Genomic DNA, 57,671 nt, shown 5'->3' on the forward strand with positions numbered 1-57,671 from the left:
ACATGAAGCTGAAGCCGGCGCTGGCCGAGGCCCTGCCGGAGGTCTCCGCCGACGGCCGCACGTACACCTACAAGCTGCGCCCCGGCGTGAAGTTCAGCGACGGCGCTCCCTTCTCCGCCAAGGACGTCGTCTTCACGTACCGGACGATCCTCGACGCGAAGACGAACAACGCCTCCAAGAACGAGCTGGACGCGATCGAGGGCGTCGAGGCGCGCGGCGAGGCCACCGTCGTCTTCACGCTGAAGTACCCCTACGCCCCGTTCGCCGAGCGGACCGTGCTGCCGATCGCCCCCGAGCACATCGCGGGCCGGCAGGACGTCAACAGCGGTGACTTCACCACCAGGCCCGTCGGCACCGGCCCGTACGTGCTCGCCGGCTGGTCCAAGGGCGAGAAGATCGGCTTCAAGGCCAACCCCGGCTACTGGGGCGGCGAGCCCGCGGTGAAGAAGTTCACCATGGCCGTCGTCAAGGACGACGACGTCCGCGCCACCCGGCTGCGCTCCGGCGAGCTGGACGCGGCGATCCTGCCGCCGAACCTCGCCAAGGGCTTCGAGAAGGACGCCGCGCGCCGCACGTACGCGGCCAAGACCTTCGACTACCGCAACGTGACCCTCCCGACGCACCACCAGGTCACCGGCGACGTGGCGGTCCGGCAGGCCCTGGACGCCGCCGTGGACCGCACGGCCATGGTCGACGAGCTCCTGGAGGGCGCGGGCAAGCCCGCCTTCGGCCCGGTGCCCACCGACAGCCCGTGGTTCACGGCCGGCACCGAGCGCCGTCACGACCTCGACCGGGCGAAGAAGATCCTCGACGACGCCGGATGGAAGGCGGGCGACGACGGGATCCGCGTCAAGGACGGGGTCCGCGCCTCCTTCCCGCTCTGGTACACCTCCGGGGACAAGATCCGCCAGGACCACGCGCTCGCCTTCGCCTCCGACGCGAAGAAGGCCGGCATCGAGGTCAGGACGGAGGCCGGGACCTGGGAGGTCATCGAGCCGCGGATGAAGACCGACGCCGTCCTGGCGGGCGGCGGCTCCCCGGCCGACCCCGACTTCGACCAGTACCTGCTCCTCACCTCCTCCCTCGGCGGCGACGGCTTCAACAACATGGCCCGGTACGACAACCAGACGGTCGACGCGGCCCTCGACGAGGCCCGCAGGAGCGGCGACCCGGCCGTGCGCAAGGCCGCCTACGACACCGTGCAGCGCGAGCTCGTGAAGAACCCCGGCTACGTCTTCCTCACCCACATCGACCACCTGTACGTCGTGAACGACCGCTGGGAGGGGCTCACCACCCAGGTCGAGCCGCACGACCACGGCCTCGGCTCCGGCCCCTGGTGGAACGTCGAGAGCTGGAAGCCGAAGGCCAAGTGACCTACCCCTGGGGACCGATGGCGCGCATGGCGGGACGGCGGGCGCTCCTCGCCGCCCCCGTCCTGCTCGCCGTCACCTTCGGCGTCTTCGCCATCGCCGCACTGTCCCCCTTCGACCCCGTGAAGGCCTACGCGGGCACCGCGGGGCTCACCGCCTCGCAGGCCGAACTCGACCAGCTCCGCGCCAACCTCGGCGTCGACCAGGCGCTGGTCCCGCGCTGGTGGGACTGGCTCGGCTCGGCGGTCACCGGCGACCTCGGCACTTCCTCCGTCATGCGCCAGCCCGTCGCCGACGTCATCGGGGAGCGGGTGGGCTGGTCGGCGCTGCTGGCCGCGTGCGCGTTCGCCGTGGCGGTGCTGGCGGGCACGGTGCTCGGGGTGCTGGCCGCCCGCCGGCAGGGCGGCCCGCTGGACCGGCTCGTGTCCTCGCTCGCGTACACCCTGGAGGCCGCCCCGGCCTTCTGGCTGGGCCTGCTGGCCATCTGGTTCTTCTCGGTCCGGCTCGGGGCGCTGCCCTCGGGCGGCCTGACCGACGCCGGCAGCGACACGGTCACCTTCGGACAGGTCGCCTCGCACCTGGTCCTGCCCGCGCTGGTGCTGGGCGTCTCCCAACTGCCGTGGTTCTTCCTGTACGTCCGCCAGGGCGTGGCCGACGCGTTGGCGGAGGATCCCGTACGCGGGGCCCGCGCGCGGGGTCTCGCGGAGCGGAGCGTCCTGCTCGGGCACGGGCTCCGCTCCGGCATGCTGCCGATGCTGACCCTGATCGGCTCCCGGGTGCCCGAGCTGATCACCGGCGCGCTGCTGGTGGAGACCGTCTTCAGCTGGCCGGGCATCGCGGCGGCGACCGTACAGGCGGCCACCTCGGTGGACTTCCCGCTGCTCGCCGCCCTCACGGTGCTGGCCACGGCGGCGGTACTGGCCGGGAACCTGCTGTCCGACCTGCTGTACGGGCTGGCCGACCCGAGGGTGGGCTTCGATGGCTGACGCTCAGGTGACTCCGACGACTTCGGCTACTCCGCCGACCTCGGCGACCTCGGCGGCTGAGGCGAGGTGGCGGCCGGCCGGGCGCACCCGGCGCTCCACCCGCACCCTGCGCGTGCGCACGTCGGCGCTCGTGATGGCGGTGATCGTGCTGGCGGTGCTGATCGTTCCGCCGCTGGCGCAGCTGGACCAGCAGGCGGTCGACCTGTCGGCCAGGCTCCGACCGCCCTCGTGGGCCCATCCCTTCGGCACGGACGACGTCGGACGCGACCTGCTGCTGCGGTGCGTCTACGGGCTGCGGGTCTCCCTCCTCGTCGGCCTGGTGGCCGCCCTCGTCGCCACCGTGATCGGTACGGCGGTGGGCGCGGCCGCGGGCGCGCTGGGCGGCTGGACGGACCGCGTGGTGATGCGGGCCGTGGACGCCCTGTCCTCGATCCCGCACCTGCTCCTCGGCATCTTCATCGTGGCGATGTTCCGCCCGGGGGTGTGGCCGGTGGTGGTCTCCGTGGCCGTGACCCACTGGCTGTCCACGGCCCGCATCGTCCGCGCGGAGGTGCTGTCCCTGCGCGGCCGCCCCTACGTGGACGCGGCCGTCTCCGGCGGCGCCTCGCGGTGGCGGGTCGCCGTACGCCACCTGGTGCCGGGCGTCCTGCCCCAGGCGGGCCTGGCCGCGGTGCTGATGATCCCGCACGCGATGTGGCACGAGTCCGCCCTGTCGTTCCTCGGCCTGGGGCTCCCCGCCCACCAGGCGAGCCTGGGCAGCCTCGTGCAGAGCGCCCGCGGTTCGCTGCTCGCCGGTGACTGGTGGCCCACGCTCTTCCCCGGCCTCCTCCTGATCGTCCCGACGCTGGCCATCGCCGGCCTCGCGGGCGCCTGGCGCGAGCGCCTGAACCCCCGCCGCCGCTCGGAGCTGACCCTGTGACCCCGCCTCCCGTGCTCAGCGTCGAGCAGCTCTCCGTCCGCTTCCGCATGCCTGCGGGCCGGTACGTCGAGGCCGTCACGGACGCCACCTTCTCCCTGGCGCCCGGGGAGTGCCTCGCCCTGGTCGGCGAGAGCGGCTGCGGCAAGTCCGTGCTCGCCTCCGCCCTCCTCGGCCTGCTCCCGGGCAATGCCGAGACCGCCGGATCGGCCCGGCTCGCCGACGGCCTGGACGTGCTCGCCGCGGACGAACGCACCCTGGCCCGGTCCGTACGGGGCCGGCGCATCGGCCTCGTCCCGCAGAGCCCGGCCGCGCACCTCACCCCGGTCCGCACCATCCGCGCCCATCTGGAGGAGACCGTGCGCGAACTGGCCGGCCGCGACGGCCGCGACGGCCGGGCCCCCGCGCCCGGGCCCGGCGGGTCCGACCGGCCCGCCCGCCGCCAGCGGTTCGGCAAGGCCGCCCTGCGCGCGGCGGCGGAGACGGCCGGGGAGCGGGCCGCCTTCCCCGCCACCCACCTCGACCGCCACCCGCACGAACTCTCCGGCGGACTCGCCCAGCGGGCCGCCACCGCCCTCGCCCTCGTCGGTGACGCACCCCTGCTCCTCGCCGACGAGCCGACCACCGGCCTCGACCGCGATCTGGTCCGGCGCACCGTCGACGAGCTGCGCGCCCACACCCGTGAGGCCGGCCGGGCGCTGCTGATGATCACGCACGACCTCGCGGCGGCCGAGCGGATCGCCGACACCGTCGCGGTCATGTACGCCGGGCGGATCGTCGAAATCGGCCCGGCCGGAGCCTTCTTCGGCCGCCCCGGTCCCCGTCACCCCTACGCCCGGGGCCTCCTCGACGCCCTGCCCGAACGTGCCTTCACTCCGGTCCCCGGGGCTCCGCCCGAGCTGGGCGCGCTCCCGGCGGGCTGCGCCTTCGCCGCCCGGTGCGCGGCCGCCGACCAGATCTGCCGCAGCCGGCGGCCCGTGCTCACCGAAGGGGTGGCCTGCCACCGTGCTTGAGCTCAAGGACATCACCGCGGGCTACGACCGCCGCGCGCCCGTGGTCCGGGGCGCGCACCTGACCCTGCGGCCCGGCGAGTCCCTCGGCCTGCTCGGCCCGAGCGGCTGCGGCAAGTCCACGCTGGCCCGGGTCGCCGCCCTGCTGCACCGCCCCGACGGGGGCACCGTGGCGTTCGACGGCCGCCCCGTGACCGGCTTCTCCCATCGGGCCCCGCGCTCCCTGCGGACCGCCGTCGGCGTGGTGTTCCAGCAGCCCCGGCTCTCCGCGGACCCCCGCCTCAGGCTGCGCGACCTCGTCGCCGAACCCCTCCGCGCGACCGGCCGGCGCAGGGAAGCGGCGGTGGCGGTGCCCGAGTTGGCCGAGCGGGTCGGCCTCGGCACGGACCTGCTCGCCCGCCGTCCCCACGAGGTCAGCGACGGCCAGCTGCAACGCGCCTGCCTGGCACGGGCCCTGGTGCTGCGGCCGCGCTGGCTGGTCTGCGACGAGATGACCGCGATGCTGGACGCCTCCACCGCCGCGGCCCTGGTCGCGGTCGTCGAGGAGTACCGCGCCGAGAGCGGGGCCGGGCTCCTCGCCGTCGGTCACGATCCGGTGCTCCTCGGCCGCTGGTGCGGCCGTACGACCCACTGGAACGAGATCGTCAAGGACTGACCGCCCGTCACGGACGGTCAACACCCGTACGGCGGATACGTGTTTCGCCCGAAGGCACCCCCTCCTGCGCCACCATGGCGGCGAGTAAGGAGGTTTCGATGGTGATTTCCCTCTCCGTGGTCGTCCTGCTCCTCATCCTCGCCTGGATCTTCCTGCGCAGCGGCGGACTCAAGTTCTCGCACGCGCTCGTCTGCGTGCTGCTCGGCTTCTACCTCGCGAGCAGCAGCATGGCCGCGACCATCCACGACGGACTGACGGCCACCGCGAACGTGGTCTCCAGCCTCCACCCCTGACCTTGATCGACTGTTGCGCCTTCGTGAATCATCCGGCGCATCCATGGACTCCTCGGGCACTGCGATCTAGCGTCTGGCCGCGGCGCGATGTCAGACGCAATGTCAACAAGACCGAAGAGACAGGGAGGAAGTCCGGATGTTCCGAAGAGGGCTGAACTGCGCCGTGGTGCCGGTCGTCGCCGCCTTCACGGTGATGTACGGCGGCTCGCCGGCCCAGGCCGAGGAGATACCCAAGGCCCCCGGCCACCGCCTGATCAGCCACTACGACGGCAGCCCCGCGGCTGCCGCACCGCTGCCCGGCCAGGCCCCGCCGCAGCACCCCCACCTCGCGCCCAACGGCCGCAGCGGCATGCACTCCGACGCGGCCGGCAGTGCCACCGCACCCTGGTCGGGGCCGCTCGGCAAGAACCCCCAGGTGACCAGCGAGAAGATCGCCGCACTGGGCGGCGAATGCGCCACAGCCACCTTCGACACGGGCGGCCGGCTCGTCACGGTGTGCGGCACCTTCTCGGGCTTCAAGGTCAAGCTCCTGGAGCCCCGTACGCTCGCCACGCTCGCGGAGTACCAGCTCCCGCAGCGCTCTTCGACGGTCGAGGCGATCACCTCGCTCGACTTCGCGAAGATCTTCAAGGACACCTCGGGCGGTGCCTACTTCTACCTGGACGACCAGGACCGGGCCGTGCTGGCCGACTCCCGCCAGCACATCCTGCGCCTGGCCCACTCCCAGAACCCCGACGGGAGCTGGAAGTTCACCGTCGACAACGACTGGGACCTCACCGGCCAGGTCCCGCACGACTGCGTGACCTGGACCAACCTGTGGCCCAGCGGCACCTGTGACCCCGTGACCTCCGTCATGCCCGACTGGAACGGCCGCATCTGGTGGGTCACCCGCCAGGGCCGGGTCGGCACCGTGGACCCGGCGACCTCGGTGATCCGCTCCGTCCGGCTGCCGGGCGAGGAGATCCAGAACTCCTTCTCGGTCGCCCAGGACGGCGTCTCCATCGTCTCCGACCACGCGCTCTACAGCTTCCGCGCCGCCGCCGACGGCACCCCCGAGGTGCAGTGGCGCCAGACGTACGACCGCGGGACCGCCGCCAAGCCCGGTTCCGTCAACCAGGGTTCGGGAACCACCCCGGACCTCTTCGGCAACGGCTACGTCGCCATCACCGACAACGCCGACGACCGGATGAACGTCCTGGTCTACAAGCGGGGCACGGACGTCCCCGCCGACCAGCGGCTGGTCTGCAAGGTGCCGGTCTTCGGCTCCGGTGCCTCGACCACCGACAACTCCCTGATCACCTGGGGCAACAGCATCGTCGTCGAGAACAACTACGGCTACGAGAACCCCTCCACCCTGCTGCTGGGCAAGTCGGTCGTCGGCGGCGTGACCCGCATCGACGTCCGGGCCGACGGCAGCGGCTGCGACACGGTGTGGGAGAGCGCGATCCGCGCTCCCTCCGTGGTCCCGAAGCTCTCCACCGCGAACGGGCTGCTCTACTTCTACGAGAAGGAGCCCAACTTCTGGGGGATCGACGGCTGGTACCTCACGGCCGTGGACTTCCGCACCGGTGAACGCCGCTGGCGGCAGCTGGTCGGAACCGGCCCGCTCTACGACAACAACTGGGCCCCGATCACCCTCGGTCCCGACGGCACCGCCTACGTCGGCGTCTTCAACGGAATCGTCGCGGTCCGCGACAGCTGACCGACGGGCCGCCGGCCTCCGGAATTCCCCGGAGGCCGGCGGGGCGAACACATCACGCCGAGTTTTCGCATGAAGTCCGACAATTCCGGGGTTTGACCCCGGCGTACCGCCGGTCACGCCCCTACGCTCGTCCCCGAAAGCGCCCGTGGCCTTCCACCACCGCGGGCGACCGGCGGGCCCTTCGGCCCTCACAGGGGGAATCATCTCGTGACACGTGTACGCCAAGCCTTAGTCGCACTGTGCGCCATGTCCCTGACCTTCGTCACCGTATCCGCGAGCGCTTCGGCCGACACCCGGGGGACGGTGTCCGCGGAAGCCGCGGAATCAGGGTCCTCGACGGACTCCCGCCCCGGCATCCTGGGCACCTGGTACAACCAGCTCGGCTCGACCATGGTCGTGACGCGGGCCGCGAACGGCGGGTTCTCCGGCACCTATGAGTCCGCGGTCGGCAACGCCGAGAAGCGCTACGCCATGACCGGCCGCTACGACGGCGCGCCCGCCGACGGCACCGGAACCGCCGTCGGCTGGACCGTCGCCTACCGCAACGCCTACCGCAACGCCCACTCCGTCGCCACCTGGAGCGGCCAGTACGTCGGCGGCAGCCAGGAGCGGATCGTCACCCAGTGGCTGCTGAGCTACGGCACGACGCCCGCCGACCAGTGGAAGTCGACCATCCTCGGCCACGACGAGTTCACCCGGGTCAAGCCCTCCGCCGCCGATGTCGAGAAGGCACGCGAGCGGGGCGTCACCTCTGCGAATCCGCCGGCCTCCGACGGGGAGTGATCCGGCCGGGGACAGGGGATTCTCTTCGTGTTGGGCAAGATCTTGACGCTGGCGCTCGGGGCGTTCGCAGTGGGAACGAGCGGCTACGTCGTCACCGGCGTGCTGCCGCAGCTGAGTGCGGAACTGTCGGTCCCGCTGTCGACGGCGGGACTGCTGACCACGTCCTTCGCCGTGGCCTACGCCATCGGCTCCCCGCTGCTGGCCGTGGCCCTCGGGGGCCGGCGCCGCCGCCCGCTGATCGTCGCCGCCCTGCTGGTGGCCGCGGCCGGCAACGCGCTCGCCGCGGTGGCACCGGACTTCGGCGTCCTGCTGGCCGCCCGGATCGTCACCGCCGTGGGCGCCGCGGTGTTCACCCCGGCGGCCACCGCGGTCGCCGCCGAACTGAGCGGGCCCGAGCGCCGGGCGCGCGCGGCGGCCTGGGTGTTCGGCGGCCTGGTGACGGCCACCATCGTCGGCGTGCCAGCGGGGACGCTGCTCGTCGGACCGCTCGGGTACCAGGGGGTCTTCTGGCTGGTCGCCGCCTTCTGCGCGGCCTCCGCGGTGGCCGTGGCGGTGGCCGTGCCCGCGGTGGCGGCGCCCCCGCGGGTGACGCTGCGCCAACGCCTCGAAGTCGCCGCGGACACCAGGGTGGTCACCGTCCTGGGAATCACCCTGGCCGCCAGCCTCGGGGTGTTCACCGTGTACACGTACGCGGCCCCGGTGCTGGCCGAGACCGTCGGCGCGCACGGCACCGGGCTGAGCCTGCTGCTGTTCGGCTACGGCATCGGCGGTGCGATCGGCAACGTCCTCGGCGGCGTCGCCGCCGACCGCTACGGCTACCGGACGCCGCTGCTGGTGGCCGTCTCCGGCAGTGTGATCGCACTGTCGGTGCTGTCCGTGGTGCACAGCACGGCGATCGCCGCCGCGCTGCTGTTCCTGTGGGGCGTGTCGAGCTGGGGGTTCAACCCGCCCGTCCAGCGCCGGCTGCTCGAACTCTCGCCGGGCGCCGGCAGCCTGCTGCTCGCGCTCAACGCGTCGGCGCTGTACCTGGGCATCGGACTGTCCGGTGTCCTCGGCGGTGCGGCGCTCGACCACGTCGGCATCGGCGCGGTGACGCTCACCGGAGCGCTGCTGTGCTGCGTGGCGGTCGTGATCCAGGTGCTCTCCGGCCGGCGTTCCGCTCTGCAGCCGTCCCGGTAAACCTCTCCCTCTCGGCAAAGGACCACGTCCGTGCGCGAATTGAACAATGTGGTGGGAATCCTCACGGGGGCCTCGCGGGGCGTCGGCGCACACATCGCCGAGCATTTGGCGAAGGCCGGTGTCCAATTGGCGCTCGTCGCCCGCTCGGAGGAAGGCCTCCGGGCGACCGCGGAAAGGGCCGGCCGTTTCGGACCGAAACCCCTCGTGGTGCCCGCCGACGTTTCCGACGAACAGGCGCAGCGGCGGATCGTCGAAACGGTCTGCCGTGAACTGGGTCCGCCCGGACTGCTGGTCAACAATGCCGGCATAGAGCACATCACCCGGTTCCAGGACGCCTCGGTGGAGAGCATCCGAAGGGTTCTCATGGTGAATCTCTTCGGTGCCGAGGCGATGACCAGGCTGGTGCTGCCGCACATGCTCGAGGCCGGGCGCGGGCACGTGGTCAACATCGGCTCCGTGGGCGGGCGTACGGCCTATCCCTACGCCACGATCAACTCCTCGGCCAAGCACGGTCTCGTCGGATTCACCTGGTCCCTGCGCGAGGAGCTGCGGGGGACCGGGGTGGGGGTGTCGGCGGTGTACCCCACGCTGATCGCCGACGTGGGCATCTCCGCCGGCTGGCAGGCGGGCCGGCGGCCGCCGCTGCTCGGCCGGGTCGGGCCCGACGAGGTCGCGCGCGCGGTGCTGAAGTGCGTCAGGGAGAACAAGGTGGAGATCACCGTGGCTCCCGTGATGGAGAAGGTCGCGGACGTGGTCAGCGCCCTCTCACCGCGGCTCACCGCCTGGATCGCCCGGAACGGCGGCATTTATTCCTACCTGCGCAAGGTCGCCGACGCGCAGGCCACATCGCAATGACACGCTGAACCAGCAGACCCGCTGGTTGATACGGGGGACTGATGTCCGAGATATCCGCTGTGCCCATTCCCGACCAGGACGAGGGCCTGAACCAGATCCGAGAGCTGCTGGCCGAGGTCAACGGCGACTACGACCGCTGGGTCGATCCGCAGGAGCCCTTGTTCCTCGACTCGCTGGACTCCGTGCGCCTCAAGTCCGCGATCGACACCGCGTGTACGGTCGACCTCCCGCTGGAGATGTTCTTCGGCCACTGCACCCTCGAAGCGCTCGCCGGAGCGCTGCTCAACCACGGTACGGACGGCGGGTCCGTCCCGCAGCTGGTTCCGGCACCGGAGCGCGACCACGAGCCGTTCGGCCTCACCGACGTCCAGCAGGCGTACTGGCTGGGCAGCCGGGGATTCGACCTCGGCGGGCGCTCCGCCCACTTCTACGTCGAGGTGGACCTGCTGGCGGCGGACCGCGAACGCGTCGAGGAGGCCTTCAACACCCTGATCGGCCGCCACGGCATGCTGCGGGCGGCGCTGCTCCCCGACGGCCGCCAGCAGGTGGCCCCCGAGGTGCCGTACTACCGCTTACGCCACGAAGACCTGAGCGGGCTCCCGGAAGCCGACGGCCGATGTCGTCTCGACGAGACCCGCGAGGAGATGGCCGCCCAGGTCTTCGACCCGCACACCTGGCCGCTGTACGACATACGCACCCACCAGCTGGACACGGGCCGGCTCCGCCTCCACATCAGCATCGACCTGCTCTTCGCCGACGCAGGCAGCATCCAGGTCCTGCTGGCCGAGTGGATCCGCCTCGTCCTCGACCCCGACTCCCTCGGCCCGGCCCCCGCGGTGACCTTCCGCGACTACCTCGAAGGCGTCGCCGCACACCGTACGCAGCCCGGCCACGAGACGGCCCGCGCGTACTGGTCCGACCGCCTCGACTCGCTGCCGCAGGCCCCCGAACTGCCCGTCCGCACCCTCGCCGACACCCGGGTCCCGGCCTTCGTACGCCGCGAGCGCCGCCTTCCCGGCCGGGTGTGGCGGCAGATCAGGGACCGCGCGAACACCCTGGGCGTCACGCCGTCCGTACTGCTGTGCGCCGCCTACGCGCAGGTGCTGCGCACCTGGAGCCGCACCCCCCGCTTCACCCTCAACCTGACGCTCGCCGACCGGCCGCGCCTGCACGCCGACATCGACCGGGTGATCGGCGACTTCACCAGCACCATCCTGCTGGAGTGCGACCTCGGCGGCGCCCCGGACCTGGCCACGGCCGCCGGCCGGCTCCAGACGCAGCTGCGGCAGGACCTGGTCCACGCCCGGTTCAGCGGTGTCGAGGTGCAGCGCGAGCTGGCCCGGCGCGGCGACGGCACGCAGGCGCGGATGCCCGTCGTCTTCACCAGCCTGCTGCGCGAGCAGGACAGCCTCGGCTCCCTCGAAGGCATGGTCTTCGAGACCGCGTACGCCATCTCCCAGACCCCGCAGGTGTACCTCGACAACCAGGTCGTGGCCCGCGGCAGCGATCTGCTGATCAGCTGGGACGCCGTCGAGGAGATGTTCCCCGAGGGCGTGCTCGACGACATGTTCGCCGCCTACCTGGACCTGGTCGAGCGCATCGCGGAGCAGGAGGCGCCCGCCCCCGTCACCCCGCCGTCCCGGCAGCTCGCCGTGCGCGCGGCCGTGAACGACACCGCCGGCCCGCTGCCCGGCGAGCTCCTGCACGCGGCCGTCGGCCGGCAGGCCGCCGCGCACCCCGACGCACCGGCCGTGATCACCGCCGGTACGACGCTCACCTACGGCGAACTCGACCGCCGCGCCGACCAGATCGCCCGGCGGCTGCGCGAGCTCGGCGCGGCGCCGAACACCCTGGTCGCCGTCCTCATGCACAAGGGCTGGGAGCAGATCCCGGCCGTCCTTGGAGTGCTCCGCGCCGGCGCGGCCTACCTGCCGGTGGACGCCGGCCTGCCGCAGGAGCGCATCGACCAGCTGATCGGTGCGGGCGGGGTGACGGTGGCCCTCACCCAGCCCGGCGGGTACGTACCGGCCGGCGTCACGCGCCTGGCCGTGGACCGGCAGCCGTGGCCGGACGCGCCGGACGTGCCGGACGGACAGGACGGACCGGAAGAGGACCGGGTCACCGGCCCCGACGACCTCGCGTACGTCATCTTCACCTCGGGATCGACCGGCCGCCCCAAGGGCGTGATGATCAGCCACCGTTCCGCGGTGAACACGGTCGACGACATCAACACCCGCTTCGCCGTCGGCCGCGGTGACCGGGTCCTCGGACTGTCCTCGCTCAGCTTCGACCTGTCCGTGTACGACGTCTTCGGCGTGCTCGGAGCCGGCGGCGCGCTGGTACTGCCGGAGCCCGGCGAGACGCGCGACCCCGCCCGCTGGGCCGCGCTCGCCGACGAGCACCGGGTGACCCTGTGGAACACCGTCCCGCCGCTGCTCGAACTGCTGGTGGAGCACTGCGAGCAGCAGGGCGGCGGATTCCCGCGCTCGCTGCGCACGGCCCTGCTCAGCGGCGACTGGATCCCGCTGACCCTGCCAGGCCGGGTCCGGGCCGTCGCCTCCGGCGGGCCCGAGCTGATCAGCCTCGGCGGCGCGACCGAGGCGGCGATCTGGTCGATCTGGCACCCGATCGACCGCATCGATCCCGAGTGGCGCAGCGTTCCCTACGGCACCCCCCTGCGCAACCAGACCTTCCACGTCCTCGACGCCGATCTCACCGACAAGCCGGACCACGTCACCGGCGATCTCCACATCGGCGGCGCGGGCGTGGCCCGGGGCTACTGGGGCGACCCCGAGCGCACCGCGGCGCAGTTCATCGTCCACCCGGTCACCGGCGAGCGCCTGTACCGGACCGGCGACCTGGGCCGCTACCTGCCCGACGGCACCCTCGAACTGCTCGGCAGGGACGACTTCCAGGTCAAGATCGGCGGCCACCGGATCGAGCTCGGCGAGATCGAGGCCGTGCTCAGCAGCCACCCCGGGGTCAAGGCCGCGGTCGTCGTGGCCCAGGACGCCAAGCGCCTGATCGGCTACGCCGTACCCGAGAGCGGGGCCGCCTTCGCCGACGACGAGCTGCGCACCCACCTCGGCGCCAAGCTCCCCTCCTACATGGTCCCCGCCGTCGTCATGACCCTGGACCGGCTCCCCACGGGCGCCAACGGGAAGCTCGACCGGCGCGCGCTGCCCGTGCCGGAGGCCGTCGCACCGGGAGCCGAGCCGCCGGCGACCCCCGCCGAGGAGGCCCTGGCCCGCGCCTGGGCCTTCGTACTCCCGGTCGAGACCATCGGCCGCCACGACAACTTCTACGCGCTCGGCGGGGATTCGCTGCTCGGCGTACGCGCCGTGGCCAAGGCCGCCGAGCAGGGAATCCACCTCACGCTCGCGGACTTCTTCGCCCATCCCACCGTCGCCGGGCAGGCGGGCCTCGCGACCGACCGACCGACGGCCGCCGCGGACCAGGGCGAGATCACCGGGCGGGCCGGGCTCTCGCCCAGCCAGCTCTGGTTCTTCGAGCAGGACTTCGCCGCGGCCGACCACTGGAACGGCATGTGGCCGGTCTTCGAGCTGGACCGGCGGCTGGAGCCCGGCCCGCTGCGCGCGGCCCTCGCCACCGTGCTCGCCCACCACGACGGGCTGCGCGCCCGGTTCCGCACCGGGGAGCAGGGACCGTACGCGGAACTGCCCGGCGTGCGGCCGCCGGCCGACTCCAGGGTCACGGAGGTCGACCTCGGCGCGACCGCCGACGCCGACGTCGAGGCGGAGATCGCCCGGCACGTCGCACTGCGCAACGGCGAGCTCGACCTGGCCGACGGCACGACCGTCCAGCTCACCCAGTTCGACCTCGGCCCGCAGCGCCGGCCCCGGCTCCTCGTCAGCGCCCACTGGCTGGTCATGGACTACTACTCCTCCCGCGTGTTCTACGAGGACCTGCGCGCGGCCTACTTCGCCCTCGAACGGGGCGACGAACCGGTCCTGCCGCCCAAGACGGCCTCCCTGCCGCAGGCCGCGGCCCGGCTCCACGCGTACGCGGCGGGCGAGGAGGTCACGGCCGAGCTCCCGTACTGGAGCAGGCTCGCCGACCTCGCACCGCAGCCGCTGCCCGTCGACCACCGCCTCGGCCCCAACACACAGGCCTCCGCCGTCCGCCACTTCACGGAGGTGACCGGCGAGACCTTCGACGCGGTGGTCACCGGGCTCCCGCGCACGCAGGGCGCCGAGATCCGCGAGGTGCTGCTGACCGCGCTGGCCCGGGCCGTGACCGCCTGGACGGGACAGCCGGAACTCGTCGTCGAGGTCGAGGGCCACGGCCGCCGGCGGGCCTTCGGCTCACTGGACATCTCCCGTACGGTCGCCCGGTTCTCCACGCTGTCGCCGCTGGTGCTGCGCCCCGGCGACCTCGCCTCCGTGCGCGGGCAGATCAGGGAGATGCCCCACCAGGGCGTCGGCTACGGCCTGTTGCGCCACCTGCATCCCGACCACGCGGTACGGGCGCGCATGGCCGAGGTCCCCGTGCCCGAGATCGGCTTCAACTACTGGGGCGACGTCAGCGAGTACTTCACCGGTGACGCCCGCCCGGTGGTGGACTCCTTCGGCTACCACCGCAGCGACCTCGGCCACCGGACGCGGACGCTCGACCTGATGGCGATGGTGTCGGACGGCACCCTGCGGCTGGTGTGGACGTACAGCTCCCACCTGCACAAGGAATCGACGGTCCGGGCCCTGGCCGACCGCTTCATCGAAGAACTGCACACGCTGGCGCGGAGCGCCGGATGAACGGGGAAGAGAAGACCATGGAACACCCGCGTCCCGAGGACCTGTTCGGCGCGGTGACCGTGCCCGAGGTGCTGGAACTCGCCGCCACGACCTCGCGCGGGATCACCGTGGTGAACCGGCGGCTCGACCGGACCCCGATGCCGTACGCGCTGCTGGCCGCCGGTGCGCGGCGGGTGGCCGGCGGGCTGGTCCGGGCCGGGGTGGCCGAGGGGGACCGGGTGGCGATCGTCTCCTCCACCTCGCCCGGTTTCCTGCTCAGCCTGTTCGGCGTCTGGCGGGCGGGCGCCGTGCCCGTCATCCTGCCGCTGCCGCACCGGCTGTCGGACCTGCCGGAGTTCGTCGCCGAGATCAACCGGCGGCTCGACCACGTGGACGCGCGCTGCGTGGTGGTCGCCGACGCCTTCGGCGACTTCGTCAGCGGCCGGATCACCGGCGACCGGCCGGTGCTGACCTGCGGTGAACTGGCCGCGGAGCGGGAGGAGATCAGCGGACCGGTCCGGACCCGGCCCGAGGACCTCGCCTACCTGCAGTTCACCTCGGGCACCACCGGACTGCCCCGGGCGGTCGCGCTCACCCACCGGCAGATGCTCACGAACGCCGCGGTGTGCTGCGAACGGCTCGAACTGGTACGGGACCGCAGCGTGCACGTCAGCTGGCTGCCCCTGTACCACGACATGGGCCTGATCTCTGTCCTCTCCGGCATGGCCTACCGGATCAAGCTGGTGCTGCAGCCGCCGGAGGACTTCCTGGCCCGGCCGGACTCCTGGGTGGACGCCCTGTCCCGGTTCGGGGCCACCAGCACGGTGGCCCCGAACTTCGCCTACGGCCTCGCCGCCCAGGGCATGCGGCTGCGCCCGCGGGACCTCGACCTGTCCCACCTGGAGGTGTGCGGGGACGGCGCGGAGCCGATCCGGGCGGCCACCCTCGAACAGTTCGTGGAGGCGGGCGCCGCGTACGGGCTCCGGCCGCAGGCGATGACCCCGATGTACGGGCTGGCCGAGGCCACCCTGGCCGTCGCCATGGGAGAGGCGACCCGGCCACTGGTCTGGGACCACGTGTCCCGGGAGGGGCTGCAGGCGGGCGCCGTCGCGACGCCCGTGCCCGCCGGCGACCAGGGCGCCCGCGCGCTGGCGGTCTGCGGACCCCCGGTGCCAGGGGTCCGGATCGAGATCAGGCAGGAGGACGGCAAGCCGCTCGAGGAGCGGCGGGTCGGCGAGATCTGGGTGCACAGCCCTTCCCTGATGGAGGGCTACTGGGAGGACCCCGAGGCGACCGCGGCCGTCCTGCGCGACGGCTGGCTGCGCACCGGAGACCTCGGCTACCGGACCGAGGACGGCAGCCTGGTGGTCTGCGGCCGCGTCAAGGACATGATCATCGTCTCGGGCCGCAACCTGTACCCCGAGGACTACGAGCACGTCGCCGCCAAGGTGGAGGGCGTACGGCCGGTCTGCGCGGCCTTCGCGGTGCCGGACACCGAGCGGATGATCGTGGCCTTCGAGACCGCCAAGGGCTTCGACGACCACGCGGAGCTGGCGGCGCTGGTGATGAAGCGGCTGCGCGAGCACCTCGGGCACGCCCCCGACAAGGTCGTGGCCCTGGACAGGGGCGCGATCCCGCGCACCTCCTCCGGCAAGGTCCAGCGCGCCCTGACCCGGGAGCGCTACCTGACGGGGAAGCTCCCGGTCCTGGCGGAACTCGCCCGCTGACCGCCGCCGCCGGCCACGGACGCCGATCGCGGCCGCCCCGTACGAGACGGCCGCGATCGGCGTCCCACCGCCGCGGCGGGATCAGCGGCGGCGGCGCACCACGAGCCGCGCACCCCGCGAGGGGATCAGCGTGACGTGGTGCGCCTTCTGCTCCTCCGGGGCGGCCCGGTCGGGGCGGACCTCGTACCGCACGAGCACCTCGCGCAGGGCCACGGTCGCTTCGAGCAGCGCGAAACCGGCGCCGATGCAGCGGCGGGCGCCCCCGCCGAACGGGATCCAGGTGTGGGCCGGCGGCTGGCCGTCGAGGAAGCGCTCGGGGCGGAACTCGTCCGGCTGGTGGTGGTAGGCCGGGTCCGACTGCACCAGACCGATGGCGGGCATCACGGTGGCGCCGGCGGGCAGCCGGTAGCCGCCGACCGTGAGCGGCTCGGTCAGCTGCCTGGCCACCTCGTACACCACGGGCTTGAGCCGCAGCGCCTCCTTGGCGACGGCCGTGAGGTAGGCGTCGTCGCCCTCGTCCGCGGCGCGCTGCGCCCGCCTCAGCTGCGCCGGATCGCGGACCAGTTCGTGCAGCGCCCAGGCCAGCCCCGTGGCCGTGGTCTCGTGCCCGGCGAGGAGCAGGGTGATCAGCTGGTCGCGCAGCTCCGCGTCGCTGAACCCGCCGCCCTCCTCGTTCTCCGCCGCCTGGAGCAGGCGCGACAGCACGTCGGTCCGGCTGTGCAGGTCCGCGGCGCGGCGCCGGCCGGAGATCTCCGCGTACAGCAGCTTGTCGAGGCCCCGCTGGAGGCCGATGTGGCGGCGCCACGGCCCGAAGCGCTGCAGGAGCGGGTAGGGGAGTCCGAGCAGGGTGACCGGGCCGATGTCCGCGATGCCGCGCACGAGCGGGCGCATCCGCTTCAGCCTGGCCTCGTCGGTCACCCCGAACACCACCTGGAGGATCACCTCCAGGGTCAGGGCCTGCATCCGCTCGTGGGAGCTGAAGACGGTCTCCTCGGGCCAGCCGTCCACCTCCGCCCGGGTCAGCTCGCCGACCATCTCCTGGTAGCCGGCCAGCGCCGCACCGGTGAACGCGGGCATCAGCAGCCGGCGGGACCTGCGGTGCTCCGCCTCGTCGGTGAGGAGCACCGAGTGGTCACCGAGGGCCGGACCCATGATCGCGTTGCCCTCGCCCGCGTGCAGGACCTCCACCGGACCGCCGAAGACGGTCTTGATGTCCTCCTGCTTGGTGAGGATCACCAGATGGCGGGTGGGAGCGGTCAGCCGCAGCGTGAACACGTCCCCGTGGATGCTGCGGAGGGCCGGAAACAGCCGGTGCCGGTACTGGGCGAACAGCAGGGTCTGGACCACCGCGGGCAGGCGCAGACCGGGTGGCCGCTTCGTCGAGCCCGTTTCGGGTAAGCGTTCGGCGGTCGACACTTCATCAATTCCGCTGGTCATTGAGGAAATCCCCCTCGGTGAACGAATCTCTGTGTTTCGTTCGCATGCAAATCTGGTCCCGACTCACGCTAGCAGCCGGGTCGATGGGCAGAAATGGCGGAAGAACCGTTTCGGTCGTTAGGGTCCTGAGGTGCTCGAACTGATCCTTCCGGCCGCCGTGGCGTGTGCCGAGAGCTTTGTCGACGTATCCGAATCCACGCTCCTCCCGGCGGAATTGGAAGCCCTCGGAGGAGCCCGCCACGATAGGCGCCGCAGGGAGTTCACCACCGTCCGGCACTGCGCCCGGCGCGCCCTGGCGGAAATCGGCGTACCGCCCGTGGCGGTGCTGCCCGGCGAGCGCGGGGCGCCGGTGTGGCCGCGAGGGGTGGTCGGCAGCATGACGCACAGCCCCGGGTACCGGGCGGCGGCGGTCGCGCGCAGCACGGACGTACGGGCCGTGGGCATCGACGCGGAGCCCCACGAAGCCCTGCCGCGTCGGGTACGGGGAGCCGTCACACGCCCCGAGGAACGGGAGCGGCTGGCCGCCCTCGGCACCGACCGTCCGCAAGTCCACTGGGACCGGCTGCTGTTCTGCGCGAAGGAGGCCGTGTACAAGGCGTGGTTCCCGATGACGGGACGCCGGCTGGGCTTCGCCGACGCCTCGGTCGCCTTCGACCCGGCGGCCGGGACCTTCCGCGCGCAGATCGTCGAGGGGGCGGGGGCGGCCGGGGCGGGGGAGCGGACGGGGACCGCGGAGCCGCCCGCTCCCCTCCTGTACGAAGGACGCTGGGCGGCCACCCCCGAGCTGCTCCTGGCCGCGGTCGTCGTACTGCCCTGACCCGCCGTCGGGAATCGGCAGGACCACGCCATCAGGCACGCCAGGCGGACACCGCGGTGAGGGCTTGTTCCAGGTTCAGCCGGGGATCGCACAGGGGCTCGGGGCGGGCGGCGAGCCCGGGGACGCCGTCGGCTCCGGCCACGCACTCCAGCACCTCGTCGGGGGTCGCCTCCAGGTGGAGTCCGCCGGCCGCTGCGCCGGCGGACTCCACGGCGTGCTGGAAGCCCGCGATCTCGCGGACGATCTCCTCGACGAGGCGGGTCTTGCGGCCGCTCGCAGTGGTGACGGTGTTGCCGTGCATCGGATCGCACATCCAGACCACGGGGTGCCCTGCCCGGCGTACGCACTCCACGAGGGCCGGCAGGTCGCGCCGTACCGTGCCGGCGCCCTGCCGGGCGATCAGGGTGAGCCGGCCCGGCCGGCGGTCGGGATCGAGCAGCCCGCACAGCTCCACCAGCTCCGCGGGGCTCATCGTCGGCCCGACCTTGCAGGCCACCGGGTTGTCCACCGCCGCGAGCAGGCGCACGTGGGCCCCGCGGGTGGAGCGGGTGCGCTCGCCGATCCAGGGCCAGTGCGTGGAGGAGAGGAACGTCCGCCCCGCGCCGTCCCCGCGCACCAGCGGGAGTTCGTAGTCGAGGACGAGGGCCTCGTGGCTGGTCCAGGTGGTGGCGTAGGTCCACCCCGTGTCCGGCCGCAGGGCCGCCTGGACGGAGAGGGCGGCCCGGTAGCAGTGCGTGAGCCCGCGCGGGTCGTGTGCACGGGCCGCCGGGTCCGGTTCCGGCCGGTTCACCATGTGCCCCCGGAACACCGGCAGTTCACGGCCCCGGTGCCGCTCCGTGGGCCGGGAGCGCGGCTTGGCGTACTGCCCGGCCATCCGGCCGACCCGTACCGTCGGCCTGCCGGTGATCTCCGAGAGGGCCGAGGCCAGGACGTCGAGCATGCGGACCTTGTCGCGCACGGCTTCGGGCGTGCTGTCGGCGGGATCCTCCGCGCAGTCCCCGGCCTGCAGGATGCCCACGTCGCCCAGCGCGGCCCCGGCGACGACCTGGCCGAACCGGTCGATGTCGCCGGGGCCGACGAGCCCCGGCGCCGACCGCAGTCGCCCTACGGCGGCGCCGAGGGCCTCGTGAGCCGCCCAGTCGGGTTGCTGGGACGCCGGCAGGGCGGCGATGTGGTCCAGGGCTTCGGGCGGGTACGGCTCCCCTCCGTACCATCCCGGTTTGTCGATGAGAGATATGCCGTGCGGCATGGTGGTCCCCCTAAGTGTGGTGCTCTTCGTGCCGATGGTGCTGTGGTGGTCCGCTTCACGCGGCCACTTCCCCGGCCGACGGGTGCGGCTCGGCCGGTTTGACGGTCAGGCGCCGCACGCTGGAGCTGCACAGGGCGAAACCGGTGGCCGCGACGACCAGTACGGCGCCGGCCACCAGCGTGGTGTCGAGGCCGGCGTGGAGCGCGATCGGGCCCGCGGCCACCTCCCCGACCGGGATGGCGACGAACGAGCCGAGCGCGTCGTAGGAGTAGACCCGGGCGAGCCGTTCCGCAGGGATGTTCTCCTGCAGGGACACGTCCCAGGCGACCGCCAGTTGTTCCAGGGCCACACCGTTGACGAACATCGCGGCCAGCAGCACGGCGATGTGCGAGGTCGTCCCGAGCGCCAGCAGCGGCACCGCCTCGAACGCCCCGACGGCCGCGCCGATCCGCAGGGCGTGCCGGGGCCGGGTACGGGCCGCGATGAAACCGCCCGCGAAGGCGCCCGCCGTCTGCGCGGCGAGCAGCAGCCCCCAGGTCGTCCGGCCGAAGGACTGGTCGGCGATGGTGGGGCCGAGCACCTGCAGCCCGCCCGCGACCACCGCGTTGATGACGAGGAACTGGAGCACCACCACCCACACCCAGGTGCGGGAGGTGAACTCCGACCAGCCCTCGCGCAGTTCGGCCAGCGGCCGGGCCGGCCCCGCGACCGGCGACGCGGTCTTCGCGGCCCGGATCCCGGCGAAGCACAGCCCCGCCAGCAGGAACACGGCCGCGTTGACGGCGATGCCCCAGCCGGGGCCCGCGAAGCCGACGACGAGCCCGCCGGTCGAGGCACCCAGGACCATCCCCGCGTTGACGGCCATCCGCACGACCGCGTTGGCCGGCCGGATCATCCCGTGCGGGACGGTCTGCGGTACGAGGGCGGCCGCCGCCGGCAGCGACACCGCCGCCACCATGCCGTTGATCACGCTGATGACGACGAGCACCGGGATCGAGGCGAAGCCGAACAGCACGCTCGCCGCGATCACCGCCTGGGCCAGTCCGGCGGCCACGCTCGACCCCTGGAGCACCAGCCGGCGCGGCAGCCGGTCGGCGATCACACCGCCGAACAGCAGCAGCGCCACGTTGGCCACCGACCGCGCCCCGACGACGATCCCCAGGTCGATCAGCGAACCGGTCAGGTCGAGCACCGCGAACGACAGCACGATCGGTGCCATGGCGTTGGCGAAGTAGGTCGCCATCCGGCCCCCCGCCAGGCAGCGGAAGTCCCGCTGCCTGAGGGGGTCCAGCAGCGTGGGGGCGTGGGCGGCGTCGACGCTCACCGCCCGACCGCCGGACTCTCCACGATCAGCACGCTGTTGGCGGCGGCGCCCTGGTGCGTGTTGATGAGTTCACCGGGCTTGGGAGTGGCGTGCCGGACGTAGACGCCCGACAGCTCGCGGCCGTACATCATCGGCCCCAGTACGCAGGGCACGGCGGCGCTGCGGATCTCCCCGGTCGTGTCGTGCGCGAACTCGAGGGTGACGAGGTCGGCGTCCACCACCCGCTGGAGGATGTGGTCGCCCTTCGCGGCGGCCGCCAGGAGCAGCTCCCGCCACTCCTCCTCGGTCACCGAGCGGCCCAGGGTCACCCCGGCGCCGCCGTAGCCGTCGCCGGGTTTGAGCACCAGGGAGGTCCGGTCCTCGCCGAGGGCGTCCGCCCGGGCCGTGGTGGTGTGCGGGATGTGCCGGCGTACGAACTCCCGGTCCGCCGGATCCAGCAGGGGCAGGTCCTCCCAGATCCAGGCCAGCACCCGCTTGTCGCTGACCGGACTGGTCGCCTCCGGGGTGTACATGCGGACGGTGCCCGCCCGCAGGGCCCGGTCCAGTGCGTCGAGCCCGGCGCCCGCCTGCTCGACCGGTGTGAACAGCCGGAACACGGCGTCCACGATCTGCTCGCCGGCCCGCAGCCGCTGCCGGTCGTCGAGGGCCAGCCGGTCCAGCGGGTACCCGACGACGCTGACACCGTGCGCCTTGCCCCGTTCCCCCATGGGGGCGAGGAAGCCGATGAAGTCGTCCAGGTCGGCGAGGGAGTCGAGGCCGTCCTCGCGGAAGACGGGGACGAGCAGGCAGCTGCCGTCGGCCAGGCCGAGGAAGGACACCAGCTCGGCGAAGAACGCGTCGACCGCCGACGGCGGGGTGCGCAGCGGGCCCGCCGGGCCGTCCGGTCCGGCGGGGAGCAGGTCGGCGTAGACCCGGTGGAACTGGGCGGCGATGAGGTCGGCCTCGATGGCCCCGCCGATCGCCCCGTCGATGTTGAGCTCGACGACCTTGGGAACGCCGCGTTCGACCATGACGTCGGCGCGCAGGGAGGTCAGCAGCCGTTCGCTGAGCGGCTGCGCCGGATCGAGGAGCGGGAACTGCTCCCGGGGCATCGAGAGGGCCTCCAGCAGTTCGCCGGCCGTCCCCACCCGGCGCAGGCACGCGTCGAGCACCAGGCCCGCCGCGCGGTCCGCCACCGCGCCGACCAGTGCGTGGGCCTCGGGGCCCAGCATCAGGGGCCGGGTCGGGCACCAGGAGTCCGCGACGCGCGGCACTCCGGCGTTCGCCCGGCGCCAGTGGTCCCGGCCGAGCGCGGCGATCCGCCCGCGCAGCTCCTCGGGAAGGGTGTCGTACAGGTCCACCACGCGTACGTCGGCCATCAGGGCGACACCCACTTCGCGTACCGGGGGAGCAACCCCAGCTCGGCCTGCCGGTAGGTGTGCACGATCGCGGCGACCACGGCGTTGTCCGTGTCGAACCCGGTCCCGTCCACGCACCGGACCGGGCGTACGCCCCCGGCGGTGCTCGCCACGCACAGGGCCTCGCAGGTCGGCAGGTCGGCGGCGGTGAGCGGGCTCCGGTCCACCTCGTACCCGAGGTCGTGGGCGATCTCGATGACGGAGGCCACGGTGATCCCGTCGAGCGCGGCCGGGGAGTCGGGCACCAGGAGGGTGCGTCCGCGCACCCCGAAGACGTTCTGCACGGTGCACTCGGCGACGAAACCGGTGTCGTCGAGCAGCAACGCGTCGTCGTAGCCGCGCCGCTGGGCGTCCATCCAGGCGATCCTGGAGTTGAGGTAGCCGGCGGAGACCTTCGCCTTGGTCGGGAAGGCGTGCGGGCTGAGCCGGGCGACCGACGACAGGGTCAGCCGGGGCTGCTGCCCGCGGATGAGCTCGTCGAAGGACGAGACGTCGAAGGCCAGGACGGCCACCTGCGCCTGCGCACCGGGCGCGGCCAGGCCGAGCACCCCGTCGCCGAGGAAGGCGACGGGACGCAGGTAGGCCCGGCGCAGACCGTTGGCGGTCAGCGTCTCGTGGCAGGCGGCGGCGAGTTCGGCGGGGGACCGGGCGAGCGTCGTTCCCACCAGGCGGCACGACTCGGCGAACCGGGTCATGTGCTCCTCCAGCCGGAAGACGTGGTGGCCGTCGTCCCCGGAAGGGAAGGCGGAGAGGCCTTCGAACACGCAGAGTCCGTAGTGGAGGCTGTGGTTGGCGAGGGTCAGCGCGGTGTCCCCGGCGGGCACCATGCTGCCCTGCCACCACATCAGCTTCGCTGGTTCGTTCATTCCTCAGTCCTTGTCGTGCCGGGCGAGCACCCGGCAAATCAGGTCGCCCACCTCGACGGTGCGTGCGGTGCCGCCCAGGTCGGGTGTCAGCAGGTCTGCGCACAGCACCTCGTCGACGGCGCGTTCCACGGCGGTGTGCGCCTCGGACAGGCCCATCCGGTCCAGCATCAGCGAGTAACTCAGCACGGAGGCCAGCGGGTTGGCGCGTCCCGTGCCCACGAGGTCGGGCGCGCTGCCGTGGACGGCCTCGAACACGCCGAGGAACTCCGTGTCCTCGGGGTCGTAGCTGGCCGAGGGCGCGATCCCGAGCCCGCCGGCGAGCATCGCGGCCTCGTCGCTGAGGATGTCCCCGAAGAGGTTGCCGGCCACCACCACGTCGAAGCGGGCCGGGTCGCGGATCAGCTCCATGGCCGCGGCGTCCACGTACAGGTGGTCGCACTCCACGTCCGGGTAGGACGCGGCGATGGCGCGGAACCGGCTCTGCCACAGCGGGCCGGCGCTCGGCATCGCGTTGCTCTTGTCGACGAGGGTGAGCCTGCGGCGGCGGGAGCGGGCGAGCGCGAAGGCGGCCGTGACCGCCCGGTCCACGGCCCAGCGGGTGTGGACGCCGACCTCCATCGCGACGTGGCCGGGGCGGCCGCCCCGGACCGTGCCGCCCACGCCGACGTACACGTCCTCGGTGTTCTCCCGCACGATGACGAGGTCCACGTCCTCGACCGAACGCACGTGCTTGAGCGGGCAGTGCGCGAGCGTGCGCAGGCGCACCGGCCTCAGGTTGACGCTCAGTTCGAGCTGCTGGCGCAGCCCGCCGATGATCCGGATCGCGTGCCGGTTGTCGGGGATCCGGGCGTCGCCGAGCGCGCCGAGCAGCACCGCCCGGTAGTCGCCGCGGATGGCCTCGATGTCGATGTCGACGTCCCCGTGCTCCAGGAACCAGTCGGCGCTGTAGGGCAGCACCTCCGTCTTCAGACCGGTGCCGAAGACGTCCTCGACCACCGCGTGCACCTTCAGCACCTCGGCCATGACCTCCGGGCCGATGCCGTCTCCCGGGATGACCGCGACGGTGCTCACGAGGCCGACGCCTCCGCCCGGACCTGAGCGCCCGCGTAGGCGACGAGGCCGCCCGCGGTGAGCAGCTCCCGCTCGAAGGCGGAGGGCGGGGTGATCGGCGCGGAGGTGCCCCGGGTGACGTTGACCAGCTCGCCGCGCTCGTCGTCGACGACCAGCCGGTCGCCCTCCCGGATCTCGTAGGCGAACTCCCCGACCTCCACCAGCCGCAGGCCGATGTTGAGGGCGTTGCGGAAGAAGATCCGCGCGAAGCTGTGCGCGACGACGAAGGGCGCGCCGGAGGCCTTGATGCCCATCGGGGCGTTCTCGCGGGAGGAGCCGCAGCCGAAGTTCATGCCGCCGACGATCACCGAGCCGCTCAGGTCGTGCCCGGTCCCCGCGTAGTGGTCGAGGAACGGCTGGTTGCCCGCGTGGGCCATGATGTGCTTCTTGTACTCGGCCGGGTCGGGGATCTGGCAGAACACGCCCGGCAGGATCACGTCGGTGTTGACGTGGTCGCCGAAGACCCAGGCGAGGCTTCCGCCGCCCCCGGCGCCGCCCGCGCCCGCCGTCGCCGCGGGGAGCACGTCCGCGCCGCCCGTGAGCGGGGCCCGGCCCTCGCGCGCCGAGTGGAGCGCGAACAGCTCGTCGATGCCGCGCAGCAGCGCCTCCTCGTCGGCGTAGTAGTCGCTGCGGTCGCCGATGGGGGCGAGTACGCCGCTCAGCGCGGCCCGGGCGGCGACGGCGGGGCTGGCCAGGACGACACTGGCGTCGACGTCCCCGCACCGGCCGCGGAAGTTCCTGTTGGAGGTGAAGATCGCGACCTCCCCCTTGCCGAGCACACCGGACTTGATGCCGATGCAGGGCCCGCAGCTGGAGGACTCCACGTAGCAGCCGGCCTCGATCAGCACGTCGATCAGGCCCTCCTTCATCGCCGCCCGGTAGGCCTTCTGGGAGGCGGGGATGACGATGGTGCGCACCCCCTCGTGGACCCGCTTGCCCCGCAGGACGTCCGCGACGACCCGCAGGTCCTCCAGGTGCCCGTTGGTGCAGGAGCCGATGAAGACCTGGTCGACCGGTACCTCGCCGTTCTCGTTGGCCCTCCGGGCCAGCGGCGCCACGCCCGTCATCAGGTCCTCGCGGCCCTCGTACGCGGCCCAGTCGCGCAGGACGTGCTGGAGCTGGTGCGTGCCGACGGCGTTGTCCGGGGAGAACGGCAGCGCGACGGTCGGCTCGATCAGGCCCAGGTCGATGTCGATCACGTCGACGTACTCGGTGTCGTCCTCGTCGATGGTGAAGGTCGGGTAGCCCACCTCGTCGCCGAGGTAGTCGGCGAGCACCCCGTCCGTGGGGAACAGGCCGTACTTGGCGCCCATCTCCACCGCCATGTTGCTCAGCGACAGCCGGTCGGTGATCGCCAGGGAGGCGAGGCCGGGGCCGCCGAACTCCAGGCTGCGGTAGACCGCGCCGTGCACGCCGATCAGCCCGCACAGGTACAGCGCCACGTCCTTGCCCTGCACGTGCGGACGCAGGCTCCCGCGGAAGCGGACCAGGGTCGCCTCGGGCACCCGCATCCAGACGCTGCCCCGGACCAGGGCCATGGCCAGGTCGGTGGAGCCGATGCCGGTGGCGAGCGAGCCGATCGCGCCCGCCGTGCAGCTGTGCGAGTCGGCGCCGACCGCGACGTCGCCGGGGCGGATCAGCCCCTGCTCGATGAGGATCTTGTGCTGGATGCCGCCGTCGTAGCCCACGTCGAACACCTTGATGCCGTGCTCGCGGGCGAACCGCCGCAGCTCGACGAGGATCGAGGCCATCGAGGCGGTGTGGGTGGGGACGACGTGGTCGAAGACGAAGGCGGTCCTCTCACGCTGCGCGGCGAGGCCGGCGGCTATGTAGTCGTCGTCGAAGCCGGAGTCCCGGAGGATGTCCAGGGCCCACTTGACGGTCATCTCGCTGCCCCAGCACAGGTCGAACGGCAGGTCCACGACCTCGCCGGTGCTGACGGGACGGCCGAGCTTGTGCTCGAAGAGCTGTCGTACGAGAGTCATCGCAGAACGCGTCCATCCTGGTTGCCGAGAAGCTGTTTCTTGAGGCAGTCGAAGACGGCGACGTACGGCTCGATCCGCCGGTGCGCGGTGGGCGAGGAGAACCGGATCCAGCCGTGCACCGGCGCCGGGCGGCAGCCGCGCAGCCGCTTCGCGTCCGCCGAACCCATGCCGTAGGCGATGCGCCGGGCGCCGCCCGTGACGGCCCGTTCGACGAGGTGGTAGAAGACGAGGTTGAAGTAGGCGTAGGAGGCCCCGACGGCGGAGGCGTCGAAGCCGAGGAACTTGGGGTGCAGAACGCCCCCGCCCTCCAGGCACAGCAGGAAGCCCGCGATGTCGGGCCCCTCGGCCTCCCGGCCGCGCACCACGTACAGGGCGGGGCCCAGCCGCGGGGCGCCGAGGAGCGCGGTGAACAGCCGCTCCATCGCGGCCCGGTCGGCCGGCAGCCCGTACTTCTTCTGCTGTTCCTCCGACAGTTCGGCGCAGCGGGCGATCACCGCCGGGTCCGGCCGCGTGATCTGCTCGACCCGCATCCCGGCCTCCGCGAACTTGCGGATCTCGGACCGGACGACGGTACGGCGCTTGCGCCCCAGGGCGTCCAGGTACTCCTCCAGGGTGGTGTGCGACCCGGTGTCGAGGTCGTACTCCAGGTCGGAGAGGAACCCCAGGTAGCCGTGGCCGGCGAGGGCGCGGTGCAGGTCCCCGTCCCCGCCGGACTGCCACAGGAAGGACTGCGAGGGGATCTCCTGCGACGCGCAGAACTCGTCGACCCCCACGAGGAGTTCACCGATCGCGCGCTGCCGGTCGACGCCCGGCAGGGTGAGGACGTCGGCGGCGTACCCGTACGGACTGGTCATCACCAGCGCCGGATAGCCGACCGCACGCGTGTGCCCGGCCTCCGTGCGCACGACGGCGGCGAGCAGCGCCGCGGCCTCGGCGGCCTCCTCCCGCGGCCGGTCCCGCGCCAGGGCCTGCCGCAGGTGGTCCATCTCGTAGTCGCCGAAGAGCGCGCCCGTCGGATCGTGGTACGCAAACGCGTCCGGGTCCCGGACCAGCAGGCCCTGGAGGCCGGCGACGGTGCGCGCCCCGTCCCGCAGCAGGAACAGGACCAGCTCGAAGCCGAAGCACTCCTCGACCGCGCGCAGCCAGTCGTGGGAGAGGTACACGTGCGTGTCGGGGACGAGCGCGTCCCACTCCTCGCGGTCCACGCCGGATGCCGACCGTACGACGACGACCTCAGTGCCCACGGACGTCAACGCCCTTCGTGGCGACCGCGATGAGGCGCTCGGCCCGGTGGTCGTAGGGTCCGCCGGCGTAGTCCCCGTGGAAGCGGACGTCGGTGAAGCCGGCGGACGTGAGCATCGTCCGCAGTTCGGCGGCGCCGTAGAGGTGGAGCGTCATCGAACCCCGGGCCGCGTGCGAGCCGTCGACGGAGTACCAGTCGCTGCGCAGCCGGCTCCAGTCGTCGAGGACGGTGTCGCGCTGGAAGAGCAGCTTTCCGTCCTGCTCGGAGCAGGAGACCCGCTCGTCGAGACGCGCGAGGATCTCCTTGCCGACGACGTCGACGAGCAGGGTCCCGCCCGGCGCCAGGCTGGTGTGCGCGTTGCGCAGCACCTGGACGTTGTCCTCGTGCCGGTCCAGGTAGCCGAAGGAGGTGAACATGTTGACGACGGCGTCGAAGGCCTCCGGCTCGGCGAAACGGAGCATGTCCGCCTCGACGAACCGGGCCTTGACGCCCGCGTCATGGCAGCGCGTCCGGGCGCGGTCGAGCAGCGGCGCGCTGAGGTCCACGCCGGTGACCGCGTGGCCGGCCCGCGCCAGCGGCACCGTGAACAGGCCCGGTCCGCAGCACAGGTCGAGGACGCGGGCCCCGGGCGGGAACCGGAACAGCGGGGAGTGCTCCACGATCCGCACGGCCTCGGCGGCGCGCTCCGCGGAGAACAGGTGCGGGTAGAAGTCGTCCCAGAACGCCTGGTCCGCGAACCAGCCGCTCATGCCCGTACGGCCGTTCGCGCGCGGTGGATCTCGATCACCTGGGCCTCGGTGACGCTGGACTTCGTCAGCACGGACGCCGCCTTGACGTCGAGGAGCACCGCGCCGAGGACCTCGTCGTCGTACGGGAGCCCGTGGGCGTCCAGGACGTGGGCGATGATGCCCTTGCCGGAGTGCTTGCCCATGACGATCCGCCTCGTGTGGCCCACCAGTTCGGGCCGCAGCGGCTCGTAGGCGGTGGAGTCCTTCATCACCGAGGACACGTGCAGGCCGGACTCGTGCGAGAAGGCGTTGCCGCCGACGATCGGCTTCATGGGGCTGACCCCGATGCCGGACAGGTCGGCGATGAGGTTCGACATGGGCTTGAGCCGGGACAGGTCGACGTTGGTCTCGAACCCGTACAGCTGGGTCAGGGCCACGGTCACCTCCTCCAGGGAGGCGTTGCCCGCCCGCTCGCCGAGGCCGTTGATCGTGCACTGGACCTCGTCCGCGCCGCCGAGGATGCCCGCGACCGTGTTGGCCGTGGCGAGGCCGAAGTCGTTGTGGCAGTGGAGCGAGAGCGTCACGCCGATCCGCGAGCGCAGCCGGGAGATGAGGGTGCGGAAGGCGTCGGGGGTGGTGGAGCCGACGGTGTCCGCGACGCCGACCAGGTCCGCGCCGCTCTCCTGGGCGAGGACGAGGACCTCCTCCAGGTAGTCGTAGGAGGTCCTGGTGGCGTCCTCGGAGCCGCAGCCGACGTACATGCCGAGGCCCTTGGCGTACGCGATGCCGTCGGCCATCTCGGCCTTCAGCCGCTCGCGCACCGCGCTGTCCGTACCGCCGAACTTGACCCGCATGTGCACGTCGGAAGTGGGCACGAAGGTGTAGATGGCGTTCGCCCCGCAGGCCTTGGCCAGGTCGATCTCGGTCCGGTTGGGCCGGCAGAACGCCACCACCCGGGCGCGCAGGCCCAGGGCGGAGATGCCGCGCACGGCGTCCTGGTCGGCCTGCGAGGAGGCCGGGAAGCCGGCGTCGATGACGTCGACGCCCATCTCGTCGAGGAGGCGGGCGATCTTCACCTTCTCCTCGACCTGGAAGGCGACTCCGCACGTCTGCTCGCCGTCGCGGAGCGTGGTGTCGCAGACGAGGATCTTCCTCGCCGCTGATGCGGTCCCGGTCATGCGCCCTCTCCCAACAGGTACTCGCGGCACTTGGTGCCGATGACTTCGCCGGAGAACCGGGGCCGGCGCCCGTAGACGACCCAGGTGGTGGTCACGGCGCCGATGTAGCGGTCCAGGCGCAGCGTGCCGTTCGACTTCTCCAGGTACTCCAGGTGGGTGAGCCCGGAGTCGTAGGCCCCCGCCAGCAGTTGGGCGCCGACCACGGGCTTGGACGCCACCGGGACGACCTCCTCCCACTGCGACACGTCGACGTACCCGGCGGTCGCCGGGACGAGCCCGAGCGACCTGGGCCGCTCCACGTCGGCACGGCTGAGCAGCACCAGTTCCTTGGTGGGGTACACGAAGGTGTCCACCACGTGGACCTCGCTGAAGTACCGCTCGGTGAGCAGGTGCACCTCGGGGTGCGCGCTGCACTGCACGAGGTAGTCGGACTCGCCGCGGCGCACCCGCTCCAGGCCCTCGTGCAGGTCGATGGTGAGGTCGATCTTGGCGTCGTGCTCGATGCCCTGGAACCCGAAGTAGTGCTGCAGGGCGTTCTCGTGGCAGCTTCCCCCGGGGCCGAGGGTGGTGAACGTCAGGGTCATCGCCGTGCCTCCACAGTCTTCGCGGCCGCCGGAGCATCGATGATCTCGTCCTCCAGGCGGCACGCCTCGTCGATGAGCAGGGTCGCCAGGGACCGCATGAACTCGGGTGAGAGGTTCAGCCGTTCGCCCCGGGCCGCGTACGCCTCGCGCACCGTGGTGACCCGTTGCGGCTGCATCATCGGGATGCCGTTGGCCCGCTTGACCTCGGCCACTTCGCAGCAGATCGCCAGGCGCGCCGCCACGAGCTCCGCCAGCTGCCCGTCCAGTGCCTCCAGCCGTTCCCGGAAGGGCCGCAGGACGTCTTCGGGGGTCGCGTTCATCGCGAGGCCTCCCTCGCGAGGGCGCGGGCCGCGCCGCGCAGGGACGGGAGTCCGTATCCGCCCTCCTGGACGAACACGGTGGGCAGCCGCTGCTCGGCCAGCAGTGCGGCGACGGGCCCGAACACCTCCGGCGGGAGCGTCCAGGAGCCGTGCGGGTCGCCCGCGAGCACGTCGTAGCCGACCGAGACCACCAGGGCATCGGCGTCGTTCCGGAGCAGGTGCGACAGGGCGTCCTTCACGAGCGCCAGGAACCCCTCCGTGCCGGGGTCGGACTCCACGCCGAAGAGTCCCGGTCCCGGCTCGAAGGAGTACGGGAAGTCCTCGGCGTGGCTGGAGTGCACCGAGGCGAACGGCAGCGTGGGATCGTCCTGGACGCAGGCGAGGGTGCCGTTGCCCAGGTGGTAGTCGACGTCGAGGATGCCGACCCGGGCCACGCCCTCCTCGCGCAGGGTCCGGGCGGCGACGACGGCGTTGTTGAGGAAGCAGTAGCCGCCGTACCAGCCGGGGCCCGCGTGGTGGCCCGGGGGCCGCACCAGGGCGTAGCTGTTCTCGCCCCGGCGGGCCGTCAGCTCGGCCGCCCGGACCGCGGCGGCCGCCGCGCCCAGTGCGGCGGGCCAGACCCCGCGGGTCACCGGGGTCTCCTGCTCCAGGCCGGGTGCCGAGAACGCGCTGTCGAGCACCGCGTCCCGGCCCTCGGGCACCCCGTCGCGCAGGTGCTCCAGCAGGGCCGCGTCGTGCACCGCGGCGACCATCCGCTCCGCGCGGGCCGTACCGTCCGCGCCGAGCGGGGCCGCCACCGCGCCGCCGTCGAGCAGCCCGGCCAGGATCCGGTGGATCCGCTCGGGTACCTCCTTGCTGGCCACCTGGGCGCCGCCCGGCTCGACCGTGAACGGCAGCGCCTCGGACTCCTCGGGTACCACCACGTGCAGCGTCATGACAGGTCCTTGATCACGCGCGGGCCGATGACACGGAAGCCGGAGCGCTCGTAGAACGCCAGGGTCCGCGGGTAGGACGGGAACTGCTCGGCGGGCAGGCACACTTCGACCCGCCGGACGCCGTCCGCGGAGCACCGCGCGTCCAGCGCCTCGAGCAGCAGCGCCGCGACCCCCCGGGACCGCAGCTCCGGTGCCACCCACAGCTCCTGGACGTGGCGGTACGGGGCGGCGAGCCGCAGCGCGGTCTGGGTGGTGTACCCGAGTACGCCGACCACGCGCCGGCGCCCGTCCCGCGCGACCAGCACGCCCGAGCCGTCCTTGCCGGCGATGGCCTCGTCCACGGCCGCACCGAGGCCCGGGATCGTGTGGGAGGGGTCGCCGCGCAGCTCCCGCAGGAGGGCGGTGACCGCCTCGGCGACCGCCTGCGCCTCCGCCGGCTCGGCCGGGCCCGTCTCGAACTCCACCGTGCTCACCCCTGATACCTCGCAGCCGTTCCCGATGTGACCTCGCGCAGCTCCTCGACGCCGAGGACCCGCAGCAGCGCCCGTGCCTTCAGCCGCGTCTCCTGGAACTCCTCCTCGCCGTCCGAGAGCACGATGAGCGCCCCGCCCACGCCGATGCGCACGCGGTTGCCCTCCCAGACGATGGTGCGGATGACGATGGACTGGTCCGCCGCCCCGTCGAAACCGAAGTACCCGAGGCTGCCGGAGTACACCCCGCGCTCCTCCGGCTCCAGCGCGTCGAGGAGCTCCACGGTCCGCTTCTTCGGCGCGCCGGTCATCGACCCGCCGGGGAAGAGCGCCTCCACGCAGTCGACCGCGCCGCGGTCGGCGCGCAGCCGGCCCCGCACCGTGGTGACGAGCTGGTGCACGGTGGCGTACGACTCGGCGGCCATCAGCTTGGGCACGTGCACCGTGCCGGTGTCGCAGACCTGGCCGAGGTCGTTGCGGAGCAGGTCCGCGATCATCAGGTTCTCGCTGCGGATCTTGCGATCCGTCTCCAGCGCCCTGCGGGCCGCCTCGTCGGCCACCGGATCGGCGTGCCGGGGAGCGGTCCCCTTGATCGGCTTGGCCTCCACCTCGCCGTTGCCGGCCACCGTGACGAACCGCTCCGGCGAGGAGCTCAGGATCGAGCGCTCGCCCAGCCGCACGTACGCGGAGTAGGGCGCCGGGTTGGTCTCCCGCAGCCGGAGGTAGGTGTCCAGCGGGTCGGCCTCGCTGGTGCCGGTGATCTGGTACGTGTAGCAGGCCTCGTACGAGTCGCCGTCGCGCAGCCACTGCTGGACGGTGTCGAAGTGCTCCAGGTACGTCTCCCGGTCGACGCCGGGTTCCAGTACGGCTGGTGCGGCCTCCCGTCGGGGCCGGGGCACCAGGGCCCGCCGGGCCAGCGCGCGCACCTCCTCGCACCACGCGTCGTGCTCCTCGGCGGAGAGCCCCACCGTGATCAGGTAGCGCCGGTCGGTCTCGTGGTCGTAGGCCGCGTAGCGGTCCACGCGGAGCAGCTCCGCGTCCGGCCGCTCACCGCTGCCCGCCCGGCCGATGCCGACGCTGCCCTTGACGCCGTAGCCGAGATAGCCGAGGTAGCCGCCGGCGAACGGCACGGGCGAGGCGCCGGCCGGCACGGGGGTGGCCGCGAGACCGGACCTCAGGTGCTCGAAGACGGTGCCGCGGACGCGCTCCACGCTCTCGTGGGTCTCGCGCTCGACGACGTTCGCCGCCGCGTACGCCCGGATCACCTCCAGGCCGTCGCCGGCGCACGAGCCGAGGTAGCTGTGGCGGCCCATCCCGTACGCCGTGCGCGAGCTGTCGAGCCAGAAGCCGTACGGACTGTCGGCGAACGCGCGCAGGAACAGGTCCTCGGCGCTCAGGTCGACGTCCAGTTCGCTCCAGCGGAGGGCGGGCGTGATGCCCAGGAAGTTGGCGATGATCTGCTCGCCGTACTCGCTGTCCACCGACTCGGGGTGGAACTGCACGCCGTGCAGCGGGCGTTCGCGGTGCCGCAGGCCCATCAGCAGGCCGCCGTCGGACCAGGCCGTGGCGACGAGGTCCTCCGGCAGCGGTTCGGTGACGGTGAGGGAGTGGTAGCGCACCGCGCGGAAGCCCTGCGGGATGCCGGCGAAGACTCCGGTCCCGGTGTGGGTGATCGCGCTCGTCTGGCCGTGGACGACCTCCGGTGCGTGCCGGACCTCACCGCCGAAGGCGAGGGCCAGGCCCTGGTGGCCGAGACACACGCCGAGGACGGGCACGGTGGCCTGTTCGAGCAGGGCCCGGCAGAGCCCGAAGTCCTCTTCCCTGGCCGCGGTGCCCGGGCCCGGGGAGATCACGACGTGGGTGAAGTCCTGTCGCAGGAGTTCGTCCGCCGTCGCCTCGTCGTTGCGCACGACGACGGGAGGTACGCCTGCCACTTTCCATAACAGCTGGAAGAGGTTCCACGTGTAGGAGTCATAGTTGTCTACGAGAAGGATCCGCAGGTCTATCACGATGTGGTCGAGCTCCTTGACGGCCGGAGCGGGCCTTTTGGGCACGGTGATCCGGCTGACCGATTCTTCTATCGGTGGTGATTCACGGGTGAATCGATCGCTCTGAATTGAGCACGCGTCGGCATGTTCAAGAGGAGGGTGCGCATGGCGAAGCCAATGAAAGTGACATGTGAAGCCCCCGTCATGTCTGTCACTGCTCGGATCTTCTCGGATGCGCAGAATGGTCGTGCGATCGATGCGGTGGTCCGAGAAGGCCGTTCCAACGTTCGATGCTAGTCATGCCGGGCCGAATATGCACCCTCGTGTGACCCAGCCCACTGCGGCCTGGGGTTGGGCGGTGCGCCATGGTCGGGGCACTTCGTCGGAATCACGCGTTGACAAACGGTCCGAACATATCCACCGACCCATTCCATTCAAGCCACATCTACTTGTGGGGGCCGGGGTGTGACCGGAAATCGGCGGTCTTTGCTGATCAACTCGCCGGCAGGGCGGCATTTTTCGGCCATGGGTCCGCGTGATCGCCCTCACGTAAAAGCCGTTTTTGCCGGGACATGCTTGCTGGTACGTTGATCGGAACAACCCCGTTCGTACAGCCGGTTCACGAGAGCGGCTCGACTTGAAAGGGGGGCCCGGAAATTCACGATCCTGACATGCGTGATCGCGCGCAGGGTCCCCGGGAGGCGTCATGCCCCACAAGGTGATTCTGGCGCTTCTCGCAATCGGCTCCTTTGCCGTCGGCACCGACGGATTCGTCATCAGCGGGATTCTTCCGCGTATCGCCGGTGAACTGGACGTGTCCGAACCGGTGGCCGGACAGCTCGTCACGGCCTTCGCGCTCAGCTACGCGATCAGCGCTCCGGTCCTGATGACCCTGACCGCGGGCCTGTCCCGGCGCGTCATGCTGCGCGGCTCCATGCTGGCCTTCCTGCTCGCCAACGTGCTGGGCGCACTCGCCCCCACCTACGGGGTGCTGATGACGGCCAGGATCCTGGCCGGGATCAGCGCCGCCCTCTACATGAACACCGCCGCGGCCACCGCGACGGCGCTCGCGGGGGAGCGGTACCGGGGCCGGGCGGTGTCCCTGATCATCGGCGGGCTCACGGTGGCCACGGCGCTCGGTGTGCCCGGCGGTACGCTGGTCGGGCAACTCGGCAGCTGGCGCCTCACGTTGGCGCTGGTGGTGGCGCTGGCCCTGCCCGTGTTCATCGGGCTGTTCCTGGTGCTGCCCGCGGTGCCGCAGCCGCCGGCGATCAGCATGCGCGACCGGGTGCGGATCGGCGCGCAGCGCCCGGTCCTGCTGGCCGTGCTGGCCAACCTGTTCGCGGTGGCCGGCTGCTTCACCGTCTTCACCTACCTGGCGGCCTTCACCCGGGCCACCACGGGCCTGGACAACGCCGGCGTGAGCATCGTCCTGCTGGTGTTCGGTGTCGCGGGCGCGGTCGGCAACGCCGTCGGCGGCCGGCTCAGCGACCGCATCGGGGCGGAACGCACCTTCACCGCCTCGGTGTCGGGCGTCACGGCGGCCATGGCACTGCTGGCGGTCCTGGCGAGCTGGTTCGCCTCCGACTCGACGGTCGTGGTGGCGGCCTTCCTCGCCGTCACGGTCGCCTGGGGAACGGTCTACTGGGCCGAACCGCCCACCGCCATCCACCGCGTGCTGGACCTGGCCCCCACCGCCCCGAGCGTGGCCATCTCCGTCAACAGCTCCGCGTCGTACCTCGGCGTGGCGCTGGGCGGCGCGGTCGGCGGGGCGGTGCTCGACCGGCTCTCGCCGGCCGCCCTCGCGTGGGCGGGCGCCTGCCTGGAGCTGATCGCTCTGGCGCTGGTCGTCCTCCCGAGGGTTTCCGCGGGGCGCAAGGGTCGGGCCGGGGCGCCCGCCCACGCACTGCCGGAGCCCGCGCACAACGGGTGACGTTGAAAAATAGAAAACACCAACAATTCATCTCATTTTGGGGGAGGTTGGCCACCCGTGGCTAACGACGACGTTTTCGACCGGCTCACCACCTGCGCCGTGGACGTCTTGCAGGTCAAGCAGGAGTCCGTGACCCCGGACGCGAGCCTGACCGAGGACCTGGGCGCCAGCAGCCTCATCCAGGTGGAGCTGGTCATGGCCATCGAGGAGGAGTTCGGCATCTCGGTGCCCGACGAGGCGGTGGAGGACATCCACACCGTCGGGGACCTGCACCGGCTCATCCTCTCGCTGGTCGCGTGATGGCCGCAGGGACAGCAGGGGCACGCCGCGTCGCGGTCACCGGCCTCGGTGTCGTGAGCGCCTGCGGCACGGGGGCGGAGGCCTTCTGGGAAGGCCTCTTCCAGACGCCGCCCGACGGCCACCGGGAACTGACGGACTGGGATCCGTCACCCTGGATGGACGTCCGCGAAGCCCGGCACACCGACCGGTTCACCCAGTTCGCCGTCGCCGCCGCCGACATGGCCCACCGCGACGCGGGCCTCACGGAGGTGGACGCCGAACGCAGCGGCGTCGTCATCGCCACCGCGCTGGCCGGCGTCAGCACCTTCGAACGGCAGACCGTCATCCACCACGAGCGCGGCGGCCGGCGGGTCTCCCCGTTCCTCGTGCCGATGATGATGGCCAACGCCGCCGCCGCGACGGTGGCCATGCGCCAGGGCTGGCGCGGGCCGTGCGAGAGCCTGGAGACCGCCTGCGCCGCGGCCACCCACGCCATCGGACACGCCGCACGGATGATCGCCGACGGCACCTGTGACCGGGTGCTCGCCGGCGGTACCGAGGCCGCGATCACGCCCACCATCGTCGCCGGGTTCACCAACATGCGGGCCCTGTCCGCCTCCGGCCGGACCCGGCCCTTCGACGCGGAACGCGACGGCTTCGCCATCGCCGAGGGCGCCGCCGTGCTCGTCCTGGAGGAATGGGACACGGCGGTGGCGCGCGGCGCCACCATCCACGGCGAGGTGCTCGGCTCCGCCAGCACGGCCGACGCGCACGACATCACCATGCCCGCCCCCGGCGGCGGTGACGCCGCCCGGTGCATCCGGCTCGCACTCGACGACGCCGGGGTGCGCCCGCAGGACGTACGGCAGATCAACGCCCACGGCACGGGGACCCTGCGCAACGACGAGGCGGAGACCAAGGCCGTCCTGTCGGTGTTCGACCAGTGCCCTCCGGTGACCTCCACCAAGGGGGCGACCGGGCACGCGTTCGGCGCCGGCGGTGCGCTGGAGGCCGTCGCGGTGCTCCTGTCCATGCGCCACGAGCTGATACCGCCGACCATCGGCCTCACCTCGGTCGACCCGGCTCTCGCCGTGGACGTGGTGACCGGCGGGGGCCGCAAGTGGCAGCCCGGCCCCTCCCTCACCCAGTCGTTCGGCTTCGGCGGCCACAACGGCGTCCTCGTCCTCGGCCCTGCCGGATAGCGTTCGGAGCGAAACGATGGAAGCAGAGCGACACCGCGATCCGGGCGACGTGTTCGCGTGGATCGACGACAGTACGCGGCGCAGGGACCGGGCGGGCCTCACCCGCCGGGTCCAGGTCCGCGGGGCCCGGCCGAACGTGATCGACTTCGGCGGCAACGACTACCTCGGCCTCACCCGCCACCCCGACGTGGTGCGGGCGGTGGCCGATGCCTCCCTGATCTGGGGCGCCGGCTCGACAGGCTCCCGGCTGGCCACCGGAACCACCGAAGTCCACGTCGAACTGGAGCGGGAGCTGGCCGAGTTCAGCGGGGTGGAGGCCGCGCTGGTCTTCTCCTCCGGCTACCTCGCCAACCTCGGGGCGGTCACCGTGCTGGCCCGCCCCGGCACCCTGATCGCCTCCGACGCGTTCAACCACGCCTCCCTGATCGACGGTTACCGGCTGTCGGGCGCGGACGTGGTCGACACCGCGCACGCCGATCCGCAGGCGCTGGAGCGGGTGCTCGCCGAACGGGAGCAGCAGCGCGCGGTGGCGGTCACCGAGTCCGTGTTCTCGGTCGACGGTGACCTCGTCGACCTCGGGGCCGTCCTCGACGTCTGCCGCCGGCAGGGCGCCGGCCTGCTCGTCGACGACGCGCACGGGTTCGGCGTCATCGGCGAGCGCGGAGAGGGCGCGGTGGCCGCCGCCGGGCTCACCCGCAGCCCCGACGTGGTCACCACCATCACCCTGTCCAAGTCCCTGGGCGCACAGGGCGGCGCCGTGCTCGGCCCCCGCCGGGTCATCGACCACGTGATGAACATGGCCCGCAGTTTCCTGTTCGACACGGGGCTCGCCCCGGCCTCCGCCGCCGGAGCCCTGGCGGCGCTGCGGGTGCTGCGCGCCGAGCCGGACCGGCCGGCCCGGACCCGGGCCGTGGCGGTCGCCCTCGCCGAGCGCCTCGCGGCCACCGGACTGCCCGTGACCGAGGCGCAGGCGGCCGTGGTCTCGGTCCGCGGGCCCTCCGCCGCCCAGACCGCGAAGTGGGCGGAGGACTGCCTGGCCGACGGCGTCAAGGTGGCCTGCTTCCGCCCGCCGTCGGTGCCCGACAGGTTCTCCCGGATCCGGCTCACCTCCCGCGCGGACCTGACCGAGGCCGAGATCGACCGTGCGATCGACGTCGTGGTCAAGCACAGCCCCTGGTGAGCCGGTTGACGCGGTCCGAGGTGTTCAGCCCCGCTCCACCAGGACCTGGAGCGGGGCCCGGAAGGAGAGCAGCGCCAGCATCTCGGGCGAGGACCGGTCCGAGAGCCTGAGGTCCGGCAGCCGCTCGGCGGTCATGCGCATCACCACATCGGCCTCCATCCTGGCCAGCTCGGCGCCGGAGCAGCGGTGCCGGCCCACGCCGAAGGACAGGTGCCTGCGGACGTTGGCCCGGTGCGGACAGAGCTGCTCGGGGTTCTCGAAGACCTCGGTGTCCGAGCCGGTGGACGCGAGCATCAGCAGCAACGGCGCCCCGGCCGGCAGGTCCACGCCGGACAGGGTCATCGGGCGGCCGGTGACCCGCCGCCAGGTGGTGATGGGCGGATCGCGCCGCAGCACCTCCTCGGTCCAGGGCCCGACGGTCGCCGGCGCCTCGGCGAACCGCCGCCACAGACCGGGCTCCCGGAGGGCCCCGCGGTACATGGTGCTGAGCATCTGGGTGGTCGTCATCTGACCGGCGATGATCATGAAGTAGACCACCGCGGCCTTCTGGGTCACGCCCAGCGGCTCCCCGTCCGGCAGCCGGTGCGCGGCGAGCGCGCCGAGCAGCGTGGCCTCCTCGGGCGCCGGCTTCGAGACCAGCGCGGTGAGCCAGGCGTAGAACTCGGCGGCCTCGCGGGCCAGCGCCACCTCGCGCTCGCCCCGCGGCCGCCCCCAGAACAGTTCCAGCGAGGCGTCGCTCCACCGGGCCAGGGTGTCGATGTCCACGTCGATGGCCGATTCCAGACCGAGCAGCCGCAGCATCACCCGGAAGGGCACGTCCCGCGCGATGGTCGTCGCCAGATCGCACGCACCGTCGGCGGCGAGCCGTCGCTCGACGTCGTCGAGCGCCTGCGCCACGACCTTCTCGACCATCGGCACCGAGGCGTTGACGGCCTGGGCGTTGAACAGCTTCGTCATGATGCGCCGATAACCGGCGTGGCTGTCCGAGCCGTTGTTTGCAAGCGTTTGCGGGAGGTCGAACCTGACCCGTGCGAGGACGCGCAGCGTCGGCACCGAGAAGCGTCCGATCGCGTCGATCGCATTGTCCGGAAGGAAATTCTCCGGGTCGAGGAGAACGGAGCGCACGTCCTCGTACCGGCTTATCAGCCAAAGCCCCGTGTTCTCGTCGTACTTCACGGGTTCTTTCGCGCGGAGTGCGGCCATCGCCGGATAGGGGTCGAGCGCGTACCCCTGGTCGAAAAGATCCACACTGCCAACGGGCATTGTCACCATCACGTCAATTCCACCTTCCCCCCGGCCGACGGTACCAAGCCGTCGTGATCACGCTGAATGCCCGCCGGGGACGCACCTGTGTGAGACGCATCCCGCGTGGACGGCGCCGGGGCGGGTCCACTGCCGCACGGGCCGTCCGGGGGGAACCTCCGGACGGCCCGCACGCGTTCGGTTCGGCGTCTCGGCACCCGGGTGCCCGGACGCGTCCTACTGCTGGACGGCGTCGAGCGGGTTGCCGTTGTTGACGCCGGCCTTCTTGGCCGCGTCGATGTCGGCGGCGGACGGCTTCACCTTGGTGAAGGTGTCGTGGCCGACCAGGGTGGACTTCCAGGCGTCGGCTGCGGTGGTGCCGGAGGTCAGCAGCCACTGGGTGTTGATCTTCGCCTCGGCGCCGCCGACGTACTGGCCGCTCCACGTCGTGGCGGAGTGGGCGTTGCGGAAGTTATTCTTCCAGGCCACCGTCCAGCCGAGGGCGGTGCCGGTGCCGTCGGCCGCGGCGGTGTCGTAACGGCCGGTCAGGACGTAGCGGCTCTCGGCGTTGCCGACGGCCGACTCGTAGGTGCCGGTGAGGCCGCCGTCCGCGTTCGCGGTCACGATGAAGGTCGAGCCGAGCTGGTTGTACCAGGTGCCGGTGATGCCGGCCTCGGCGGCCGAGACCTGGGCCTTCGCGTCCTTCGTGGGGTCCGCCGAGGCGCTGGCCGCAATCCCGACGGTGGTGAGCGAAACGGCGATGGCTGCAACGACGATCTTGCGCATGTGAGACACGGAAATTACTCCCCTAGGTGTTGCCGACGGGGCGGACGACGCACATGTCGCGCGCGTCGTCCGCATCCCGCCCGTCAAGGTTTGTGACCTCGGCCGTGCACCTGACGGTGCCGGTGGGCAAGCAGCAATACGGCATGGGCCTTTGGCGGTAGAACAGGATGGTCGAGGTCCGGGTCGATGGTTGCCAAGGGCACATGTTCGGTGGAAATCGTACTATCGATACGGGGGTTCGCAGCAACGTTTTCTGCAAAGGAATTTCGGCCAAACTATGGCCGAGTACGGACGTCGGCCTCGTCAACTCCGGTTCGGATCAGCCACTCCTCGGCCGGTCGGGCCCTTCCGCAACCCGCCGATCGCCGCCAGCCGCGCCCCCACGTCCAGGTTCCACAGCCGTACGGTGCCGTCCGTGCTGCTGCTGGCCACCGTCCGGCCGTCGGGGGCGAAGACGACCCCCCACACCGCGCTCGCGTGTCCGGACAGCGCCGCCACCGTCCGGCGCCCCGCCACGTCCCACAGCCGCACCGTACGGTCGTTGCCGCTGCTGGCGAGGGTGCGCCCGTCGGGGGAGAAGGCGATGCCCCGCGCGGAGCCGGTGTGGCCGGACAGCGCCGCCCGGAAGCGGTGCGCCCGCGCGTCCCACAGCCGTACGGTCCCGTCGTTGCCGCTGCTGGCGAGGGTCCGCCCGTCCGGGCTGAAGGCCACCCCGCGCACGGCGCCCGTATGGCCGGTCAGGGCGGCCAGCGGACGGCGCCCCGCCACGTCCCAGAGACGGACCGTCAGATCGTCGCCGCCGCTCGCCAGGGTGCGTCCGTCGGGGCTGAACGCCACGTCGTTGGCGAAGTCCGTGTGCCCCGTGAGGGTGGCCAGCGGGCGGCGCTCCGCGACGTCCCACAGCCGTACGGTGCCGTCCGAGCCGGCCGAGGCGAGCGTGCGCCCGTCAGGGGAGAAGGCCACCGCGAACACGGTGCCGCCCAGCCCCGCGAGCGTGGCCGACGGACCGCCCGCCGCGACGTCCCACAGCCGTACGGTGCCGTCCGAGCCGGCCGACGCCAGGGTCCGCCCGTCGGGGGAGAAGGCCACCGAGAACACCGTCTCGCTGTGCCCCTCGAAGGTGGCCAGCACCCTGCGCTCCGCCACGTCCCACAGCCGCACCCGGTGATCCGCCTCCGCGGTCGCCAGGAGCTTTCCGTCCGGGCTGTACGAGGCGTGCCAGATCTCCGTGAACGGCCGCGAGGCCAGCGCCGCGCCCCGCAGGTCCCACAGCACCACCGACTGGTCGAAACCGGCGGTGGCCAGCACCGTGCCGCGCGGGTCCACGGCCACCCCGAGCACGTAGTCGGTGTGCCCGGCCAGGGTCGCCGTCAGCCGGCCGCCGGCCACGTCCCACAGCCGCGTCGTCCCGTCGCCGCCCGCGCTGACGACCGTCGTGCCGTCCGGTGTGTAGGCGACGCCGTTGACGTCGTCGCTGTGCCCGGTCAGCGTCGCGGCCGTCCGCCGGCCGGCCACGTCCCACAGCCGTACGGTCCGGTCCACGCCCCCCGTGGCGACCGTACGGCCGTCCGGGGCGAACGCCGCCCCCAGCACCTCGTCGGTGTGCCCGGTGAGCACGGCCAGCGGGAGGGCCTCCACCGGATCCCACAGCCGTACGGTCCGGTCGGCGCCGGCCGAGACCAGCGTCCGGCCGTCCGCGGCGTACGCGAGGGCGTTGACCCGCCCGGTGTGGCCCGCGAGGGAGGCGACGGCGCGGTGGTCCCCGGCGGTCTCCCACAGCCGGACCGTCCCGTCGGCGCAGGCGACCGCCATCGTCCGCCCGTCGGGGGAGAAGGCCACGGCCCGGGCGCCCGCCGTGCTCGCGGGGAGCACCCCCGTCGGACGGTGGCCGACGGTGTCCCAGAGCCGCGCCGGCCCGTCCGTGGACGCGGCCGCGAGGCTCCGCCCGTCGGGGCTGACGGCGACCGCGCGGACCCGCCCGGGCATCGTGAAGGTGGCGAGGGTGCGGCGGTCGGCCACCCGTCGCAGGGTCACCGTCCCGTCGGAACCGGCCGTGGCCAGCGCGCCGTTTCCCGGTGAGAAGGCCACCGCGTTGACCGGCCCGCCGTGCCCGGCCAGGCGGGCGATGAACGGCTGGGACTGGGTGCTCAGCAGGGCGCCCCGGGCCTCGCTGGTCGGCGCCGTCCGGTAGGCCTCCCCGGCGAGCAGCATCGACGCCTCCGGCTGACCGGCGGCCAGCGCCGCCGACTGCAGGGCCAGCGCCCGCGAACGCGCGACGCGCTCCTGGCCGAGCGCCCCCGCCCGCTGCTGGTAGGCCAGTCCGCCGGCGCCCACCGCGAGGACCAGCAGGACGACGAGCGTGGCCAGCAGCCGCTGCCGCAGCCGCACCTGACGCCCGGTCTGCCGCTCGCGGCTGTCGTGCGCCTCCTGGCCGGCCCGGAGGAACGCGGCCTCCAGGGGGCCGAGCCGGCTCCTGCCGTCCAGCTCGTCGGCCCAGGAACGCGCGGTGTCCAGCCGGGTCCCGCGGTAGAGCGCCGACGGATCCCGGCCCTCGCGCTCCCACTCGGCGGCGGCGTGGGCCAGTTGCTGGTGGATCAGGAGCCCGGCCCGGTCGGCGTGGATCCAGCCGCGCAGCCGTGGCCAGGCGTGCAGCAGCGCCTCGTGGGTGATCTCGACGGTGTCGCTGTCCATGGTGATCAGGCGGGCCCGTACGAAGGCGTCGAGCGCGGCCGCGGCGGGGCCCGCGTCGGCCGGTTGTTCCAGCAGGGCGGTCCGGCTCATCCGGCGCCGGGCCGCGCCCGTGCCGTCGGCCACGTGCACCAGCCGCACCAGAATGCGGCGCAGCGTGTGCTGCTCCGCCGGGTACAGGCGGGCGAACACCTCCTCGGCCGTGCGGGCGATCGCCCCCTGGATGCCGCCGGTGCGCTCGTACCCGGCGACGGTCAGGGTGGCGCCCTCGCGCTGGTGCCAGGTGGCCATCAGCGCGTGGGAGAGCAGCGGCAGCGCGCCGGACGGCGTCCGGTCCGGCGGATCGTCGCGCAGTCCGACGTCGCGCAGCAGCAGCGGGACCAGGCCCGGTTCGAGGGTGAGACCGGCGAGCTCGGCCGGCCGGGTGATCGATTCCCGCAGCTCCGCCAGGGACATCGGGGGCGGCACGAACAGCCCGCCGGTGAAGACCGGGGCCAGCTCCGGAAGGTCCAGACAGTTCCCGGAGAAGTCCGCCCGTACGCCGAGCACCACGACGGCGGGGGCGTGCCCGGCCGGCGGCGCCGGGCCGGACGCGGCCAGCGCGCAGAGCACCCGGACGAACGCGCGCCGCTCGTCCTCGTCGGAGCAGAGCGTGAACAGCTCCTCGAACTGGTCGACGAGCAGCACCGGACGCGGCGGAGGCGGCCGCCGGTCCCCGGAGCCGCCCGGGGGACGGTCCGAGAGCCGGTGGACCGCTTCGAGCAGCGCGTGCGGGCGGCCCCGCAACTCCCCTGCGGTGAGGCCGAGATCGCTGCCCAGCACCTTCGCGGCGCGGTCCAGCAGCTCCTCCAGCGGATGCGCGGTGGGAGTGAACCGCACCACCGGCCACCTGTCGGCGCCCGGCATCGGGAAGCCTCCGGCGCGCCGCAGCGCCGGCACGAGACCGGCGCTGAGCAGCGAGGACTTGCCCGCACCCGAGGGGGCGACCAGCATCAGCGGGCCGGTGCCGATCCGCTCGAAGAGCCGTTCGACCAACGCGGTCGTCGCCCGCTCCCGGCCGAAGAACCACCCGGCGTCCCGCGCGGTGAAGGCCGGCAGGCCGCGGTACGGACACGCGCCGTCCGCCGCCGGACCGGCGTCGGACGGCCGTTGCGCACCGCCGCCGGCGCCGGGCGCTCCCGTCTCCCGGACCATCCGCAGCAGTTCACCTCCCGCCCGCAGGACGTCGTCGCAGCGCCGCGCGACGTCGACGGTGACGCGCTTCGAGCCGGTCTCGATCTTGCTGAGGTAGCCCTTGCTGTAGTGCGTCTGCCGTGCGAGGTCCGCGAGGGACAGCCCGCGTTGCACCCGCAGACGTCTCAGCTGCGCGGGGAAGTGCACCGCGGTGTCTTCGGATTCGTGCTGGTGATCGGTGTTCCGCCGGCGGTCCGGATCCCCCAAAACATCCCCCATGGCAATGCGCGCCCAGGCAGCGAGATGGCGCTGCCCAGGCTACCGCGAGGGTGGGCCCGAAGGCCGGATCTTCCAGCCGGTATGACGAGCACAGGAACCCCGCGAACCGCCCGCGCGGCGGCTCCGGAAGGCCCGGCCGAGGGGGTGCTACGGGTTGAGCCGGATCGAGTTGATCGGCGTGAGGTCGGCGTAGACGCCGGTCTTGGCGGCGATGGGGCTGCCGCAGCCCGCGCCGTTGCGGCCGGTGCACAGCTTTGCGGTCGCACCGCCGTACTGATTGTTGAGCACCCAGTGCTTCCCGAACTGGTTGCTCAGGTTGTGGGACCCGTACTTGTAGAAGGCGTGGGTCGGCTTGACGGCGGGGTTCTGGTTCTGAGGGTAGATGCAGACCGCCCCCTCCGGGCATCCGGCCCACGCGTCGACCGGCTTGGCCTCGACCGAGCCGCTGAGCGCGAGGACGGCGGTGGCGGCGATCGCGAGAGCGGCGAGGCCGCGGAACGTCTTGTGCATGGTTTCCCCTGGTGGTTCTTGCCTCCTGCGGACGACTTCAGCCTGCCCCCGCCGGGTGCCGGGATCGACGGGTTGCCCGTTGCCCCTTGCCGGCGCGCCGGGGAAACCCGGTGCGACCAGCCCGGTCGAGGGGACGGGGGCAACGGCTCGTGGCGCGCTCCCCGGCTCCGGGTGACGAGGCGTCACGACGTGGGGGAGGAAGGCCGTCCGCCCCTGCCCCCGGCACCACCCCTGAGGAGGTCAAATTGCTCCGTTTGCGCACGGCATGTGTCCTTCCGCTCACTCGGTGTGGCGAATTGCCCTAATCGCCCATAACTTCTGCATCGTGACGAACCGACAACTCAAGTCCCTCATGTGCATCGCAGTCGTCATGGCCGCAGGGCTCGGCGTGGCCGCGCCACCCGCCGCCGCGGCCGGACGCCGAGTGCTCCCGGGCGACTCGATCCAGGACGCGGTGAATGCCGCACGGCCGGGCGACATCATCACCGTGATGCCCGGCACCTACTACGAGAACGTGCTGATCACGAAGCGGCTGACCCTGCGGGGATACGGCAGCCGTACGGTGATCAGGCCGCCGGTCGCCGAGGCCGGGACGGCCTCACCCGCGGCACCCGTGCGCGCGGCCACCGCCTGCTCGCAGGCCGACACCGGCATCTGCGTCATGGGGACGCCGGAGCAGAGCGTGAACCAGGTGAACATCCGGGCGCTGACCGTCTCGGGCTTCAAGCGGAACGGCATCTGGGCCTCCTACACCGACCGGCTCAGCGTCGAGCGGGTGATCTCCGAGAAGAACGGCACCTGGGGCATCGCCCAGGAGCGGTCCACCCGCGGGGTGTTCCGCGGCAACATCGCCCGCGACAACACCGAGTCGGGGATCTTCATCGCCAACACGGTGGAACGGGAGGGCGGCGCCACCGACACCCTGGGCGCGGTGGTCCGGCGCAACACGCTGACCGGCAACCGGATCGGAGTCACGGTCAGGCGGGTCCGGAACCTCTCCGTCCGCGGCAACACCCTCACCGGCAACTGCGGCGGCATCTTCGTCGTCGGCGACGAGGGCGAGCCGGGCGCCGGAGCCATGACCATCCGCGGCAACCGGATCCACGAGAACAACAAGTTCTGCAAGGGCAACAGCCGCCTCCCCGACATCCAGGGCGTCGGCATCGTCCTCACCGGGGCCGAGGAGACGGTCGTCCGTTCGAACTCCATCCGCGGCAACGTCGGCGCCTCCCCCCTCTCGGGCGGAATCCTGCTGTTCAAGAGCTTCGTGGGCGCGACGAACACCGACAACGTCATCCAGGACAACGTGGTGCGGGACAACCAGCCGGCCGACCTGGCCAACCAGGGCACCGGAACGGGCAACCGGTTCGTCGGCAACCGGTGCGGGACCTCCGTACCGGCCGGGATGTGCTGACCGTGCTCCACCTCACCGGAAGAATCGAGGCCGTATGACCACGGTAAGTTCCACCTCCACCTCCACCCCCGCGACCGTCCCCGTTCCCCCGCACACCCCCCAGCCCGCCATGCGGCTGCGCGAGCTCGTGTTCGGGGCGGCCGTAGCCGGAGCCGTACGGGCCGCCGCCCGCCTCGGCGTGGCCGACGCCCTCGGCGCGGAGCCCGCCGCAGCCGCCGAGCTCGCCGCGGCGGTGAACTGCGAGCCCCGGCCCCTGGAACGGCTGCTCCGTGCCCTGACCTGCTACGGCATCTTCGAGGAGACCGAGGACGGGAAGTTCGTCCACACGGAGATGTCCCGGCTGCTGCGCGAGGACGACCCGCAGAGCCTGCGCTACATCTCCCTGTGGTGCACGGAACCCTGGACCTGGCAGGCCTGGCCGCGCCTCGACGACGCCGTGCGCTCCGGCGGGAGCGTGTTCCAGGACCTCTTCGGCAAGGGGTTCTTCCAGTACCTGCACGAGGACGCGGACGAGTCGGCCCACGTGTTCAACCGGGCCATGACCACCTCCAGCATGCAGTCGGCGCTGGACGTCGCGGAGCTCCTCGACCTCACCGGGGTCTCCGTGGTCGCGGACATCGGCGGCGGCCAGGGGCACGTACTGGCGAGCCTGCTGGAGAAGCACCCGACGGTGCGCGGCGTCCTGCTCGACCTGCCGGGCGTGGCGGCGAAGGCGGATCCCCGCCTGCGGGACGGCGGCGCGCTCGCCGAGCGGGCCGACATCGTCCCCGGGGACTGCCGCGAGGCCATCCCGGTCGAGGCCGACATGTACATCATCAAGAACATCCTGGAATGGGACGACGAGAGCACCCGCAGGACCCTGCACAACGTCGTCTCCGTGGCCCGCCCCGGAGCCAGGGTCGTCATCATCGAGAACCTGGTCGACGACACCCCGTCGATGAAGTTCACCACGGCGATGGACCTGCTGCTGCTCCTCAACGTGGGCGGCGCCAAGCACACCAAGGACAGCCTGTGCACCCGGATGCGGGACGCGGGGCTGGTGATCGGTGAGATCCGTCCGGTCAACCCGTACCTGCACGCGTTCGAGTGCACCGTGCCCGAGTGACTCCGCGCCCTCCGCGCGCCACAACGCCTCGAGACCGGCGGGATGAGCCGGTCTCGGGGGCGTCGGCACGACGGACGGGCGGTGCCCGTCCGTCCGAACGCGTCAGGCCTTGGTCGCCAGGGCGTTGTTGACGAGGTCCAGGAACTCGCGCGGCGACTTGCACCGGTCCGCGTCGGCGGGCAGGGGCCGGCTGTGCCGGTTCTCCAGTTCGCCGACGATGCCGAGGAGCCCCAGGGAGTCGAGCCCCCACTCGTCGAAGCCCGAGTCGGGGCGGCTCGCCATGGCCGCGGGGTCGACGTTCACGCCGGCCCCCTTCTTCATCAGGGCGGCCAGTTCTTCCATGGTCAGTCGAGGGGTCATGACGGCCATCTCCTCAGGCTTGGTCCGGCGTACGCCGGTCGGTGATCAGGCGCATTTCAGAGCGCGCGAGGAAGCGTGAGATCTCCTGGTCCGTTGTGGGGACGCCGTCCTTGGCGCTGTCGAGCAGCCGGGCCAGCACCGCCGCCTTGTGGCCGCCCTCGACGCCGAGCGTCAGGGCGGGCCGGGCGTCGAGCGGACCGCGCAGGTCGAGGAGCCGGACGACGATGTCGTCGCGCTGGAACAGCGTGCTGCCCTCGATGGGGTTGGCCGGGTCGTCCACGGCAGCCTCGTCCTGGCCGGCGAGCAGCCGGGCGAGTTCCATGCCGCACCCGTTCTTGGCGGGGTAGAAGAGCGCGTGCCGCCGGACGTCCGCGTGCTCGCGCCCGCCCGCCGCCACGTGGTGCACCGCGGGGAGCGCCGCACGGGTGAAGAACAGCCGGGCGGATCCCGGGTCGCTGAGGTCCCGGTCCTGTTCCAGGTACGGGTTGATGGCCTCCTCCAGGGCCCGCACCTCGGGCTGCAGGGCCACGTGGCGCAGTGCCGCGAGGAGGTCGCCCTCCACCTCGACCGCCCGTACGACCCGGTTGCCGTGCATGAAGAGCGAGGTGCGCCGCAGCCGGGTGTTCTCGTCCACCCGTGCCTGCGGGGAGGTGTACCCGGCGAGCAGCTCCGCCACGACGGGTTCGCTGCCCGGCTTCACGGTGAAGGTGAGGGCGTGGCGGACCACGCCGTCCCCGCGCCGCGGAGCGACCTGGAGGCGGTCACCGGACCGGTTCCCGAAGTGCGCGGTGGCGGCGTCGGGGCCGAACCCGGGATCGGATCCGGAGGCCGAGGGGGAGGGGGAGGGGGAGCCGACGGGGACGGAGTCCTTGCCGGTCACCCGCAGCACGCTGAAACGCAGCGAGCGCGTGTCCCGTACGCAGCCGTGGAGCGGCTGCACCGACGCGACGTGCTCCTCGCTGTTGACCCAGGCCAGGAACCGCGGTGCGCTCTCCCACTCGCTGGTGATGAGCCACTGCGAGGGGTTCTCGATCGACTGGCACAACTCGTCGCTGATGTGTCCGGGGACGGAGGACACCTGCTTGCGGAGATGCTCGTAGACCTCCAGGAACTGGTTCTGCGCACCGTCGTACAGATCCAGCAGCAGCACGACCCGAAGCCTCGAGCCGTCGAAGGCGGACTGGGATATCCGTTCCGACAAGGTTGTCATCGTTCACACTCCTTCGAGACCACACGGTCGCCACGGGGCGGCGCCACCCGAACCGATCGTTGTCCCGTAATCCGCTCGGCGCGAGAGGAGAGAACCAAGCGGGTGAACGAGCGAGGGAAGCGCCCTCGTACAGGGCATGGAAGAGCCATGAAGGAAAACGTCGACCACCGCGTCCCTGTCCTCATCGTGGGCGGCTCGCTGGTGGGCCTGTGCACCTCGCTGTTCCTCGGCCGGCTCGGCATCAGCCACATGCTGGTCGAGAAGCACGCGGGTACCTCGATGCACCCGCGAGGACGCGGTATCAACGTACGGACCATGGAGTTGTTCCGCGTCGCCTGTGTCGAGGACCGGATCCGCGAGGCCGCCTCGGTCCTGGCGGACAACCACGGCATCCTGCAAGGCGGCTCCCTCACCGGTGACGACCAGGAGTGGCTGTTCGAGCAGATCGACCCGGGGGGTGCGCTCGCCCGCTTCAGCCCGTCGGCATGGTGCCTGTGCAGCCAGAACGACATCGAGCCGGTCCTGATGTCCGTGACCCCCGGACTCGGGGCCGACCTGCGGTTCTCCACCGAGCTCCTCTCCTTCGAACAGGACCCCGGCGGTGTGACCGCCCTCGTGAAGGACCGCGAGAGCGGCGAGCACAGCACGGTGCGCGCGGACTACCTCGTCGCCGCCGACGGGCCGCGCAGCCCGGTGCGGGAAGCCCTCCGGATCGGCCAGACCGGTCCCGGGGACCTCTTCCACAACGTGAGCGTCACCTTCCGGTCCCGCACGCTCGCGGACGTGGTCGGCGATCGGCGTTTCATCGTGTGCTACCTGACCAAGCCCGACGCCGACGGGGCCCTGCTGCCGGTGGACAACAGCGAGCGGTGGGTCTTCCACGCGCCGTGGCACCCCGACCGCGGCGAGACCCTGGAGGACTTCACCGACGAGCGCTGCGTCGAACACATCCGCCGGGCCGTCGGCGCACCAGACCTGGACGTCGAGATCACCGGCAAGGCCCCGTGGCACGCGGCCGAGCGGGTCGCGCAGCGGTACGTGGCCGGCCGGGTCTTCCTGGCCGGTGACTCCGCCCACGAGATGTCCCCCACCGGGGCGTTCGGCTCCAACACCGGTATCCAGGACGCGCACAACCTGGCCTGGAAGCTCGCCGCGGTACTGGACGGCGCGGCCGGCCCCGGGCTGCTGGAGACGTACGAGGCCGAGCGGCTCCCGGTGGCGCGGGCGACGAGCGAGCGCGCCTCGGCCCGGTCCGCCGAGCACAGCCACCCGGGGTACGAGCCCGACCCCGAGACGGCCCCCGGGGCCCAGCCCGAGCCCGCCCAGGGCGGGGGCGGACGGCAGGGCGGTGTCCTGTCCGTGGCCATGGGCTACCGCTACAACCAGGGCGCGGTCCTGGGCACCGACCCCGACCAGCCTGTCGTGCCCGAACGGATGCGTCTGCGCGGCGAACCGGGCACGCGCGCGCCGCACATGTGGCTCCACGTCCCCGGGGAGGAGCAGCCGAAGTCCACCGTGGACCTCTACGAGCGGTCCTTCGTCCTGCTCAGCTCCGAGGGCACGCCGTGGAGCGGGGCGGCCGGATCCGTCGCCAAACGGATGAACGTGCGCCTGGACGCCTACGCCATCGGCACCGGACCGGAGGCCGACCTGATCCCCGCGAGCGGCGCCGACTGGGCCGAGGCGCACGGCACGACCGCGGCCGGGGCGGTCCTCGTCCGCCCGGACGGCTTCGTGGCCTGGCGCTCGGAGGAGGCCGTGGCGGACGAGGAATCGGTCCTCTACAAGGTCCTGACCACCCTGCTGGACCGGTACTGACGGCGGGGCCCGCACCGGGAAAGGGCGCCGCCCCCGCGAAGATCGCGGGGGCGGCGCCCTGTGCCACGGGCGGGACCGGATCAGGTCACCGGGCCGACTTCGAACCGAGCTCGCCCGGTGTCTTCGGCACCCAGGGCGCCACGGCGGTGGCCTCACCCGGGTCGGGCTCGGCCATGCTCACCCGGTAGGCGGTCCCGCGGTCCACGCTCACGGGCAGGACGTGGAGCTGTTTGATCTGCTGGGTGTCGTGCAGGTAGAGCACGACGGTCTGCCGGTACGAACCCTCGTCGTAGAACTCCGCGGTGACCCTCCCGGCCGCGCCCGTGCGGAACGCGGTGATCCAGTTCTCCGCGGTCTTCCGGGTGGCGGCCTCGTCCTGCCGGTCGTCGCCCAGGGCCGCCAGCTCGCCGACCTCGCCGTCGGCGATCCGCCACACCACCTGCTGGGTGATCCCCAAGGTGCTCGTGGACGGATACCCGACGACGGCGAGCGGCGCGTGGCTGCCGTAGTCCCCGGCGTACTCCACGCCGTCGGCGTCGTGGTCCGCCGAGCACGCGGTCAGCACGCCGAGGGCCAGGACGCAGACGAGGGCGGCCGACAGGGCAGGTCGCGGCCTCACCGGGACGCCGCGGAGAAACGAGTGGCCATACTTCCTCGGTCTTGTCGGCGGGCCCCAGATGCTCCGGTGCTCCGATGCTTCAGGTGCGGGAGGAGCAACGTAGCGCTCTGACCAGGAAGTTCGTTCTTCGGAAACGGACAACGGGGGCGCAATCGACGCCTTGGTGACGCACTTCACGCCATGGCCGGTTCCTGCCCTTGCCCGCCGTCGGCCCGCTCGTCCCCGACGAGGCCCGCGACGTGGTCGGTGACCGTGTCGAGGATGGCCGTCGAGATCGTCGCGTCGCCGAGCACGAGGTGGTTGAGCGTCAGTCCGTCCGTCATGGCGGCCAGATAGCGGGCCAGTACGGTGACGGGGACGCGGAGTTCGAAGCCCATGTGGTGGCGGAGCTGCTCGACGAGCTCGGTGTAGGTGTCGGCGTACCGCTCGTACTGGCGCCGCGCCAGGTGCTCGAAGCCGGGCCGGCGCAGGGCGTACTGCGTGAGCTCGTACGTGAGCATGTGCTCGCCCGGGTGGGCGGACACGTGGTCCCAGTACGCCTGGAAGCCGGCCCGGACGGTCTCGTGGAGGGTGGCCTTCGGCTGGATCGCCTCCTTCACCACCGCGATGCTGTGCTCGGTGATCGCCGTCATGACGGATTCGAGCAGGGCCTGCTTGGAGTCGAAGCAGTAGTGGAAGACGCTCAGTGACACGCCCGCCTCGGCGGAGATCGACCGGGTCGTCGTCCGGGCCACCCCGTCGCGGGTCATCGCTCGGATGGCGGCCTCGGTCAGCTGCCGGCGCCGGTCGGCCGACGGCATCCGTGCCATGGGCGATCCCTTCGGTTCGTGCTGCGGTGCCGTGCCGTGCCGCGCCGTGCTGTTCAGGGGATGCGGGCGGCGGTGGGAAGACGGCCGGGGCCGGCCGGATCGGTGAGGATCCGGCCGGCCCCGGCACCCGGACGCCGCAGGGGCGGCGTCACGCGTCAGCTGCTGTAGACGCCGACCTCGTGGAGCGAGTACCCCCACTGGGTGCCGCGCTGCAGACCGTGGACCCGTACGTACCGGGCCGGGGTGCCGGCGAACTGCGCCGTGTCCAGCCCGCCGTCACCGGTGGTCGTGGACCATGCGGACTGCCAGTTCGTGCCGTCGCCCGAGAGCTCGATGCGGTACGCCTTCCCGTGGGCGCGTTCCCATTCGAGGGTGACGCGCTTGACCAGGCCCGGTGTCCCGAGGTCGATCTGGAGCCACTGGTCGTCGCTCCAGTCGCTCGCCCAGCGGGTGCCCGTGTTGCCGTCCACGGCCCGGGAGGGCGCGTAGCTGACGAACGGGTTCCACTCGGACGAGCTGGCCGAGGCGGCCGCGCCCGCGGCGAGGTTCACGCCCGCCTTGTGCTTCTCGGACGAACCCCAGGTGGTCAGGTAGGACTCGGCGCCCCGGAACAGGTCGTCCACCACGTCCTGACCGCCGGTGAGCCGGATGTCCTCGATCCAGTCCGGGACCAGGCCGTAGTGCGAGGCGCCGTCGGTGTTGAGGTCCCAGGTGCGCACGCCGGTGGTCTGCTTGTCGATCACGGAGCCGCCGTCGGTGCTGCGGAACGGGTAGCGCACCGGGTTCGGGGTGTCCGCGCCGCGGGGGCCGGGCCAGCCGCCGACGCCGTTCATGTCGGTGCCGTAGCCGTAGCCGACCTTGTACTTCTCGCGCAGCGCGTCCGTGCGCTTGGCCTCCGCGCTGAAGGCCTCGGAGCCGCTCATGTACTGGGCGACGAAGCCGCCGAGCCGGTACACCCGCTCCGTCCAGTCGAGGTCCATCCAGCTGTGCGAGGAGATCACGCCGGGGTACGACTCGGATTCGAGGATGTCGAAGGCGCGTCCCGCTGCCTTGACCCCCATGTGGTCGATCTCCAGCATCATCTTGCGTTTCATCATGCCGCGCACCGCGTACTCGCCGAGCTCGGTGAGACCGCGGGTGTTGCACTGCGCGTCCGCCGCGTACGAGGGGACCGCCACGCCCGCCGGGAGCTGCTTCTGGGCTTCGGGCGCCGCCGCCAGACCGATGGGGTTGTCGTGCTGCGGGCCCTTGCACTTCTCCGTCTGCCAGAAGGTGCCGGTGGACAGGAACTGGCCCACGTTGATCGCCGTGCCGAGCGCGCCCTGGTCGAAGCGGACCCCGCACAGGGCGTTGTCGAACTTGTGGCACAGGAACATGCTGCGCACGCCCAGTTTGTACAGCTCGTCGAGGCCCCGGTCGATGTCCTCCTTGCTGCACTGCGCGATGTCCAGGATCTGCTTGCAGCCGAACGGCTCGGAGGTCTCCACCCCCAGGACGACGGCCAGCTTGCCCTGCTTGATGACGTCGCGGGCCTGCGCGGAGTCGGTGACGATCCGGAACCATCCCTTGCCCGGACCGCCGTACATCTTGTCGACGTACGCCTGCATCTCGTACGTCTTCTGCGCCTCCAGGCGGATGGCCGTCATCTCGTCGCAGCCGCGGTCCTTGAAGAAGTAGACCGAGCAGATGACGCCGTTGGTGACGAGGTCGTTGACGAGCACCCGCTGACCGCCGCGCCAGGCGCGTTCGACCCAGGCGTAGTAGTTCTGCTGGTGGGTCAGCGAGTCGTGGGCGGGCCAGTCCTTGAAGGTCGGCCAGCCGTTCGGGTCGTGCTTGCCGTCGCCGCCCTTGGTGATGAAGTCGAAGATGGCGAGCGTGCCGTCGGGATAGTGCTCGGGGCAGTCCTTGAGCGCGTCGGCCACCCCCTGCTCGGAGAACGGCTTGCCGCAGATGAGGCGGCCGCCGAAGCCCTCGTTGGACATCAGGTGGTCGTGCGCGTCGACGAAGCCGCGGACGCGTCCCTGGGAGTCGGTCCCCTTGAAGGGTTCACCGGTGACGTTGATCTCGGAGTCGGGCGCGGGCCGGGCGACCGGGTTCCACCAGCCGGGGTCGGCGGCGGAGGAACTGGGCACGGGGCCGAGCACCATGGCCACCACGGCGAGGAGCAATGACAGGACCGCCAGGGGCCTACGCCTGTGGTGCGTGTGTCGGGAAATGGTCATCACTCACGTCTTCGGTCAGTGGAGGGCGCGGTCGAGGAGCCGGATCCGTCCGGGGGCATGACGGCCACGGCCACACGGCACGGCTGTGGCTTGATTGTCATGGACCGCACAAACGGTGGGACGAGAATCGCCACTGGCAGCAGCAGAGTCAAGAGTCCGGGACAGATGACCTGATGACTCGTCAGTCCGGCCGGATCGGCTCCCTCCGGGCAGCGGTGTCCCGGGTGCCGGCGGTGCCGCCGGTGTCGGCATGGCGTGCGACGATCCCAGGCATGATCGCCTCGCTCGCCGCCCTGCTGCCCACCGCCGGTCCGCACGCCTCCACCACGTACGCCGACTGGGTCGCCGCCCACGACCCGGACGCGGCCGGGACCGCACGCGCCCTGATCGAGGACATGCGCACCGAACTGAACCGGTCCTACGCCAAGCCCGGCCGCTTCCTCGACACGATGACGGCGCGGGCGCGACGGCTGCCGCCGGCGCACCTGCCGTGGTTCTGGGACACCGTCGGCCACCGGCTGATCGGTTACGGGAGCCGGCCCGGCGGGCGGGCGTACGCGGCGGCGCGGGCGGCTGAGGACCGGCACGGGCTGCCGGTGGACCCGGCCTACCGCCGGGCCAACGCCCTGCTGTTCGCCCGGGGCGGGGCCATGCCGGCCAAGGAGTTCGGGGCCCACCAGCGCTTCCTCGCCGAGACGTCGGACCCGGCCGCCGCGCACGCCGCCCTGGACGCGTTCCTGACCGCGTGGGCGGGCTCGCCCGCGGACCTGCCGGCGGACCTCGTGCGCCGCGTGCGGGCCTCCGCCAAGGCGGCCGGGCACGGGGACGAGGAGGTCGCGCGCCTGGTGGGCGGCATCCTGTCGGTCACCCGGAAGAAGTCGGTGCCGGACGCACTGCTGGCCGCCGCCGAGCAGGTCCTGACGGCCCGTCCGCCCGCCGACACGGTCGCCGCCGGGCTGGTGGAGGTCTTCCCGGACGGGGTCACCGACGGCGGGGCGTGGTTGCGGATGCTGATCGGCTGCGGCGCGGCGGAAGCCATGGAGAACGGGCGGGTGGTGCCCGAGGGCGGACTGCACCACTGGGTCGGGAACTTCGTCCGCATGTACCAGTACGCGGCGCAGTCCGGCGGCGGCGTCGCGCGGCAGCCGCTCCCGGCAGAGTTCCTCGACCTGGTGGGCCGGCTGGGGCCGCGGCTGCGGGCGGCGGGCGCCCCGGTGACGGTCCACACCACCCGGCACCACTACCAGGGCTTCGACGCCGACGTGCTCGACGCCTGTCTCGCGGCCGGGGTCACGGTCGTCGACCCCGGTCCGCAGACGCGGATGCGCTTCTGGGGCGAGCGGTCCCGGCGGGACCTCGTCGCACTGGCCGCCGACCCGGTCTTCGGCCCCCGCCTGGAGGGGCGCGTACACCAGGACCTGACGCCCCGCTGGTCGCCGGCGCGCGGCCGCCGCCCCGGGTCCGCGGTGACGCTGCTGCCCGGCAACGAGGGCATCGCCCACGAGGTGGCCGGACGGGTCGGCAAGCTCGTCGACACGGTCGCCGGCGGCGGCATGGCGGGAGCCGAGGAGGCCGTCGCCGAGCTGGAGGCCCTGCTCGACCGGCCCACGGTGACGGCGCTCGGCGGGATCGCCGACGCCCTCGCCGGAGCGGGCGCGGCGGGCGCGCTGCGGCGCTCCCTGGCAGCCGGCCTGCCGGAGGAACTGGCCTGGCCGGCCCTGGAGTCGGTGTACGCGCGGTTCGCGGCGGACGCCGGGCCCGAGGCCGCCGACGAGGTGCTGCCGGGAGTGGCCGGGGTGACCTGCACCTGGCCGGTGCTGACGGTCTTCGGACGCGACCAGGCGGTCGCCGTCGCCCCGGACGGGGTGCGCGGCTCCTGCCGGTTCACGGTCCCGGACGGCGCGACCATGTACGCCGTCCACTACGCGGGCGGTTCCTTCCTGGTGAGCTGGACCCTCAAGGCGAGCCCCTTCTTCTGCGACACCGCCGTCTGGGCCGACCGCCCCGAGGAGCCCTTCACACCCGACGAGCTGAGCGGCCTCGTGCCGTTCGGCGGCAGCCTGGACGGGGCCTACGGCTTCCAGTTCGAGACCGCCGACGGGGGCGGGCGGCACGGCGGCGGGCGCGTGCTGCGACCCGGCGGCACCGGGGGCATCGACGGGGACGAACTGCTGCTCGGCGACGGCTCCCGGATCTGGACCAACGCCGTCTACGGGCGGCGGCCGTGGGAGGTGGCCGACCCGGTCACCGGGGAGCGGCAGGGGCCGGTGCCACTGCCGGACTTCCCGGGCCGGCCCGCGAGCACCGATCCGGCCGCGGAGCCCTGCGAGGCGGACATGAGCCCGGCCGTGGAGGCGCTGCAGCTGGCGCCGCTGCCGCAGGGCCTGGACGGCTCCCCGCTGGGCAGCCGCGACGGGCTGGTCGGCACCCGGGTGCTGTTCCGCACCCGGCACCGTGACCACGCACCCGACCACTACCTGCTGGAGAGCGTGGACGGGCGCACCGCCCGGTTCGACATCGACCGGCCGGGGCAGGAGCCGTGGGCCCTGTGGGCCCCGCCGGAGGGCGCGGTGGAGGACGTGGTCCTCGCCGAGGCGGAAACCCGGACGGGCGTGCGCGCGTACGCCGCCGACGGCGTCCTGCTGTGGGAACTGGACGGACACCACTCACCCCGGCACCCGCGGGTGAGGCCGGCCCGGCGGGCCACCGCGTCGGGCGGCGTGGCCCTGCCGCCGGCCTTCTGGTACCTGCTGCGGACCCGGGACGCGGCCGGATCCCGGGCACTGCGCGGCGTGGGACCGCAGACGGCCGACACCCTGCTGACGGCCGCCCTCGACGGCCCGGCGGCGCTGCGCGCGGCCGTGGCCCGGGAGTTGCCGGAGGTCACCGACCCGGTCCTGGCCGACGCCGTCGTGGCGGTGGCCGTCCGGGCCGCCCGGGTGGAGGAGCGCCGGCGCGCCCTGCACCGGCGCGTCACCCTGCTC

The 57,671-nt window shown here is 72.5% G+C and carries 45 protein-coding genes (2 of these 45 only partly in view); 21 read left to right on the forward strand and 24 right to left on the reverse strand.

The features are described 5' to 3' along the window. The 12 genes from AB0D29_RS24080 to AB0D29_RS24135 all read left to right on the forward strand — a co-directional run. Positions 1-1,373: the 3' portion of an ABC transporter substrate-binding protein gene (locus AB0D29_RS24080; protein ID WP_362856941.1), read on the forward strand. It extends 217 nt beyond the left edge of the window; only the last 1,373 of its 1,590 coding nucleotides appear in the window; its start codon lies off the left edge, out of view; its stop codon occupies positions 1,371-1,373. Positions 1,374-1,390: 17 nt separating this feature from the next. Further along, a complete protein-coding gene (locus tag AB0D29_RS24085) occupies positions 1,391-2,356 on the forward strand; it encodes an ABC transporter permease (RefSeq protein WP_362856942.1) in 966 nt (321 codons plus the stop codon). Continuing rightward, on the forward strand, positions 2,349-3,275 hold the full coding sequence (locus AB0D29_RS24090) for an ABC transporter permease (protein ID WP_362856944.1): 927 nt from the start codon (positions 2,349-2,351) through the stop codon (positions 3,273-3,275). Before AB0D29_RS24085 ends, AB0D29_RS24090 begins: the two co-directional genes overlap by 8 nt. A gap of 47 nt (positions 3,276-3,322) precedes the next feature. After that, on the forward strand, positions 3,323-4,285 hold the full coding sequence (locus AB0D29_RS24095; RefSeq protein WP_362857021.1) for an ABC transporter ATP-binding protein: 963 nt from the start codon (positions 3,323-3,325) through the stop codon (positions 4,283-4,285). Next, positions 4,278-4,937 (forward strand): ATP-binding cassette domain-containing protein, encoded by a 660-nt coding sequence (locus AB0D29_RS24100; RefSeq protein WP_362856946.1) that lies wholly within the window; start codon positions 4,278-4,280, stop codon positions 4,935-4,937. Before AB0D29_RS24095 ends, AB0D29_RS24100 begins: the two co-directional genes overlap by 8 nt. Before the next feature lie 98 nt (positions 4,938-5,035). Continuing rightward, a complete protein-coding gene (locus tag AB0D29_RS24105) occupies positions 5,036-5,230 on the forward strand; it encodes a hypothetical protein (protein ID WP_362856947.1) in 195 nt (64 codons plus the stop codon). 193 nt (positions 5,231-5,423) lie between these two features. Then, positions 5,424-6,932 carry a hypothetical protein gene (locus AB0D29_RS24110; protein ID WP_362857022.1) on the forward strand — a complete coding sequence of 503 codons (1,509 nt, stop codon included), beginning with the start codon at positions 5,424-5,426 and terminating at the stop codon, positions 6,930-6,932. Positions 6,933-7,178: 246 nt separating this feature from the next. Beyond that, positions 7,179-7,715, forward strand: coding sequence for an avidin/streptavidin family protein (locus AB0D29_RS24115; protein WP_362856949.1), 537 nt, complete (start codon positions 7,179-7,181; stop codon positions 7,713-7,715). Positions 7,716-7,742: 27 nt separating this feature from the next. Then, positions 7,743-8,894, forward strand: a complete 1,152-nt coding sequence (locus tag AB0D29_RS24120) for an MFS transporter (RefSeq protein ID WP_362856950.1) — start codon at positions 7,743-7,745, stop codon at positions 8,892-8,894. A gap of 30 nt (positions 8,895-8,924) precedes the next feature. Beyond that, the gene (locus AB0D29_RS24125) at positions 8,925-9,749 is read left to right on the forward strand and encodes an SDR family NAD(P)-dependent oxidoreductase (RefSeq protein ID WP_362807836.1); all 825 of its coding nucleotides are present in this window, start codon (positions 8,925-8,927) and stop codon (positions 9,747-9,749) included. Positions 9,750-9,790: 41 nt separating this feature from the next. Next, positions 9,791-14,521: an amino acid adenylation domain-containing protein gene (locus AB0D29_RS24130; protein ID WP_362856951.1), complete on the forward strand. Its 4,731-nt coding sequence runs from the start codon at positions 9,791-9,793 to the stop codon at positions 14,519-14,521. Then, entirely contained in the window at positions 14,518-16,227 is a 1,710-nt protein-coding gene (locus AB0D29_RS24135; RefSeq protein WP_362856952.1) for an AMP-binding protein, read from the forward strand. The genes AB0D29_RS24130 and AB0D29_RS24135 overlap by 4 nt, the downstream gene beginning before the upstream one ends. Positions 16,228-16,308: 81 nt before the next feature. On the opposite strand, the gene AB0D29_RS24140 is transcribed toward AB0D29_RS24135, so the two are convergent. After that, positions 16,309-17,664, reverse strand: coding sequence for a cytochrome P450 (locus AB0D29_RS24140; protein ID WP_362856954.1), 1,356 nt, complete (start codon positions 17,662-17,664; stop codon positions 16,309-16,311). 130 nt (positions 17,665-17,794) lie between these two features. Between AB0D29_RS24140 and AB0D29_RS24145 the strand changes: the two genes are divergently transcribed. Further along, positions 17,795-18,481: a 4'-phosphopantetheinyl transferase superfamily protein gene (locus AB0D29_RS24145; protein ID WP_362856955.1), complete on the forward strand. Its 687-nt coding sequence runs from the start codon at positions 17,795-17,797 to the stop codon at positions 18,479-18,481. Between the two features lie 31 nt (positions 18,482-18,512). On the opposite strand, the gene AB0D29_RS24150 is transcribed toward AB0D29_RS24145, so the two are convergent. Genes AB0D29_RS24150 through pabB form a run of 14 tightly spaced genes read right to left on the reverse strand, consistent with a single transcriptional unit; the run spans position 18,513 to position 33,924 of the window. Next, positions 18,513-19,730, reverse strand: coding sequence for a 3-deoxy-7-phosphoheptulonate synthase (locus AB0D29_RS24150; protein WP_362856956.1), 1,218 nt, complete (start codon positions 19,728-19,730; stop codon positions 18,513-18,515). Positions 19,731-19,785: 55 nt separating this feature from the next. Continuing rightward, a complete protein-coding gene (locus AB0D29_RS24155) occupies positions 19,786-21,054 on the reverse strand; it encodes an MFS transporter (protein WP_362856958.1) in 1,269 nt (422 codons plus the stop codon). Then, complete coding sequence (locus tag AB0D29_RS24160; RefSeq protein ID WP_362856960.1) at positions 21,051-22,412, reverse strand: hypothetical protein; 1,362 nt, start codon at positions 22,410-22,412, stop codon at positions 21,051-21,053. Before AB0D29_RS24160 ends, AB0D29_RS24155 begins: the two co-directional genes overlap by 4 nt. Beyond that, positions 22,412-23,317: an aminotransferase class IV gene (locus tag AB0D29_RS24165; RefSeq protein ID WP_362856962.1), complete on the reverse strand. Its 906-nt coding sequence runs from the start codon at positions 23,315-23,317 to the stop codon at positions 22,412-22,414. Before AB0D29_RS24165 ends, AB0D29_RS24160 begins: the two co-directional genes overlap by 1 nt. A 3-nt stretch (positions 23,318-23,320) precedes the next feature. Then, positions 23,321-24,388: an isocitrate/isopropylmalate family dehydrogenase gene (locus AB0D29_RS24170; protein WP_362856964.1), complete on the reverse strand. Its 1,068-nt coding sequence runs from the start codon at positions 24,386-24,388 to the stop codon at positions 23,321-23,323. Continuing rightward, positions 24,385-26,412: an aconitase family protein gene (locus AB0D29_RS24175; RefSeq protein ID WP_362856966.1), complete on the reverse strand. Its 2,028-nt coding sequence runs from the start codon at positions 26,410-26,412 to the stop codon at positions 24,385-24,387. Before AB0D29_RS24175 ends, AB0D29_RS24170 begins: the two co-directional genes overlap by 4 nt. Then, a complete protein-coding gene (locus AB0D29_RS24180) occupies positions 26,409-27,656 on the reverse strand; it encodes a GNAT family N-acetyltransferase (RefSeq protein ID WP_362856968.1) in 1,248 nt (415 codons plus the stop codon). Before AB0D29_RS24180 ends, AB0D29_RS24175 begins: the two co-directional genes overlap by 4 nt. After that, the gene (locus AB0D29_RS24185) at positions 27,646-28,404 is read right to left on the reverse strand and encodes a methyltransferase domain-containing protein (protein ID WP_362856970.1); all 759 of its coding nucleotides are present in this window, start codon (positions 28,402-28,404) and stop codon (positions 27,646-27,648) included. The genes AB0D29_RS24180 and AB0D29_RS24185 overlap by 11 nt, the downstream gene beginning before the upstream one ends. Continuing rightward, the gene (locus tag AB0D29_RS24190; protein WP_362856971.1) at positions 28,401-29,561 is read right to left on the reverse strand and encodes a hypothetical protein; all 1,161 of its coding nucleotides are present in this window, start codon (positions 29,559-29,561) and stop codon (positions 28,401-28,403) included. Before AB0D29_RS24190 ends, AB0D29_RS24185 begins: the two co-directional genes overlap by 4 nt. Beyond that, positions 29,558-30,145 carry a hypothetical protein gene (locus AB0D29_RS24195; protein WP_362856973.1) on the reverse strand — a complete coding sequence of 196 codons (588 nt, stop codon included), beginning with the start codon at positions 30,143-30,145 and terminating at the stop codon, positions 29,558-29,560. The genes AB0D29_RS24190 and AB0D29_RS24195 overlap by 4 nt, the downstream gene beginning before the upstream one ends. Further along, positions 30,142-30,465 carry a chorismate mutase gene (locus AB0D29_RS24200; protein ID WP_362856974.1) on the reverse strand — a complete coding sequence of 108 codons (324 nt, stop codon included), beginning with the start codon at positions 30,463-30,465 and terminating at the stop codon, positions 30,142-30,144. Before AB0D29_RS24200 ends, AB0D29_RS24195 begins: the two co-directional genes overlap by 4 nt. Next, positions 30,462-31,400 carry a hypothetical protein gene (locus tag AB0D29_RS24205; protein WP_362856975.1) on the reverse strand — a complete coding sequence of 313 codons (939 nt, stop codon included), beginning with the start codon at positions 31,398-31,400 and terminating at the stop codon, positions 30,462-30,464. The genes AB0D29_RS24200 and AB0D29_RS24205 overlap by 4 nt, the downstream gene beginning before the upstream one ends. Further along, a complete protein-coding gene (locus AB0D29_RS24210; RefSeq protein WP_362856976.1) occupies positions 31,397-31,873 on the reverse strand; it encodes a GNAT family N-acetyltransferase in 477 nt (158 codons plus the stop codon). The genes AB0D29_RS24205 and AB0D29_RS24210 overlap by 4 nt, the downstream gene beginning before the upstream one ends. Further along, positions 31,870-33,924, reverse strand: coding sequence for an aminodeoxychorismate synthase component I (pabB, locus tag AB0D29_RS24215; protein WP_362856978.1), 2,055 nt, complete (start codon positions 33,922-33,924; stop codon positions 31,870-31,872). The genes AB0D29_RS24210 and pabB overlap by 4 nt, the downstream gene beginning before the upstream one ends. Before the next feature lie 640 nt (positions 33,925-34,564). On the opposite strand from pabB, the gene AB0D29_RS24220 reads away from it, so the two are divergent. The 4 genes from AB0D29_RS24220 to AB0D29_RS24235 are packed head-to-tail and all read left to right on the forward strand — an operon-like array spanning position 34,565 to position 38,452. Beyond that, positions 34,565-35,791: an MFS transporter gene (locus tag AB0D29_RS24220; protein ID WP_362856979.1), complete on the forward strand. Its 1,227-nt coding sequence runs from the start codon at positions 34,565-34,567 to the stop codon at positions 35,789-35,791. 57 nt (positions 35,792-35,848) lie between these two features. Continuing rightward, entirely contained in the window at positions 35,849-36,091 is a 243-nt protein-coding gene (acpP, locus tag AB0D29_RS24225; RefSeq protein WP_362856980.1) for an acyl carrier protein, read from the forward strand. After that, positions 36,091-37,272, forward strand: a complete 1,182-nt coding sequence (locus AB0D29_RS24230; RefSeq protein WP_362856982.1) for a beta-ketoacyl synthase N-terminal-like domain-containing protein — start codon at positions 36,091-36,093, stop codon at positions 37,270-37,272. The genes acpP and AB0D29_RS24230 overlap by 1 nt, the downstream gene beginning before the upstream one ends. Before the next feature lie 16 nt (positions 37,273-37,288). Continuing rightward, positions 37,289-38,452: an 8-amino-7-oxononanoate synthase gene (locus AB0D29_RS24235; RefSeq protein WP_362856983.1), complete on the forward strand. Its 1,164-nt coding sequence runs from the start codon at positions 37,289-37,291 to the stop codon at positions 38,450-38,452. 24 nt (positions 38,453-38,476) lie between these two features. On the opposite strand, the gene AB0D29_RS24240 is transcribed toward AB0D29_RS24235, so the two are convergent. The 4 genes from AB0D29_RS24240 to AB0D29_RS24255 form a co-directional block, all read right to left on the reverse strand. Then, positions 38,477-39,715, reverse strand: coding sequence for a cytochrome P450 (locus tag AB0D29_RS24240; protein ID WP_362856984.1), 1,239 nt, complete (start codon positions 39,713-39,715; stop codon positions 38,477-38,479). Positions 39,716-39,931: 216 nt separating this feature from the next. Next, a complete protein-coding gene (locus tag AB0D29_RS24245) occupies positions 39,932-40,480 on the reverse strand; it encodes an avidin/streptavidin family protein (RefSeq protein ID WP_362856985.1) in 549 nt (182 codons plus the stop codon). 303 nt (positions 40,481-40,783) lie between these two features. Beyond that, positions 40,784-44,620, reverse strand: a complete 3,837-nt coding sequence (locus AB0D29_RS24250) for a helix-turn-helix domain-containing protein (RefSeq protein WP_362856987.1) — start codon at positions 44,618-44,620, stop codon at positions 40,784-40,786. Positions 44,621-44,767: 147 nt separating this feature from the next. Next, positions 44,768-45,130: a hypothetical protein gene (locus tag AB0D29_RS24255; protein ID WP_362856989.1), complete on the reverse strand. Its 363-nt coding sequence runs from the start codon at positions 45,128-45,130 to the stop codon at positions 44,768-44,770. 352 nt (positions 45,131-45,482) lie between these two features. On the opposite strand from AB0D29_RS24255, the gene AB0D29_RS24260 reads away from it, so the two are divergent. Continuing rightward, positions 45,483-46,544: a right-handed parallel beta-helix repeat-containing protein gene (locus AB0D29_RS24260; protein ID WP_362857023.1), complete on the forward strand. Its 1,062-nt coding sequence runs from the start codon at positions 45,483-45,485 to the stop codon at positions 46,542-46,544. Positions 46,545-46,578: 34 nt separating this feature from the next. Beyond that, positions 46,579-47,649, forward strand: coding sequence for a methyltransferase (locus AB0D29_RS24265; RefSeq protein WP_362856991.1), 1,071 nt, complete (start codon positions 46,579-46,581; stop codon positions 47,647-47,649). Between the two features lie 102 nt (positions 47,650-47,751). Here AB0D29_RS24265 and AB0D29_RS24270 read toward each other — a convergent pair whose 3' ends face one another. Together AB0D29_RS24270 and AB0D29_RS24275 are read right to left on the reverse strand one after the other, a co-directional pair. Further along, positions 47,752-48,009 (reverse strand): acyl carrier protein, encoded by a 258-nt coding sequence (locus tag AB0D29_RS24270; protein WP_361765685.1) that lies wholly within the window; start codon positions 48,007-48,009, stop codon positions 47,752-47,754. A gap of 13 nt (positions 48,010-48,022) precedes the next feature. Next, positions 48,023-49,219 (reverse strand): SchA/CurD-like domain-containing protein, encoded by a 1,197-nt coding sequence (locus tag AB0D29_RS24275; protein WP_362856992.1) that lies wholly within the window; start codon positions 49,217-49,219, stop codon positions 48,023-48,025. A gap of 147 nt (positions 49,220-49,366) precedes the next feature. On the opposite strand from AB0D29_RS24275, the gene AB0D29_RS24280 reads away from it, so the two are divergent. Then, on the forward strand, positions 49,367-51,037 hold the full coding sequence (locus AB0D29_RS24280; protein ID WP_362856993.1) for an FAD-dependent monooxygenase: 1,671 nt from the start codon (positions 49,367-49,369) through the stop codon (positions 51,035-51,037). 85 nt (positions 51,038-51,122) lie between these two features. Here the strand turns inward: AB0D29_RS24280 and AB0D29_RS24285 are convergent, their stop codons facing one another. The 3 genes from AB0D29_RS24285 to AB0D29_RS24295 form a co-directional block, all read right to left on the reverse strand. Further along, positions 51,123-51,656 carry a hypothetical protein gene (locus tag AB0D29_RS24285; RefSeq protein WP_362856995.1) on the reverse strand — a complete coding sequence of 178 codons (534 nt, stop codon included), beginning with the start codon at positions 51,654-51,656 and terminating at the stop codon, positions 51,123-51,125. Positions 51,657-51,829: 173 nt separating this feature from the next. After that, the gene (locus AB0D29_RS24290; protein ID WP_362856996.1) at positions 51,830-52,465 is read right to left on the reverse strand and encodes a TetR/AcrR family transcriptional regulator; all 636 of its coding nucleotides are present in this window, start codon (positions 52,463-52,465) and stop codon (positions 51,830-51,832) included. A 155-nt stretch (positions 52,466-52,620) separates the two neighbouring features. Then, positions 52,621-54,687 (reverse strand): discoidin domain-containing protein, encoded by a 2,067-nt coding sequence (locus tag AB0D29_RS24295; RefSeq protein ID WP_362856998.1) that lies wholly within the window; start codon positions 54,685-54,687, stop codon positions 52,621-52,623. Positions 54,688-54,959: 272 nt separating this feature from the next. Between AB0D29_RS24295 and AB0D29_RS24300 the strand changes: the two genes are divergently transcribed. Further along, positions 54,960-57,671 carry the 5' portion of a hypothetical protein gene (locus AB0D29_RS24300; protein ID WP_362857000.1) on the forward strand. Its footprint extends 2,022 nt past the window's final position, so 2,712 of the gene's 4,734 nt are visible here — the first part of the coding sequence; its start codon is at positions 54,960-54,962; the stop codon falls past the right edge of the window.

It is taken from the genome of Streptomyces sp. NPDC048424 (assembly GCF_040651555.1).
Lineage (GTDB): Bacteria > Actinomycetota > Actinomycetes > Streptomycetales > Streptomycetaceae > Streptomyces.

Coding starts and splice junctions, on each gene's coding strand:
- AB0D29_RS24085 (WP_362856942.1), top strand. CDS start 1,391: ATGGCGCGCATGGCGGGACGGCGGGCGCTCCTCGCCGCCCCCGTCCTG.
- AB0D29_RS24090 (WP_362856944.1), top strand. CDS start 2,349: ATGGCTGACGCTCAGGTGACTCCGACGACTTCGGCTACTCCGCCGACC.
- AB0D29_RS24095 (WP_362857021.1), top strand. CDS start 3,323: ATGCCTGCGGGCCGGTACGTCGAGGCCGTCACGGACGCCACCTTCTCC.
- AB0D29_RS24105 (WP_362856947.1), top strand. CDS start 5,036: ATGGTGATTTCCCTCTCCGTGGTCGTCCTGCTCCTCATCCTCGCCTGG.
- AB0D29_RS24110 (WP_362857022.1), top strand. CDS start 5,424: ATGTACGGCGGCTCGCCGGCCCAGGCCGAGGAGATACCCAAGGCCCCC.
- AB0D29_RS24115 (WP_362856949.1), top strand. CDS start 7,179: ATGTCCCTGACCTTCGTCACCGTATCCGCGAGCGCTTCGGCCGACACC.
- AB0D29_RS24130 (WP_362856951.1), top strand. CDS start 9,791: ATGTCCGAGATATCCGCTGTGCCCATTCCCGACCAGGACGAGGGCCTG.
- AB0D29_RS24135 (WP_362856952.1), top strand. CDS start 14,518: ATGAACGGGGAAGAGAAGACCATGGAACACCCGCGTCCCGAGGACCTG.
- AB0D29_RS24140 (WP_362856954.1), bottom strand. CDS start 17,664: ATGACCAGCGGAATTGATGAAGTGTCGACCGCCGAACGCTTACCCGAA.
- AB0D29_RS24150 (WP_362856956.1), bottom strand. CDS start 19,730: ATGCCGCACGGCATATCTCTCATCGACAAACCGGGATGGTACGGAGGG.
- AB0D29_RS24160 (WP_362856960.1), bottom strand. CDS start 22,412: ATGGCCGACGTACGCGTGGTGGACCTGTACGACACCCTTCCCGAGGAG.
- AB0D29_RS24165 (WP_362856962.1), bottom strand. CDS start 23,317: ATGAACGAACCAGCGAAGCTGATGTGGTGGCAGGGCAGCATGGTGCCC.
- AB0D29_RS24175 (WP_362856966.1), bottom strand. CDS start 26,412: ATGACTCTCGTACGACAGCTCTTCGAGCACAAGCTCGGCCGTCCCGTC.
- AB0D29_RS24185 (WP_362856970.1), bottom strand. CDS start 28,404: ATGAGCGGCTGGTTCGCGGACCAGGCGTTCTGGGACGACTTCTACCCG.
- AB0D29_RS24190 (WP_362856971.1), bottom strand. CDS start 29,561: ATGACCGGGACCGCATCAGCGGCGAGGAAGATCCTCGTCTGCGACACC.
- AB0D29_RS24195 (WP_362856973.1), bottom strand. CDS start 30,145: ATGACCCTGACGTTCACCACCCTCGGCCCCGGGGGAAGCTGCCACGAG.
- AB0D29_RS24200 (WP_362856974.1), bottom strand. CDS start 30,465: ATGAACGCGACCCCCGAAGACGTCCTGCGGCCCTTCCGGGAACGGCTG.
- AB0D29_RS24205 (WP_362856975.1), bottom strand. CDS start 31,400: ATGACGCTGCACGTGGTGGTACCCGAGGAGTCCGAGGCGCTGCCGTTC.
- AB0D29_RS24220 (WP_362856979.1), top strand. CDS start 34,565: ATGCCCCACAAGGTGATTCTGGCGCTTCTCGCAATCGGCTCCTTTGCC.
- AB0D29_RS24230 (WP_362856982.1), top strand. CDS start 36,091: ATGGCCGCAGGGACAGCAGGGGCACGCCGCGTCGCGGTCACCGGCCTC.
- AB0D29_RS24235 (WP_362856983.1), top strand. CDS start 37,289: ATGGAAGCAGAGCGACACCGCGATCCGGGCGACGTGTTCGCGTGGATC.
- AB0D29_RS24240 (WP_362856984.1), bottom strand. CDS start 39,715: ATGCCCGTTGGCAGTGTGGATCTTTTCGACCAGGGGTACGCGCTCGAC.
- AB0D29_RS24245 (WP_362856985.1), bottom strand. CDS start 40,480: ATGCGCAAGATCGTCGTTGCAGCCATCGCCGTTTCGCTCACCACCGTC.
- AB0D29_RS24250 (WP_362856987.1), bottom strand. CDS start 44,620: ATGGGGGATGTTTTGGGGGATCCGGACCGCCGGCGGAACACCGATCAC.
- AB0D29_RS24255 (WP_362856989.1), bottom strand. CDS start 45,130: ATGCACAAGACGTTCCGCGGCCTCGCCGCTCTCGCGATCGCCGCCACC.
- AB0D29_RS24260 (WP_362857023.1), top strand. CDS start 45,483: ATGTGCATCGCAGTCGTCATGGCCGCAGGGCTCGGCGTGGCCGCGCCA.
- AB0D29_RS24265 (WP_362856991.1), top strand. CDS start 46,579: ATGACCACGGTAAGTTCCACCTCCACCTCCACCCCCGCGACCGTCCCC.
- AB0D29_RS24270 (WP_361765685.1), bottom strand. CDS start 48,009: ATGACCCCTCGACTGACCATGGAAGAACTGGCCGCCCTGATGAAGAAG.
- AB0D29_RS24275 (WP_362856992.1), bottom strand. CDS start 49,219: ATGACAACCTTGTCGGAACGGATATCCCAGTCCGCCTTCGACGGCTCG.
- AB0D29_RS24280 (WP_362856993.1), top strand. CDS start 49,367: ATGAAGGAAAACGTCGACCACCGCGTCCCTGTCCTCATCGTGGGCGGC.
- AB0D29_RS24290 (WP_362856996.1), bottom strand. CDS start 52,465: ATGGCACGGATGCCGTCGGCCGACCGGCGCCGGCAGCTGACCGAGGCC.
- AB0D29_RS24295 (WP_362856998.1), bottom strand. CDS start 54,687: ATGACCATTTCCCGACACACGCACCACAGGCGTAGGCCCCTGGCGGTC.